The following is a 56859-nucleotide window of genomic DNA, read 5'->3' as shown; positions in this document are numbered from 1 at the left end:
CCACCGGCAGGTCGTGCCACCCGCCGTGGTTCCCGCGCGGCGGAGCGGTTCTGACCGGCGCGCACTCCTGGTGGTACGAACTCCAGCGGCCCCCGGTGTTGACCGCCTGCCCGGCCCCGGCCTCCACCCGTCTCCGGCACTTCCCACAGCTCCCGGGGTACCTGTTGATCACGATAGGTCCTCCATTCCTGGTGCCTGGCCGCGCAGGACCTGAAATCGTCCGACGCGAGGGGATGAGCGCTGAGAGCGAAGCGCCGGCACGATCCTGAATCCCGGACCGGCCTGTCACCACCCCCCGCCGGTGCCGATCCACCCACCTATGTGGACGATCAAGACTGGCCGGAATCCGGGGTTTCCACCGGAGCATCGACGACACCTGACCGGTGCTGCGCGGGCGTCTGCGGGACACCGCCCAACCCCGGCGGCGAGCGGGACTGGCGTCCCCCCTGCTCGCCGGTGGAGCACGTCGGCTCTGAGTTCTTCCAGGCCGCGGGTGTGTGCAGCGCCACTAGACAGACTGTCTAAGTAGAGACACTATCTAGGCATGGACAGCTTCACCCAGCCCAGCGAGTGGCTCCGCGGAGTCCTGGGGTTGTGCGTACTGCGGATCATGGCCGGCGGTCCGACCTACGGCTACGCCATCGCCGCCGAGCTAGCCGAGGCGGGCTTCGGGGAGATCAAGGGCGGCACCCTCTACCCGCTGCTGGCTCGTTTCGAGAAGAACGGCCTGGTCACCGCCGAGTGGCGCGTCGGCGAAGGCGGGCCGGGCCGCAAGTACTTCACGCTCACCGACAGCGGCCGCGCGGAGCTGGCGCACGGCCTCGCCCAGTGGCAGGCGTTCTCGACCAGGGTCACCAGCCACCTGGCCACCGGCAACACCGGCGACGACCTGTCGGTGCCCCATCCCCGGAACTTCATGAGGAGCACATCGTGAACACCCCCCGCGTCCAGGCCCGGTCCCAGGAGGTCTGGCAGCGCCCGTTCGTCAAGGACCACCAGAAGTGGTGCGACGACTTCGTCATCGAGCTACGGATGCGAGACGTGCCCGGCCGCGTGATCGGGGAGCACCTGGGCGAGATCGAGGCGCACTGCGCCGAGACCGGCGAGACACCCGAGGACGCCTTCGGGGACCCGACTGACTACGCCAGGCAGATCCAGCAGGAGGGCGCACCGGAGCGGGTGTCGGGGGTCTGGAAGATCACGGTCCTCTCTGCCGCACAGGTGCTGGCCATGCTCGTCGGCACCGCGGCGGTCGCTCCCTGGGCACGCGGCGAGCAGTTGAGCTACGACGCGGTCCAGTTGGCCTGCCTCGGGTTGTTCGTGCTCGTGCTCCTGAGCCTGCCCAAGCTCCTGTCGCCTCTGATGCGTCACCCCTGGGCGGTCGGTCTTCCCCTGGCCGCCCTGGTGCCCCTCGTCGCACTGGGGACGGCGGCTTCCGACCGGTTCGGCCTGCCGGCCCTGCTGACCCTTCCGGCCCCGGTGCTCTCCGTCGGACTGTTCGTGGTGGTCGGAGTCCTGGCGTTCGTCGAGGGCCGGGAGCTGGCGCGCGACCTGGACGACGACCTCGTCACCTCGCCCTTCGCCTCCGCACCGCGAGCACCGGAGGCAGGCAGGAGTCGTAGATGGATGGCCGTCCTCGTGCCGTCCTGCCTGCTCCCCGTCGGCTATCTCGTCCTGGCGACCTTCAGCTGGATCTACGCCTGAATCACCGGTAGAGCAGGTGGGGCTTGCGGCGGCGGTCGAAGTCCGCCAGCTCGTCGGCCCAGGCGCCGACCACGTCGTCCACGTCGGCGCCGGCGTCGATCATCGTACGCAGCCGCGGCGACCCGGTGAGCTTGTCGATCCAGTACGGCCGCACCGCGTCCCACGAGTCGCGTCGCCACGCGAACGCCTCGTACTTGTGCGCCTCCACCAGCATCGCGACCGCCGTGCGGATCGGGTCGTACGTCGCGCGGTCGACGACCTTGACCTCGACCCCCGCGCAGAGCTTGTTGAGCAGCGCGGGCTTCTGCCCGGCGGACGTCGGCGTGAAGTACGCCTCGCGGAACTCGACACCCGGCAGGTTCCGGGCGTTGAGCCGGTCGGACCAGTGGTAGTCGAAGTCCTCGGCCAAGCCGCCGATCAGCTCGAACGGTCTGGTCGTGCCCCGGCCCTCGGTGATCGTCGCGACGCCCTCGAACAGGCCGGTGCCGGGATAGACCAGCGCGGTGTCCTGGGTGGGCATGTTCGGGCTGGGCATCACCCACGGCAGGTCGGTGTCGGCGGCGAGCCGGTCGCGCTTCCAGTGCCGGCACTTCACGACGTGCAGGTCGACCTGGCGGCCGGCCTCGGCGGGGAGGAACTCGGCGTTGAAGAACCGGGCCAGCTCGCCGACGGTCATCCCGTGCTGCTGGACGATCTCCTTCAGGCCCACCCCGGAGGTGTAGCCGGCGGTCATCATCGGCCCGTAGGCCCGGCCGCCGACCGGGTTCGGCCGGTCCAGCACCACGTAGCGCTTGCCGACGCGGGCCGCGGCCATCATCGAGGTGTACATGGTCCAGATGTACGTGTAGAAGCGGGCGCCGACGTCCTGGATGTCGAAGACGACGGTGTCGACGCCGGCCTGGGTGAACATGGTCTCCCACTTGGCCAGCGAGGCGCCGTACGCGTCGTAGACGGTGATCCCGGTGCGGGCGTCGATGCCGGTGCCCTCGCTGCCCCCGGCCTGCGCCGACCCGCGGAAGCCGTGCTCGGGGCCGAACGCGGCGGCCAGCCGGACCGTCCCGGAGGCGTGCATCAGATCGACCAGATGCCGGTAGGCCGAGTCCACGCCGGTGGGGTTCGAGATCACGCCCACCCGCTGCCCGGCGAGGTCGGCGAAGTCGGACCGGACGAGCACGTCGAGGCCGGTCTCCACGTGGCGGATGCCGGGCGCGGCGTGGCCGGCCGCGCCGGGTGCCGTCGCCGCGACCGCGCCCGCGGTCACCGCACCCGCTCCGGCCAGGAACTTCCTACGCTCCATGTCGCCCCTCCCGTCGGTTTGGTCGAAACTTAGCTACACGTGGATGCCTCGTCAAGGAAGGTTAGCTACAAACCCGGGGGCTCAACCGCTCCGGACGTGCGCCGGTGTGCCGCCCGGCGCCGTGGCGGCTCCGCCTGTCGGGTGCCCGAGCGGGCGCGCTCGGCGCGTCGGGTGCTCCATACTGGCCCGGTGTTCACCCTCGCCCAGGCCCGTCACCTGATCGCCACCCTGCGCCCGCGCGTCGACGAGCTGATCCGGCTGCGGGCCGACCTGGCCGAGCTGCGCGCCGACCTGGCCGAGCGGGGTGCGAGCCCGCTCGGCGGACTGGCCGAGGTCAAGGGGCTGGAGGCGCGGTTGCACGCCGTCGTCGAGGACCTGCACTCCCACGACATCCAGGTCAAGGGCATCGCGCCGGTGCTGCTCGACTTCTCCGGCGAGCGTGACGGCCGGCCGGTGCTCTGGTGCTGGCTGGAGGGGGACACCGACGTGCGCTGGTACCACCGGGTGGAGTGCGGCTTCGCCGGCCGCCGCCCGGTCTGACCCGGCCCGCCGGCGCCGGCCGGCGGCCACCCCGTCCGGGTCGGCGGTGGGGGAGCGGCCGGCGGGGGCGTCGGGTCGACCCATCGTCCGCACCGGCGGTGCTCAGGCCAGGGATGCGAGCGTGGCCGGGGCGACGTTCCCGCCACTGAGGACCAGCACGGTACGGGTGCCGGGTCCGGCGTCGACCAGGCCGGCCCGCAAGGCGGCGAGGGTGACGGCGGCGGACGGCTCGACCAGGAGCTTCGTGGCGTCCATCAGCCCCCACCAGGCGGCCCGGATGTCCTCCTCGGACACCTCGACCACCTCGTCCACCAGCGCGCCGACGTGCGCCAGGGTGTGCCGTCCGGCGAACGGAGCCGCCAGTCCGTCGGCGATCGACGCGGGTCGTACCGTGAGGGCTTCGCCGCCGGTGCGCAGGGCGTGGCCGACCGCGTTGGCGGTGACCGGCTCGACGCCGACGACGCGGGCGGTCGGGACGGCCGCGCGCACGGCCGACGCCACGCCGCTGATGAGCCCGCCGCCACCGACCGGCACGAGGACCAGCTCCGGTGGCGGGCCGTCGGCCAGGATCTCCCTGCCGACCGTGGCCTGGCCGGCGATGACGTCCGGGTCGTCGAACGGGTGCAGGAGGTGGTAGCCCCGCTCCGCCGCCAGGGCCTGGCAGGTGCCCAGCAGGTCGTCGGTGAGGACGACCTCACCGCCGTGGCGCCGGACCGCCTCGATCTTGGTCGGCACCGCGTGCGGCGGCATGCAGACGACCGTCGGCAGGCCGAAGGCGCGACCGGCGAAGGCCACCGCCGCCGCGTGGTTGCCGGCGGAGAAGGCGGTCAGTCCGGCGGGCGCCTGCTCCCGCTCGACGCGGGCGAGCAGCGCGTTGAGCGCGCCCCGCACCTTGAAGCTGCCGGTGTGCTGGAGGTTCTCGGCCTTGACCGCGAGATCGAGTCGCAGCGGGTCGCCGAGGCGGGGGCAGGGCAGCAGCGGGGTGCGAACGACCCGCCCCGCGATGCGCTTCTCGGCCGTGACGACGTCGTCCACGGTGGTGAGCTGCACGGTCGCAGCCTAGCCCGGCCCGGACGGACGCACCGCCCTCGGTGCGTCCGGCCGGGGGCTGTGGTGCGATCGCAGTGGCTCAGTGGCTCAGTGGCTCGACGGCCGGGTCGCGGTGGCCGCGACGGGGGAGTGGCTCAGCGGGTGGCCTCGGCCAGGGCGGCGCGGACCCTGGCGGCGTCGGCCGGCGCCTCGCGCTCCCAGTCCGCCGGGTCGGCGGAGTAGATGGTCCCGTACGCCGGGGTGTCCGGCTGGTAGCGCCAGCTCTCGGCGAGCGTCCCGGCGTCCACGGCGTCGTAGCCGATCCGGTCGAGGAAGGCCGTGGCGTCGGCCTTCGCGCCCGCGTCGTCGCCGGCGACGGGCAGCGCGCTGCGGTCGTCGGCGCCCGTCGGCCGGGCCAGCACGTGCAGGTGCTTGAAGTAGATGTTGTTGAACACCTTGACCACCCGCGACTGCGGCAGGTGCCGCTGGAGCAGCTCGCTGCTGGTGGTGGCGCCCGAGTCGAGCTCGGAGACCTGTCCGTCCCGCTGCGGGTAGTAGTTGTTGGTGTCGAGCACGAGCTTGCCGGCGAGCGGCTCGACCGGCACGTCCCGGTACGCCTTCAGGGGGATGGTGACGACCACCAGGTCGCCGGCTTCCGCGGCCTCCCGGGCCGTGGCGGCCCGGGCGCGCGGGCCCAGCTCCTCGACGAGGTCCTTGAGGGTCTCCGGGCCGCGCGAGTTGCTCAGCACCACGTCGTAGCCGGCGGCCACCGCCAGCCGCGCCACCGTGCCACCGATGTGTCCACTGCCGATCAGTCCCACAGTTGTCATGTCGTTCCCAACTCCGCTCACGGTGAGGGCATTCCCCACCGGGATGGTCGACAATCCGGCCCGGTGCCCGGTGCCCGGTGCCCGGTGCGGCGACCGGCCGACGGCGCCCGGCCGGGCGCGGGGTCCGGCGACGGGCAGGCCGGCCAGGCGGGCGTGGTGCTGCCCGTGCACGCCGGGTCCCGCCCGCTCAACGTACTGCCGGGCTCCGCGTCGGGGGCCCGCTTCGGCGCGACGACTCTGGGGCGACCCCGCGTCGCTCTGGTGCGAGGCGGGGGAGTTCGCCGCCGCGCTCGCCCCGATCCGGGTTGCGCGGGCCGGCCCGACCGGGCCCCCGTCGTCGAGCAGTGAGCCGTGCGGTCAGGGCCGACGGGGCCCGGGTGCGCCGCGCCCGGCCCGGTCGTCCGGATCGCCGGGCCGCCGGACCGCCGTAACCACCCGATCGACGCGTTCGCCGGTCGTCGGGTCGGTCCAGGCGAAGACCACCGGCTCGGCCGTCGCCAGGAGCTCCCGGACGAACGGCGGAAGGTCCGCCGGCGACATCCGGATGTAGGTCACCGCCTCGTCGACCCGCGCGAGCAGGTGCTCCAGCACGAAGCGGTGCCGTCCGGGGGCGTCGAGGTGCCCGGGGGCCGGTGGGATGTGCCGCAACGGGCCGTGCTCACGCAGCACGTCGTCGGGCACGGCGGCGTCGAGCACCACCCGACCGGCGTCGAGCGGACCCTGGATGTCGACGTGGTGGCCGGGCGGGATCTGGCCCGGTGCGAGCTTTCCCTGCACCGCGAAGAACATCCCGCCCCCCTCCGCCCGGACCGTCCCAGGTGTCGCCGATCGTAGTCCGGTCGACACGCAACGGCGCGGCGGGACGGAGGGTCCTCAGGCTGCCGGGGGCAGCACCTTCTCGATCGCGGCACGCAGGTCGGGCGCGCCGGGCTCGACGGTGGGTGCGAACCGGGCGGCCACCGTGCCGTCCGGCGCGACGAGGAACTTCTCGAAGTTCCACCGCACGTCGCCGGTGTGGCCCTCGGCGTCGGCCGTGTCCACCAGCGCCGCGTAGAGGGGGTGGCGGCCGGGCCCGTTCACCTCCACCTTCTCGGTCAGGGGGAAGGTCACCCCGTAGTTCACCTCGCAGAAGTCGCTGATCTCGGCGGCGCTGCCCGGCTCCTGGCCGGCGAACTGGTTGCAGGGCACGCCGAGCACCACCAGGCCGCGGTCGGCGTACTCGTCGTGCAGCGCCTGCAGGCCGGCGTACTGCGGGGTGAGGCCGCAGCGCGAGGCGACGTTGACGACCAGCAGCGCGCGTCCGCGGTACCGCGTGAGGTCGGCCGGACCTCCGGCCAGGGCGTCGATCCGGGTGTCGAAGACGGTCATGGGCCGAAGCTACCCGCCAGCACCGGGCCGGTGCCGGCCGCCACGGGCACTCCCGGGGCGTACGGCGCCCGCCCGACCGTTGTCGGCCCGGGGGCGGTCGGAGCTGGTCGCGCTCCCAGTAGAAATCGATACATGCACATCTTGACGAAAGGATGACGGCGTGAGTAGCGTCTCACCATCAATCTGGAAAGTTTCCTAACTGTTTGGGGAGACGCCGTATGAAGAGATCGCTCCGCCGGGCCCTCTGGGTCGGCGCCGTGATGGCGGTGACCGCCGCCACCGTCCCGATGGCCAGTGCCTTCGGCGCCGGCAGCGTGACCGCCGGGTTCGCCAAGGCGCAGGACTGGGGGACCGGTCACGAGACGCGGGTGACCATCACCAACGGGACGAGCGCCCCGGTGAGCACCTGGCGCATCGAGTTCGACCTGCCGTCGGGCACCAGCATCAGCAGCTCCTGGGACGCCGACGTCACGCGCACCGGCGACCACTACGTCGCGGTGAAGAAGAGCTGGGCCGGTCCGCTCCCGGCGGGCGGCGCGTTCAGCTGGGGCTACAACGGCACCGGCGCGTACAAGGCGCCGCTGAACTGCACGATCAACGGCGCGCCGTGCGGCGGCGGCACCCCGCCCCCCACCACCGCCCCGCCGACCACGACCCCGCCGACCACGGCGCCGCCCACCACCGCGCCGCCGACCACGCCTCCGCCCACCACCCCGCCGCCGGGCCCGGGCGGCAAGAAGGTCGTCGGCTACTTCGCGCAGTGGGGCGTCTACGCCCGCAACTACCACGTGAAGAACATCCACACCAGCGGCTCGGCCGCCAAGCTGACCCACATCCTGTACGCCTTCGGCAACACCACCGGTGGCCGCTGCACCATCGGTGACAGCTACGCCGACTACGAGAAGGCCTACACCGCGGCGGACAGCGTCGACGGCGTCGCCGACACCTGGGACCAGCCGCTGCGCGGCAGCTTCAACCAGCTGCGCAAGCTCAAGAAGATGTACCCGAACCTGAAGGTGATCTGGTCCTTCGGCGGCTGGACCTGGTCCGGCGGCTTCACCCAGGCCGCGCAGAACCCGGCCGCGTTCGCCGAGAGCTGCCACAACCTGGTCGAGGACCCGCGCTGGGCGGACGTCTTCGACGGCATCGACGTCGACTGGGAGTACCCGAACGCCTGCGGACTCACCTGTGACAGCAGCGGCCCGAACGCCTTCAAGAACGTGGTCAGCGCGCTGCGGTCGAAGTTCGGCTCGTCGGCGCTGGTGACCGCCGCGATCACGGCGGACGGCAGCAACGGCGGCAAGATCGACGCCACCGACTACGCCGGCGCCGCGACGCACCTCAACTGGATCATGCCGATGACGTACGACTACTTCGGCGCCTTCAACGCGCAGGGCCCCACCGCCCCGCACTCCCCGCTCACCTCGTACGCCGGCATCCCGCAGCAGGGCTTCTGGTCCGACGCGGCGATCCAGAAGCTCAAGAGCAAGGGCATCCCGTCGGACAAGCTGCTGCTCGGCATCGGCTTCTACGGCCGGGGCTGGACCGGGGTGACCCAGACCGCCCCGGGTGGCACCGCCACCGGCCCCGCCCCGGGCACCTACGAGCAGGGCATCGAGGACTACAAGGTCCTCAAGAACACCTGCCCGGCCACCGGCACCGTCGCCGGCACGGCGTACGCCAAGTGCGGCAGCAACTGGTGGAGCTACGACACCCCCTCCACGATCAACGGCAAGATGACGTACGCGAAGAACCAGGGCCTCGGTGGCGCCTTCTTCTGGGAGCTCTCCGGTGACACCGGAAACGGCGAACTGATCGGCGCCATCAAGGGCGGTCTCGGCTGAGCCGAGTGCCGACGCACCACCCACACGGCGGGGAGGGACCACGCACCGGTCCCTCCCCGTCGGCTGTGCCCGGACCGCCCGGGCCCGGGCGCGGCGGCGTCGGGGCACATGTGTCGATGTGACAGACTCGCCGCCCAAGGGGCTCGATGTCCACGGCGACGGAGGTGGCGATGCGCACGACGCGCGGGAGGCTGGCGGCGGGTGTCGCGCTGCTCGGGGCCCTGCCCCTCGCCCTGCTCGGCTGCGGCATCGGCGAGGAGGAGGACCCGGCGACCAAGCCCGGGCGGGCCCCGGCCGAGGAGGCCGCCGCGAAGTCGCGGGAGCGGGTGCAGGCGTACCTCGACGCGATGACCGCGAAGGACGTCGCCGCCGGGCGCAGCCAGCTCTGCGCCGCCCTCCAGCAGAGCTTCGACGCCGCCGCCACCGGCCCCAACGGCGACTTCGCCGACCACTTCACCGTGCCGCAGGCCGAGATCACCGACATCCGCTCCGGTCCCCGGGGCCAGGAGGTGAGCACGTCGATCTCGGTCGCCGCCGGTTCCCGCACGACCACCCGGCCGCTGCTGTTCACGGTCACCCGCGACGGCGCCGACTGGTGCATCGCGGCCGAGGCGCCGGGCGGCAACACCCCGTCCCCGGCCGCCCCCGCCTCGCCCGTGTCCGGGTGAGCCCGCTCTCACCTGCCGGAACCATCCCCCTCGCCGACAGGGCGCGGGGTCGGTCGCCGTACGCTTTCTGTCATGCGCCATGAGTGGCATCAGCTGAGCCATCCCGCGGTGGGCAGCCCTGGGCTGCAGACCAGCCGTCCGACCGTCGACTCCGCCGAGGACGCGGCCCTCGGCCTTGACCGCTGGCGGGAGTTGCCGCGCGCGCAGACCCCGCCCTGGCCTGACCCGGCGGGGGTCGCCGAGGTCTGCAAGGTGCTCGACACCGTGCCGTCGGTGGTGGCGCCCTACGAGGTCGACCAGCTGCGGCAGCGGCTGGCGCTGGTGTGCGAGGGCAAGGCGTTCCTGCTCCAGGGCGGCGACTGCGCGGAGACCTTCGTCGACAACACCGAGAGCCACCTGCTGGCCAACGCCCGCACCCTGCTCCAGATGGCGATCGTGCTCACCTACGGGGCCTCGCTGCCGGTGGTCAAGGTGGCCCGGGTCGCCGGGCAGTACACCAAGCCCCGGTCGCTGCCGACCGACGCGCGCGGGCTGCCCGCCTACCGCGGCGACATGATCAACTCGCTGGAGGCGACGCCGGAGGCGCGGGCCGCCGACCCGCAGCGCATGATCCGGGCGTACGCGAACTCGGCCGCCGCGATGAACATGCTCCGCGCGTACCTCGCCGGCGGGCTGGCCGACCTGCACGCCGTGCACGACTGGAACAAGGGCTTCGTCAAGAACTCCCCGGCCGGCGAGCGCTACGAGGCGATCGCCCGGGAGATCGACCGAGCGCTGGCCTTCATCAGGGCCTGCGGGATGACCGACGACGAGGCGCTGCGCACCGTCACCCTCTACTGCTCCCACGAGGCCCTCGCCCTGGAGTACGACCGGGCGCTGACCCGGGTCTCCGACCGCCGGGCGTACGGTCTGTCCGGGCACTTCCTGTGGATCGGCGAGCGCACCCGGCAGATCGACGGAGCGCACATCGACTTCATCTCCCGCATCGCCAACCCGATCGGCGTGAAGCTCGGCCCGACGACGACCCCGGACGAGGCGATCGAGCTCTGCGAGAAGCTCAACCCGGAGAACGTCCCCGGGCGGCTCACCCTGATCAGCCGGATGGGCAACCACCGGGTCCGCGACGCCCTGCCGCCCATCGTGGCGAAGGTGACCGCCGCCGGCGCCAAGGTGGTCTGGCAGTGCGACCCGATGCACGGCAACACGCACGAGTCGTCCAACGGCTACAAGACCCGGCACTTCGACCGGATCGTCGACGAGGTGCTCGGCTACTTCGAGGTGCACCGGGGCCTGGAGACCCACCCCGGCGGGCTGCACGTCGAGCTGACCGGTGAGGACGTCACCGAGTGCCTCGGCGGCGCCCAGGGCATCGAGGACCTCGACCTGCCCGGCCGGTACGAGACCGCCTGCGACCCGCGACTGAACACCCAGCAGTCGCTGGAGCTGGCGTTCCTCGTGGCGGAGATGCTCCGTGGCTGACGCGAGGAGTGAGCTTGCGAGCCCCGCAGTCGGCGGCCGAAGGGACGACAGTGGCTGACGCGAGGAGTGAGCTTGCGAGCCCCGCAGTCGGCGGCCGAAGGGACGACAGTGGCTGATCAGTTCGTGGACCTGCGTTCGGACACCGTCACCCGGCCGACGCCGGGGATGCGGGAGGCGATGGCCACTGCCGAGGTCGGCGACGACGTCTACGGCGAGGACCCCACCGTCAACGCGTTGGAGGCCGAGGTCGCCGCGCTGTTCGGCCACGAGGCGGCGCTGTTCGCCCCGAGCGGGTCGATGGCCAACCAGATCGCCCTGCAACTGGTGGTGCCGCCCGGCAACGAACTGCTCTGCGACGCCGACGCGCACGTGGTGACGTACGAGATCGGGGCAGCCGCGGCGTACGGCGGCATCTCCTCGCGGACCTGGCCGGCGGTCGGCGCGGACGTCGACCCGGACGCGGTCGCCGCCATGGTCCGCCCGGACGGCTACTGGGCGGTGCCCACCCGGGCGATCGCCGTCGAGCAGACCCACAACCGGGGCGGTGGCGGGGTGATCCCGCTGGCCACCCTGCGCGAGCTGCGCCGCATCGCCGACGACGCGCAGGTCGCCCTGCACTGCGACGGCGCCCGGATCTGGCACGCGCACGTCGCCGACGGCGTGCCGCTGGCCGAGTACGGCGCCCTCTTCGACTCCCTGTCGGTCTGCCTCTCCAAGGGCCTCGGCGCGCCGGTCGGCTCACTGGTCGTCGGCAGCGCCGAGAAGATCGAGCGGGCCCGGTTCGTCCGCAAGCGGATGGGCGGCGGGATGCGGCAGGCCGGCATCCTGGCCGCCGCCGGCCGGTACGCCCTCGCCCACCACGTCGACCGGCTCGCCGACGACCACGCGAAGGCCGCCCGGCTCGCCGAGGCGATCGCCCCGTTCGGGGTGCTGGCCACGACCGTCCGGACCAACCTGGTGCCGCTCGACCTGACCAAGGCGGCACTGGACGCGCACGCCCTGGCCGCCGCCGCCCGCGCCGAGGGAGTCCTGGTCTCGGTGCTCGGCCCCCGCACGGCCCGCCTGGTCACCCACCTGGACGTCGACGACGCAGGGATCGACCGCGCGATCGAGGTCCTCACCCGCGTCCTGCGGGGCTGACCCCCGCCGTCGTCGGGCCGTGGGTGGAGGTGAACCCCGCCCGGTGACGTCAGGAGTGCAGACGCCTCAGGGTGGCGATGTCCGCGGCGTGGCCGACGTGCTTCTCCGTCGGGGTCTCCACCACGACCGGGACGCCGGCGGTGGCCGGGTGCGCCATCAGCTCGGCGAACGCCGGCTCGCCGATGGCGCCCTTGCCGATGTTCTCGTGCCGGTCCCGGGTGGAGCCGCAGAGGTCCTTCGAGTCGTTCGCGTGCACCAGCCGCAGCCGGTCGGCCCCGACCGTCGCCACGAGCGTGTCCAGTGTCGCGGTCATGCCGCCCTCGGCGGCCAGGTCGTGCCCGGCCGCCCACGCGTGGCAGGTGTCGAAGCAGACCCCCAGCCAAGGGTGCCGCTCCACCGCGTCGAGGTAGGGCCCGAGCTGCTCCACCCGGGAGGCGAGCGAGCGACCGCCGCCCGCGCTCGGCTCGACCAGCAGCCGCGGACCGTCCGCTGCCGCCGCCTCGTCGAGCAGCGGCAGCAGCGTCTCGCGTACCTGTCGCATCGCGGTGTCGGCGTACCCCTCGTCGACGGCGCTGCCGGCGTGGAAGACCACGCCCTCGGCGCCGATCGCCCGGCCCCGGCGCAGCGCGTGGGCGAGCGTCTGCGCCGAACGCTCGACCGTGTTCGCGGTGGGGGAGCCGAGGTTGACCAGCAGCGACGCGTGGATGAAGACGGGCACGCCCCGCTCGCCGCAGCCGTCGCGGAACAGCACGTCCTGGGCCGGGTCACCGGCCGGCAGCGCCCAGCCCCGCGAGTTGGACACGTAGACCTGCACGACCTGCGAGCCGGCCGCGTCGACGTACGGCAGGGCGGCCCTCGCCAGGCCGCCGGAGGTGGGCGTGTGCGAGCCGACCAGTCGCTGCGGTGCCGGCATCGCTACATGCATCCGAGGGTGACCGGGGTGGCCGGCGGCACCTGCGTGTTCTCCGGCGGGTTCTGGAAGCGGGTGATGCCGTTCGGGTTGAACTGGATCGCCACCGGGAAGCCCTGGCTCTCCAGCAGCTGCTTGGCCTGCTGACACGGCAGGTCGATGACCCGGGGCACGGCGACCAGCGGCGGACCCTTGCTGAGTTCCAGCTTGACCTTCGCTCCCCGCTCCACCCCGGTGCCGTCCGCCGGGCTCTGCCCGAGGATCTCGTCGCGGGGCTTGTCGGAGTCCTTGTAGGTGGGCGGCTCCACCAGCTGCAGGCCCAGCTGGGCGAGGATCGTCCGGGCCTCGCCCAGGCTCTTGCCGACCAGGTTGGGTACGGAGATCGGGGCCTTGCCCTTGCTCAGGACGACCGTGACCTTGTCGCCCGGTTTCACCTCGGTGCCGGCCTTCGGGTTGGTGTCCAGCACGACGCCCGCGGGCAGGCTGTCGTCGTAGCGGGCGGTGCCCTTGGCCACCACCAGCTTCGCGTCGAGCAGGTCCGCCTCGGCGAGTTCGAACTCCTTGCCCACCACGTCGGGCACCGGGAAGCGCTCCGGACCCAGGGAGAGGGTCAGCGTGACGGTGCCGCCCTTGACGATCCGGGTGGCCGAGACCGGGTCCTGTGCCAGGACGGCGTCCTTCGGCACCTTCTCGTCGTAGCGCGGTTGGGCGTAGCTGAGGACGATCCCGGCGCGGGCGGCCTGCGCCTCGGCGTCGGCCTTGGTCATCGCCACCAGCTGCGGGGCCTGCGTGTAGCGCCCGGCCGCGAACCACCAGCCGCCGCCGGCGACCAGCAGGACCAGCACCACCACGGCGGCGATGGCCGCCCTGCGGCCTCGCGGGTCGCCCATCACGCGGCTGCGCAGCGCGGAGAGCCGCGACCACAGGCTCTCGCGCTCCTCGGGCTCGGCCCGGCGCCGGCCCGCGCGGGGGCCGCCGCCCTCGGGCAGCCGGGCCCAGGCGGGCCGCTCGGCCGGCTTGACCGCCGCGACCATCATGGTCGGCCCGGCCATCGGCTCGTCGGACACCCGGCGCAGCACGGCGGTACGCGTGTTCGCGTCGCCCAGGTCGTCGCGGACCGCCTGCACCTCGGCGAGCAGCGCGCCGGCGTCGGTGGGCCGGGCACCCGGATCGCGGCGGGTGGCCCGGGCGACCAGTTCGTCGAGCGACCTGGGCAGGCCGGGCACCAGCGTCGACGGTGCCGGAACGTCCTTGTCGACGTGCTGCCAGGCGACGTCGACCGGGCGGTCGCCGTCGTAGGGCACCCGACCGGTGAGCATCTCGAACAGCACGATGCCGGCGGAGTAGACGTCGGTGCGGGGGTCGGCGTGCCCGTCGGTCACCAGCTCCGGGGCCACGTACGCGACCGTGGCCATCAACTGGGTGCCGTTGTCGTCGTCGGCGCTCGCCTCCACCGCCTGGGCGAGCCCGAAGTCGGCGACCTTGACCACGCTGTCGACCAGGTTGGCCGCGCCGCCGGTGGGGGCCTCGGCGACCAGCACGTTCTCCGGTTTCACGTCGCGGTGCACCAGCCCCGCCCGGTGGGCGGCGGCGATCGCGGCGAGCATCTGCTCGGCGATGGCCAGCGCCTCGTCGGGATTGAGCCGGCGCCGCTCGGCGAGCACGTCGCGCAGGGTGCGACCGCGGACGTACTCCATCACGAGGTAGGGCAGGCCGGAGTGGGTGCCCTGGTCGTAGACCGCGACGACGTTGGGGTGGGTCAGCCGGGCGATGGTCTTCGCCTCGTCGGTGAACCGCTCCACGAAGCCCGTCGCCCGCGCCCCCGGTTCCGGGGCCTGGGACGGATGAATGATCTTGAGCGCGACGGTGCGCTCGAGGCGCTCGTCGGTGGCGGTGTACACGGTCGCCATGCCGCCACGGGCCACGCGACCGCGGATGCGGTAGCGCCCGTCGATAAGCGAGCCCAGCAACGTGTCGGCGACCTGTGTGTCCATCGGCAGGGAGTCTATGTGTCCAGGGGGCGAAGGTTGAACAGGATGCTACAGATGGGGTGCGACCACGACTGCCCCGCCGCGCTCACCTTCGCCGCCGGCCCTGCTCAGCCGGCTCGTCGGGGTGCCGTTGGCCCCGACCGGGAGGGACGTGGCAGGGTGGTCCGGTGACCGACTCAGTACCCGCCGACCGGGCCGTGCCCCACTCCGATTCCGCCGCCGGCCCCGCCGATCCCGCCGACTGGCTGACCCTGCCGGACGTGGCCGAGCGCCTCGACGTGTCGATCAGCAAGGTCCACCAGATGATCCGGGACCGGGAGCTGCTCGCGGTGCGCCGCGACGGCGTCCGCCGGATGCCTGCCGACCTGGTGGCCAACCAGACCGTGCTCAAGCACCTGCCCGGCGTGCTGAACCTGCTGGCCGACGCGGGCTACGACGACGAGGCCGCGCTGCGCTGGCTCTACGCGCCGGACGACACCCTGCCCGGCGCCGCTCCCGCCAAGGCGCTCGCCGGTGACCAGGCCCGCGAGGTCAAGCGCCGGGCACAGGCCCTGGGCTTCTGAGCCGACTTGCCGCCCTCGCCCGGGCCGGTCAGTCGGCGCGGCGGGTGGCGGCGATGGCGAGGTCGACCAGGGCCTGCCGGGCCTCGGTGTCCAGGTCGACGGCGGCCAGCGCGGCCAGCGCGGTGTCGGTGAGCATCCCGATCCGCTGCTCCGTACGCGCCAGCGCCCCGCTGCCGTCGATCAGCTCGCGCAGCCGGGCGACCCCGGTCTCGTCCAGCCCGGGGTCGCCGAGGCCGCCGAGCAGCAGCTCCCGGCCCGCCCCGTCGGTCGTCTCCAGGGCCGCCGCCACCAGGTAGGTCCGCTTGCCCTCACGCAGGTCGTCACCGGCCGGCTTGCCCGTCTGCGCGGGATCGCCGAACACCCCCAGCACGTCGTCGCGGAGCTGGAAGGCCTCGCCCAACGGCAGCCCGTACGCGGAGTACGCCGTCCGGACCTCCACCGCCGCGTCGGCCAGCGCGGCGCCGAGCAGCAGCGGCCGTTCGACCGTGTACTTCGCCGACTTGTAGCGGGCCACCTTGCCGGCCCGCTCCACGGACGTGTCCCCGGTGACCTGGGTCAGCACGTCGAGGTACTGGCCGACGGTGACCTCGGTGCGCATGGCGTCGAAGACCGGCCGGGCCCGGGCCACCGTGTGCGGGTCCAGCCCGGCGGAGTGCAGCAGCTCGTCGGACCAGACCAGGGACAGGTCGCCCAGCAGGATCGCCGCGGCGTCGCCGAAGCCGTCCGGGTCGCCGCCCCAGCCGGCCGCCCGGTGCCGGGCCGCGAACCGCCGGTGCACGGCCGGCTCGCCGCGCCGGGTGTCGGACCGGTCCATCAGGTCGTCGTGGATCAACGCGCTGGCCTGCACGAACTCCAGCGCGGCCAGGGCGGTGACCACCTGGTCGGTGTCCACCCCGCCGGCTCCCCGGAACCCCCAGTAGGCGAACGCCGGCCGCAGCCGCTTGCCGCCGCCGAGGACGAACACCTCGATCGCTTCGGCGAGCGGTGCCAGGGCGTCGTCGACCCCGGCCATCCAGGCGCGCTGGCTGGCGAGGAACTCGGTCAGGGCCTTGTCGATCCGTTGACGCAGCCCGGCGCGGTCGACGGGGGAAACAGGAGCAGCGTGGGTCACGCCCCGACGCTAGCCGGTCGGGGTGGACCCCGTCGCGCCACCGGGGGCCCGACGCGCCGCACGCCACGTGCGGGCCCGCCGGCCGGCCGGCCCAGGTGGCGGCCCCGACCGGGGCAGGTACGGCGCCGCCGCCGCGGCGAGTGCCCGGTACCGGCGTGCGGCCGGTTCGTCGCCGTGCCCGGCCAGCCGTCGGCGTACCTCGGTCAGTTGACCCAGGGCGCGGGGCGACCCGGCGCGGATCGCGTCGAGCAGCGCCTCGCCGGCCACCGCGCAGGCCCGCTCCACCTCGCCGAGCTGCAGGTAGCCCCTGGCCAGCCAGCCGCCGTAGATCGCGGAGGTGCGGGGGCCGCGCCGCCGGACGGCGTGCAGCGGCGCCTCGGCCGGGAGCGGGCGACCCAGCGCCACCAGCGTGCGCCCGGTCATCGCGGCCAGCTCCGGCCCGTCGAGCCAGTAGAGCCACGGCGGCTCCCGGCCCGGCTCCGGCGCGTCGGTCACCCGGCGGGCCGCGTCGAGCGCCTGTCGGGCCGCCCCGACCCGGCCGCCCAGCGCCGCGGCCAGGGCCACCCGGTGCAGCAGCAGCACCCGCAGGCCGGGGCTGGCCGACGGCAGTGCCCCGGCGTACGCGGTGCGGGCCAGCACCAGGGCGCCCTCCGGGTCACCGACGCCGCTGAGCAGGTGGCTGGCCGAGCCGAGGACGTGCCCGGCGAGCGCCGGGTCGCCCGCCGTCGCGGCGGCGCGCAACGCCAGCCGGTAGGCGTGCAGGGCCGCGGTCGCGTCCCCCGCGTCCGCGGCGAGCCAGCCGGCGAGTTGGGCGGACTCGGCCAGCTCGCGCAGCAGCCGGGGCCGGGCGGTGCGGGCGCACCCGGCCAGTGCCCGCACCGCCCGACCCAGCCGGTACGTCCCGAACCCGACCAGGTCGGCCCCGCCAGCGAGGTCGTCGAGTCGGCGCAGCTCCGCCAACCGCGCCGGCACCGCCCGCCCGCCGGCGGCCACCGGCCCGTCGTCCGGCAGCCCAGATCCGGCCGGGTGACTCCCACCGCCGTCCGGGCCGGCGGGCCGGGTGGGCGCGCCGGGCAGCAGCACGGCGCGCGGGTCGGCCAGCCAGCGCTGGGCCAGGGCGAGCAACGCCGTCCGGGGCCGGGATCCGGCGGAGGCCGGCGGCGCAGCGAGGCTGCGGGTGCGGACCGAGGCGGCGGTCAGCAGGTCTACCGGCACCGCCAGGACGACGGCGAGCCAGCCGAGCCAGAACTCGCCGGGGACGCGGAGCTGCCGCTCCCACCGGGAAACCTCGTGCCGGCTGAGGGTGGGCACCCCGGAGGCGGCGCAGAGCTCGGCGGCGACCCTCAGCTGGCTCCAGCCCCGGGCCAGCCGGAGCTGGGCGAGCAGCGGTCCGAGCAGCTGCGGGCCGGGCGGCGGGGGCGGGGTCATCGGTCCTCCGGAGGGGTGTCGGCGAGGCGGCGCGGACCCGTGGCACGGGACCGGTGCGCCACCGGTGGATGCTGACCCCCGCGCGTGCCCCCGGGTGGGCCGGCCTCCGGCCGGCCCACCCCGCGCTGTCATATGACTACTCCCTGGGTACGACGCTTTCCGGCCCGGCCGACCCGGCGGCCGTACGACCCGGCCGCCAGCGTGGGAAGGTGTCGGTACGAAGGGCCCGGCCGGCTAGAGTCGTGGCGTGGCGCTCGGTCTTCCATCGGTCCTCCCCAATCAGCAGCCGGCGATCGGGGAGCTGATCCGCGACCGTCAGCCGACCTTCTCCTTCGAGTTCTTCCCGCCGAAGACCGCGCAGGGCGAGCAGCTGCTGTGGCAGGCGATCCGCGAGCTGGAGTCGCTGCGCCCGTCGTTCGTCTCGATCACCTACGGCGCGGGCGGGTCGACCCGCGACACCACCGTCGCGGTCACCGAGCGGATCGCCACCGAGACCACCCTGCTGCCGATGGCCCATTTGACCGCGGTCAACCACTCCGTGGCCGAGTTGCGCCACGTCATCGGCCGGCTCGCCGGGGTCGGGGTGCGCAACGTGCTCGCCGTGCGGGGCGACCCGCCGGGCGACCCGGGCGGCGACTGGGTGTGCCACCCCGAGGGCGTGCAGCACGCCGAGGACCTGGTCCGTCTGGTGCGCGACGCCGGCGACTTCAGCGTCGGGGTGGCGGCCTTTCCCTACAAGCACCCGCGTTCACCCGACGTGGCCAGGGACACGGAGCACTTCGTGCGCAAGTGCCGGGCCGGCGCCGACTTCGCGATCACCCAGATGTTCTTCGACGCCGACGACTACCTGCGGCTGCGCGACCGGGTGGCCGCCGCCGGCTGCGACACCCCGATCCTGGCCGGCGTGATGCCGGTGACCCAGATCGGCACCATCGAGCGCTCGGTGCAGCTCTCGGGGGCGCCCTTCCCGCCGGCCCTGGCCGAGCGGTTCGCGAAGGTCGCCGACGACCCGGAGGCGGTGCGCCGGCTCGGCGTCGAACAGGCCAGCGAGATGTGCCGGCGGCTGCTCGACGAGGGCGTGCCCGGGATCCACTTCATCACCCTCAACCGTTCCACCGCCACCCGCGAGGTCTGGCAGAACCTGCAGGTCGGCGCGCGGAGGTGACCCCGCTGCCGCGACACCTGGGCGGCGGTGCGACGGTTGTTCCGTGGTGGGCACACAGCTGAACTGGGACGAATACGCCACGGCCTGGGCACGGTTGCACGGAGGGTTCGACCCCCGGGCGGCGGCCCCGGTCGTCCGCGCCTGGCTGCGGTTCGCCTACCACGTCGGGTTCGTGCTGGGCCGGCTGCGGGTCGGCCCGACCCCGGTCACCGTGGTCGGCGTGCTGCTCTGCGCCTGCGTGCCGCTGTTCGCCGTACGGCCGCAGAACGGTCCCTTCCTCGCGTCGCTGTTCGTGCTGTTCGCCGCCGTGGCGGACAGCGTCGACGGCGCGGTGGCGGTGGCCACGAACCGGACCACCCGGCTCGGCTACGTCTACGACTCGCTGGCCGACCGGCTCGGCGAGGTCGCCTGGCTGGCGGCGTTCTGGCTGGTCGGCGCGCCGGGGGCGCTCGTCGTGACGGCCGGTGCGCTCTCCTGGCTGCACGAGTACGTCCGTTCCCGGGCCGTCTCCGCCGGGATGCGGGAACTCGGCGCGGTGACCGTGGGGGAGCGTCCCACCCGGGTCTCGGTGGCCCTGGTCGGGCTGCTGCTGGCCGGGCTGACCGGGCTGATCGAGCCGGACCTGGCCGCCGGCACGATCACCATGGCGACCGCCGTCTGGGTGCTGCTGGCCGGGTTCGGCCTCGGCCAGCTGCTCTCCGCCGTCCGGCGGGCCCTGATCGACGCCGGCTGACCGCACCGGACCGCACCGGACCGTCCCGGGTGGCGCTCGGCGTCGAGGCGGCGGGCGGCTACCAGGCGGGGCCGATGTCGTCGGCGACGATCTGGGCGGAGAGCGTCACCATCGGCAGGCCGCCGCCCGGGTGGCTGGAGCCGCCGACCAGCCACAGCCCGTGCGCCGGTCCCCGGTTGGCCGGGCGCAGCAGGCCGCCGGCGGTGCCGTAGATCGACCCGCCGGGCGCGCCGGTCGCGTCGTCCAGGTCGGCGGGGGTGCGGACCTCCCGGAACACCAGCCGGTCCCGCACGTCGACGCCGCGCTCGGCCAGCACGTCGAGGACCCGCTCGGCGTACGCCTCGGCGAGCCCGGGCCGGCGCCAGTCGACGGCCCCGGTGGCGGCGCCGTGCCGGGGGGCGTTGACCAGCACGAACCACGCCTCGTGGCCGGCCGGCCGGACCACCGGGTCGTCGGCCACGGTGACGAAGACGGTGGGGTCGGCCGCCGGTCGGGCCCGAACCCCGCGCCCGGGGTGGCCGAAGACGGCGTCGAACTCGGCGTCGTAGTCGCGGGGGAAGAACACGTTGTGGTGGGCCAGCCCCGACTCCCCGGCGACGCCGAGCAGCAGCACGAACCCGGCCAGGCTGCGGTCGGTCAGCCCGGTCAGCCGGCGCGGGTTGGGCAGCAGGTCCCGGTAGAGGGTCAGCGCGTCGACGTTGGCCACCACCACGTCGGCGGGGACGGGCGCGGTGACGCCGCGCAGGCGTACGCCGTGCACCCGGCCGCCCGCGGCGTCGATCCGGGTGACCGTGGCGCCGGTCCGCACGACCACGCCGAGGTCCAGGCAGCGGGTCAGCAGCGCGTCGGCGAGCGTGCCCAACCCGCCGCGCAGGTACCAGCCGCCGAAGGTCAGCTCGGCGTAGGGCACGGCGACCAGGGCGGCCGGCGCCCGGCGCGGGTCGGCGCCCGTGTAGGTGGCGTACCGGTCCAGCAGCATCCGCAGCCGGGGGTCGGACAGGTGCCGCCGGCCCAGCCCACGTAGCGTCCGGCCCGGGCCGATGGCGGCCAGGTCGCCCAGCCGCCAGGCCAGCGCCGCCAGGTCCAGCGGGGAGTCGATCGGGCGGCGCAGGATGTCCCGGTGCGACGCCTGCCACACCCGTGCCGCCCGGCGCCACAGCCGCTGCCAGTCCGCGGCGGCCCGGTCGCCGAAGGCCGCGCCGACGCGGGCGGCGAACTCGGCCGGGTCGGCGCAGGAGTCGAGGACCGGGGCGCCGCCGGGGAAGACGTGCCGCACGATCGGGTCCACCGGCGTCAGGTCCAGGTACTCGTCGAGCTTCGCGCCGGTCGCCTCGAACAGGTCGTGGAAGACGTCGGGCAGGGTGAGCAGGCTCGGTCCGGTGTCGAAGTGGAACGGGCCCGCCGGGGTGTCGTGGACGTACCGGCCGAGCTTGCCGCCGACGGTGTCCGCGCGTTCGAGCACGGTGACCTGGTGCCCGGTGGCGGCCAGCCGGGCGGCGGTGGCCAGGCCTCCCACCCCGGCGCCGACGACCACGATCCGCGCCATGCCGCGCCTCCTAGATGACGGGGCGACCGCGCCAGGACAGGCGACGCCGCTTCCGCAGATGGTACGACCGCAGGGTCAGCCAACCGAGGACCACGACCGACACGGGGTGTACCAGCGCGTCGGGCCACCACCGGCCGCCGGTCGCCCGGGCGCTGACCGCCCGACCGGTGACCCCGAGCAGGTAGGCGGCGAGCGCCGCGGCGGCCACCGCCGGCGCGCCGACGGCCAGGGCGACCCCCGCCAGCAGCGGCGGAGCGGTGTACAGCAGGAGCAGCAGGGTCACCACGACGGCCGCCGCCCCCGGGTTGCCGAAGGTCGCCCAGAGTGACTTCGAGTAGCCGTCGCGCAGCTGCGGCCAGTTCTCGTACATCCGGCAGGAGGCCAGCCGCGAGCCGTCGGCGAGGGCGATCCGGCCGCCGGCCCGCTTGACCGCGCGGGCCAGCTCGACGTCCTCCAGGATCTTCTCCGCCACCACGGCGTGCCCACCGGCGGCCTCGTAGCCGGCCCGGTCCACCACCAGGAACTGCCCGCCGGCGGCGGCCAGCGACGGCCGCGGCGACCGCTCCATCGCCCGCAGCGGCAGGAAGGTCAGCCAGAGCCACTGCAACAACGGCTGGACCAGCCGGTCGGCCACCGTCGCCACCAGGATCCGGGGGTACGGCGACAGCAGCGTCACCCGCGCGGCGCGCAACTCGGTGACGGCCGCCGCGACCGCGTCCGGGGCGAGCACCACGTCGGCGTCGACGAAGACCAGCGCGGTCGCCTCGGGGTCGACCCGGGTGGCCAGCTGCCAGCAGGCGTGCGGCTTGCCCAGCCAGCCCGGCGGCGGGGCGACCCCGTCGAGCAGGGTGACCCGCGGGTCGTCGCCGGCCACCGCGCGGACCACGTCCGCGGTGCCGTCGGTCGACCCGTCGTCGAGCACCACCACGCGTAGCCGCGCCACGCCCCGCTGGGCGAGCAGCGCGCGCAGGCACGGGGTGACCCGCGCGGCCTCGTCGCGCAGCGGCAGCAGCACCGCCACGGCCTCGGTGACCGGCGCCGGCCGCTCGGCCGGGCGGCGCAGCCAGCGGCCGGCGTTGACCAGGGTGTGCGCGGTCAGCGCGGCCACGGCGAGCAGCAGCGCCAGGACGGCGGTCATGCCGACGCGTCGACGCCGGGGCGCTGCGGCGGACGCGACGGGTGCCGGTCGTCGTCGCGGCGGGCGCGGACCAGCGTGACCGCCAGCGGCACGGCGGCCACCGACATGCCGGCCGCGCCCCAGAGCGCCGAGGCGGGCAGGTCAAGGAAGACCGCGTGGGCCAGCACGCTGGAGAAGTACGTCCACAGCCAGAGCGCGAACATCGGGTCGTCGCGCCCGTCGGTGGTGGCCACGGCGGGCCCGGCCAACGGGCGTAGCGCGCTCATCATCAGCACGGCGAAGAGCAGCCAGCCCAGGTAGTTGCTCACCGGGATGCCGGGCAGGCCGGGCAGCGCGGGGCTGGCGTCCCGCCAGGCCCAGTAGCCCTCGGCCACCATCTGCGGGTCGAGGAAGAGGTCCCAGGCGGCCAGCCCGACGGCGGCCAGCGCGATCCGCCGGACGGGGAACCACCCGCCCCGGCGCCCCGGCCGGTCCCCGGTGTCGCCGCCGGTCAACCGGGTGGCGGCCAGCCACGCCGGCCAGGCCATCCAGGTCCAGGCCAGCGGGATGATCAGCGGCACCCCGGCCAGCTTCGGCCCCAGCTCGCCGGAGTAGTCGTAACTGCCGAACGGGAAGCCGGTGGCCACGCCGAGCGCCTCGATGGCGAACCCGCCGACAGTGGCCACCGCGACCAACGCCGCCGCCGTACGCGGGCCCCGGCTGAGCAGCGCGTGGCCGACCGAGAGCAGGTAACCGAGCACGACGGTGGCGACGGTCAGCCGGGCCCGGGTCTGCCCGGTGGTCAGCGGGTAGCAGATCTGCGCCAGCACCAGCACGGCCAGCAGCGCCCAGGACAGCCGTCGGGTCACGGGGCGCCCCGGGCGGGCGCGGGGGCCGCCGGGGGCTCCAGCGGCAGGTCCCGGCCGAGCACGCCGAACGGGCGCTCGTCGCCGGGGAAGTGGAAGTCGCGCAGGACGTCGACGAAGCCGAACCGGCGGTACAGCCGCCAGGCGCGGGACCGCGTCTCGTCGGCCTCGGGGGTGGAGAGCAGGGTGGTCGTCCCCTCCGCCAGGCTGAGCAGGGCCCGCAGCTGCCGCGCGCCCAGACCGTGCCCCTGCGCGGGCGGACGGACGTGCAACTCGACCACCTCGAAGCAGTGGGTCAGCCAGCGCTGCCGGGCCGGGGTGTCCAGCGCCCGCCAGACCTGGTCGTGCCACCACTGCCCCGAGCCGCCCAGGTAGCCGTAGCCGAAGCCGGCCAGGTGGCCCTCGCTGGTCAGGCTGGCGACGGCGCGGAAGCCGGGTCGGCGTACGTGGGTGGCGATGTAGCCGCGCCGGGAGTCCAGCAGCTCAGGGCGGTAACCCATCGCCTCGCCGTAGACGGCCACCACGTCGTCCAGCCGTCGGACGAGATCGTCCGGCGTCCACCGCACCAACCTCATGCCCGTGCACCCTCCGCCGTTCCCGGATCGCCGTCCGCGACCCACCCCAGCACCGCTCGTTCGCCCACCACGTCGCGCACCTCGAACCGCGCGAAGAGTTCCTCCGCGTACCACCCCTCGGTGGGGGTCCGCATGATCGCCGCCCGATGCTCCGGGTGACGGTACGCGAACGCCACGAGGTCTGCCGGGTCGCGCCACACGCTCACCGTGCCCTGCCAACCCAGCGGGGCCTCGCCGACGCCGAAGCGGGCCAGCAGGCCGGGTGCGGCGTGCAGCGCGGCGGCCACCGGGGGGATCGCCCGCCAGAAGGTGGCCGCGCGCCGCGGCCGCAGCCGGGCCCGGGTCAGCGCCAGCACCGGGCCGGTGACCCGGCCGCCGGGCGGCTCCCCGAACGGCCGGCGGCCCGACCACTCGCCCCGGCTGCTCAGCGGGCGCAGGTCGACCCGGACGGACGCGCGGGCGATCCGCGCCCAGGCGCGCCCCACCGACGAGGCGTCGAAGCCGGCCGCGGCGGCGGGGGAGTCCCACACGATCAGCGCCGCCCACCGGGTGAGGTCGGCGTCGCCCGGCCCGAAGCCGGTGCCGGTCCCGGTGCCGAGCAGCTTGCCGAACCGCACGCCGGGCAGCGCGCGCAACCGCCGGGGGTCGAGCGCCATCCGGGTCAGCGCCCGGGGCAGCGCGGCGCGCGAGGTGCGCCACACGTGCAGCGTGACCAGTTCCGGGACGTCGGGCCCGCTCACACCACCACCGCCTCGCCGCGCTCGACGGCGGCGCGAGGCGCCTCGCTGCTGTGCCGCATGGTCGGCTCGCTCCGCTCGCTCACGCCACTGCGGTCGGCAGGCCGCCGGTGGCCCGCAGCAGCTCCGGGTAGGTGGTGGGGAAGACCGCCCGTGGCACGCCGCCGGCCGCCCAGATCTCGTCGTACGACCCCAGGGCGGTGTCGACCAGGGTGCGCAGCGGACGCGGGTGGCCGAGCGGAGCGACCCCGCCGATCACCTGCCCGGTGTGCGTGCGGACGAACTCCGGGGTGGCCCGGCGCAGCCGGCCGACCCCGACGGAGGCGGCCAGGCCGGCGGTGTCCACCCGGTGCGCCCCGGACGTGAGCACCAGCAGCGGCGCGCCGTCGGCCTCGAAGACGAGCGAGTTGGCGATCTGGCCCACCCCTACGCCGAGCGACCCGGCGGCGGCCGCGGCGGTGTGGACCGCGTCGGGCAGCAGGCGGACGAGGCTCGGCGCGCCGGACGCGTCCCGGACGCCCGCGGCGTCGAGCGCTTCCTGCACCGCCCGCACGTTCGGGTGTGGCTGCATGCCGGCCATTCTTCCCGGTGCCCCGGTCGGTGGTTCAGCCGGCCGTGCCGCGCGCCGACCGGGCGGGGCGCGGTGACGTCCGGCCGACCGGTGGCGGGAGCGCGACGCCGTCCGGCCCGTCCGGCCCGTCCGGCCCGTCCGGCCCGTCCGGCCCGTCCGGTGCGGGCGGCTCGGACGGTGCGGGCGGCCCGTCCGGCGCTGGCGGTGCGGGCGGTGCGGTGGTCGGGGCCGGGGCGACCCGGGCCGTCTCGGCCAGCGCGACGCCGGCCAGCACCAGGAGACCGCCGGTGAGCTGGGCGGTGTTGAGCGCCTCACCGGGGCCGATCACGACCCAGGCGACCGCCGAGGCGAGCACCGGCTCGGCCATGCCGATGATCCCCACGCTGGTCGCGGGCAGGTGCCGCATCGCCCCGGCCACCAGCAGGTACGGCGCGATCGAGCCGAGCACCACCGCGTACCCGCAGAGCAGCGCCACGGGCACGCCCCCGTCGGTGTCGGCGGCCAGCGGTTCCCAGCCGCCGGTGCCCACGGTGACCGCGCGGGTGAGCAGGCCCGCCACGGCGGAGGCGCCGAACGCCCAGGTGCACAGCGACAACGTGTCCCGACGCGCCGCGCCGTGGGCGCCGAGCACGTAGTAGACGGCGAGGAACACCGCGGCGCCGAGTCCGGCGAGCACCCCGAGACCGTCCAGCTTCAGCTCGCCCCACACCTCGGCCACGCAGCCGAGGCCCACCAGGCTCAGCGCCAGGCCGGCCCAGAGCCGCGGACGCACCCGGTGGCGCTGACCGAAGCGGGCCCAGAGGGCGACCAGCAGCGGGGCGGTGTACTCGAACAGCAGCCCGATCCCGACCGGCAGCCGGGAGATGGCGACGAAGTAGAGCATCGGTACGGCGAAGAACCCGGCCAGCCCGTACCCGATCAGCAGCGGCAGCTGGCCGGGGGTGACCCGGAGCCGGCGGACGCCCGGGCGCAGCAGCACGCTCAGCAACAGCAGCCCGGTGACGGCGCCGACGGCGCGCAGCAGGGTGAGCTGCGGGGCGTCCAGGCCGGCGCGCAGCACCAGCTTGGAGACGGTGCCGTTGACGGCGAAGAGCCCGGCCGAGGTGAGCACCATGGCGACCCCGAGGGCGGGGCGGGGGGTTGTCACGGGGCGGAGGCTACCGCCGCGGTCCCTCGCCGGCGCTGACCGCCGCGGCGCGTGGCGTGCGCCCGCAGCCGGCACCTGCCGGGACGTCGTCCGAGGTCCGCGCGTCACACGTTGCATTTTCGTCGGAGGGGGGGTGTACTGTCAGCAGCAGTTAGAACGAGTGTTCGATTGCCTCGAACGCCCGTTCCAACAGCCCGGGGCGGTGTTTCGCGGCGCGGCCCCGGGCGGTGCGGCTCCGCGGGCCGCACCTGGGTCCCGGGCAGTCGCGAGTCCGGACCCGTCAGGCAGGAGCGTCGCCCGCCCCCCCCGCCCCCGGGGCGGCGGGCAACGAACCCGCCGGTAACGCCGGCCGGGTGTGGTGTGGGGAAGCGTCCACACCCGGCCGGCCACCCAATCGGTGCGTCTTCCTCCGCACCACTCGACCCGGCGTCCCGCCGGCGGCCCAGCGCCGTCTCCCGGGGCGGCGCCTCGGCCCCGTGGAGGAGACAGTCCCATGCCGACCAACCCGGCTCAGGCACCGACGGTGCCGGCGCACGTGCTGCCGCACCGCACCCCCGCACAGCTCCTCGCGGTGGCCCGGCGCGGGCTGGCCGAGGCTGCCCAGACCCGCCCCGACGGCCTCCGTTACGCGGCCGCCCACCTGGCCGCGCTCCGGGCCGCCGCGGCCGTGCTCGCCGCCCGGGCGCGTCCCGCCCCCGCCCGGCGCCACCGGGTCACCAGCGTCTGGATCCTGCTCTCCGGCGTCGCCCCCGAGCTCGACGAGTGGGCCCGGTTCTTCGCCCTCGGCGCCGGCAAGCGGGCCGCCGCCGAGGCCGGCATCCCCCGGGTCGTGACCGCCCGGGAGGCCGACGACCTGCTGCGCTCCGCCGAGCAGTTCGTCACGGTCGTGGAGGCCGCGCTCGGCGTGGCCCACCAACCGGCGCTCGACGGCCTCGCGGCCTGACCCGAGTCGCCCGGCCGCCCGGCCGTGACCGCAGCCCGGGGCGCCACGCGCACGTCTGATCCGACAGCACGACGGGGGGTAGGTCCGATGGCGGGCCGGATGATGGTCGGTTCCGCCGCGCTGGCCGGGCTGGTGCGCCCGGCGAGCGCCCCAGACCCGGCGGCCGGTCACCGGGTGTTGCCGGTTGCCCCGGAACTGACCGGGCTGCTGCCGAACCGGGGCTTGCGGCGGGGCAGCACGATTGCGGTCGCCACCGGTCAGCCCCGGCGCAGCGGCGGCACCTCGCTGGTCCTGGCGCTGCTCGCCGAGGCGTCCCGGGCCGGCTCGTGGTGCGCCGTGGTCGGCGTCCCGACGTTCGGGGCGGGCGCCGCCGCCGAGTTGGGCATCGCCCTGGACCGGCTCGCCCTGGTGCCCCACCCGGGCCCGGAGTGGGCCACCGTCATCGCCGCGCTGATCGACGGGGTGGACGTCGTGGTGACCGCCGTGCCGGCGGCGGTCACCGCCTCGGTGGCCAACCGGCTGGCCGCCCGGGCCCGGCAGCGCGGCAGCGTCCTCGTCCCGTACGGGCGGTGGGACGGCGCGGACGTGACCCTCCAGGTGGTCCGGGGCGCCTGGGAGGGGCTCGGGCAGGGGCGAGGTCGGCTGCGCCGCCGCGAGGTCACCGTCTCCGCGCGGGGCCGCGGGGCCGCCGCCCGCCCCAAGGAGATCAAGGTCTGGCTGCCCGGGGACGGGCTCACCCGGGTCATTCCCCGCTCCGCTCCCGCCGTCGCGGCCTCCGCCACCGGCCGGTCGACAGCGGGCCGGCTCCGCCCGGTCGTCCCGGCCGCCGCCTCCGCGCCCATCGACCCGTCCCGTCGTGCCGCACTCGCCCTGGTCGCGCCGACGTGACCGCCGCCTCCACCCCGGTCGGTCCCGCGTGAGCGCCGCGCCCGCGCGCACCCTGCTGCTCTGGTGCCCGGACTGGCCGGTGCTCGCCGCGGAGATCGTCGACGGGGTGCCGGCCACCGACCCGGTCGCCGTGCTGCACGCCAACCGGGTGGTCGCCTGCTCCGAGCGGGCCCGCGCCGAGGGGGTGCGCCGGGGGCTGCGCAAACGGGAGGCCCAGGGCCGCTGCCCGCAGCTCACCGCCGTCGAGTACGACCCGGGGCGGGACGCCCGGGCGTTCGAGCCGGTGGTCGCCGCCGTCGAGGAACTGGTCGCCGCCGTCGAGGTGGTACGCCCCGGCGCGTGCGCGGTGGCCGCGAGGGGGCCGAGCCGCTACCTCGGGGGCGAGGAGGCGGCCGCCGAGCGGATCGTCGAGCACGTCGCCCAGGCCTGCGCGGTGGAGAGCCAGGTCGGCATCGCCGACGGGGTATTCGCCGCCGGGCTGGCCGCCCGCGACGGACGGGTCGTGCCGCCCGGCGGGACACCGGGGTTCCTCGCCGACCTGCCGGTCGAGGCGCTCGGCCGCCCGGCCCTGGCCGACCTGCTGCGCCGACTCGGCGTACGCACCCTGGGTGACTTCGCCGCGCTGCCCGCCGGCGACGTGCTGGCCCGGTTCGGCTTCGACGGCGCGCTGGCCCACCGACTGGCGGCCGGGCGGGACCACCGTCCGCTCGCGGTGCGGCAACCCCCCGCCGACCTCGCGGTCACCGCAGACCACGACGAGCCGCTCGACCGGGTCGACGCGGCGGCCTTCGCCGCCCGGGCGCTGGCCGAACGGCTGCACGACCGGCTCGCCGCGCACGGGCTGGCCTGCACCCGTCTCGGCATCGAGGCGGTCACCGCGCACGGCCAGGAACTGCACCGGGTCTGGCGGCACGACGGGCTGCTCACCACCGCGGCCATCGCCGACCGGGTGCGCTGGCAGCTCGACGGCTGGCTGTCCGGCAGCACGGGCCGGGCCGGCACCCGCCCGACCCGCCCGACGGCGGGCATCATCCGGCTGCGGCTGGTCCCGGACGGGGTGGTGGCGCAGGCCGGCCTGCAACCCGGCCTGTGGGGGGAGACCGGCGAGGATCGGGAGCGCGCGCACCGGGCGTTGAGCCGGGTGCAGGGCATCCTCGGTCCCGAGGCGGTGGTCACCGCGGTGCTTGGCGGGGGGCGGTCCCCCGCCGACCAGGTGCGCCTGGTGCCGTGGGGCGACGAACGCCTTCCGGCCCGGCCCGTCCCGCCGCCGTGGCCGGGCCGACTGCCGCCGCCCGCACCGGCCGTGGTGCTGCCCGACCCGCTCGCGGCGGTCGTGCACGACGCCGCCGGCGAGCCGGTCGAGGTCAGCGCGCGACTCCAGGTCAGCGCCGAGCCGGCCCGGCTGACAGTGGGCGCCGCCCGGCCGGTCGAGATCGTCGGCTGGGCCGGTCCGTGGCCGGTCGACGAGCGCTGGTGGGCGCCGGCCGAGGCCCGCCGCCGGGCCCGTTTCCAGGTCTGCCTGGCCGATGGCACGGCCCTGCTGCTCGCCGTCGAGGCGGGGCGGTGGCTGGTGGAGGCGATCTATGACTGAGCGCCCACCCACGCTCACCGGTCGACACCCGCCCCGCCGACCCGCTCGCCCCGATGCCCTGCCGGCGCGTCGGTCCGGCCGGTCGGGTGCCCTGCCTGGGGGCCGCGCAGGGTGGGGTGAAGCTGTGCCGGCGTGCCGGTCTGATCGGTCGGATGCTTTGCCGTCGGGTCGGTCGGATGCCTTGCCGTCGGGCCGGTCCGGGTGGGGTGAAGCCTTGCCGGCCTGCCTGCCGGCGCTGTCGAGCTGTCCCGTTGACGGGACCGCCGGACGTCGGCTTTCGGATCTTGGAGAGCTTCGGCCCCTCCAGGGGCCGAAACTCTCCAAGATCTCTCCGGCTGCCCGCCCGGAGGTGCTCTGATGAGCTTCCACAACCCGAAGCTGCCCTGGTCGGAGTTGGAGCGCGTGCTCTCCGGCCGGGAATCCGGCACCGGCCGTGCGGGCGCGGGTCGGCCGGGTGCGGGGGCGACAGGCGAGGGCCGGCCGCGTGCGGGTGTGGGTCGAGCGGGTGCGGGCGGGCAGGGGGAGGGGCGGGCCGGCGGCGGGGTGGACGGCCGGGTGCGCGACGAGCGGCACCTGCACGTGGTCGACCCGCTGGCCGTGGATGCCGACGGCGGCGACTCTCCCGCCTGGAGCCGCAGGCGGGAGCAGTACCAGCCGCCCGAGGTGGCCCGCCCCGACGGCGCGGTGCCGTACGCCGAGCTGCACGCGCACACCAACTTCAGCTTCCTCGACGGCGCCAGCCACCCGGAGGAACTGGCCGAGGAGGCGGCCCGGCTGGGCCTCACCGGGCTCGCCGTCACCGACCACGACGGCTTCTACGGGGTGGTGCGCTTCGCCGAGGCGGCCCGCGCGCTGCACCTGCCGACCATCTTCGGCGCCGAGCTCTCCCTGGAGCTGCCCGGCCCGCAGAACGGCGAGCCCGACCCGCTGGGGCGGCACCTGCTGCTGCTCGCCCACGGCCACGAGGGGTACGCCCGGCTGGCGTCGACCATCGCCCGCGCCCAGTTGCGCGGCGGGGAGAAGGGCCGCCCGGTCTACGGCGACCTGGAGGAGGTCGCCGCCGAGCTGCGCGACCACGTGCTGGTGCTCACCGGCTGCCGCAAGGGGCACGTGCCGTCGGCGCTGCTCAGCGAGGGGGTGGACGCGGCGGCCCGCGAGCTGGACCGGCTGACCGCCCTGTTCGGCGCGGAGACGGTGGCGGTGGAGCTGACCGACCACGGGCACCCGGTGGACGCCGACCGCAACGACGCGCTCGCCGGGCTGGCGGCGGCGGCCGGCCTGCCCACGGTGGCCACCAACAACGTGCACTACGCCACCCCGGGCCGGCGGCGGCTGGCGACGACCGTCGCGGCCGTGCGGGCCCGGCGCAGCCTGGACGAGATCGACGGCTGGCTGCCCGCGGCCGGCACCGCCCACCTGCGCGGTGGCGCCGAGATGGCGGCCCGGTTCGCCGCCTATCCCGGCGCGGTGGCGCGGGCCGCCGAGTTCGGCGCCGAGCTCGCGTTCGACCTCCAGCTCGTCGCGCCGCGGCTGCCGGCGTACCCGGTGCCGCCCGGGCACACCGAGATGAGCTGGCTGCGCCACCTGACCCACGCCGGCGCCCGCGAGCGCTACGGCCCGCCCGAGGCGCACCCGAGGGCGTACGCGCAGCTCGACCACGAGCTGAACATGATCGAGGAGCTGGGCTTCCCCGGCTACTTCCTGGTGGTCTACGACATCGTCACGTTCTGCCGCGAGCAGGACATCTACTGCCAGGGGCGGGGCTCGGCGGCCAACTCGGCGGTCTGCTACGCGCTGCGGATCACCAACGTGGACGCCGTCCGGCACCGGCTGCTCTTCGAGCGCTTCCTCGCCCCGGAGCGCGACGGCCCGCCGGACATCGACGTGGACATCGAGTCCGACCGCCGGGAGGAGGTGATCCAGCACGTCTACGCCCGCTACGGCCGGGAGCACACCGCGCAGGTCGCCAACGTCATCTCCTACCGGCCCCGCTCGGCGGTGCGGGACGTGGCCAAGGCGTTCGGGTTCTCGCCCGGCCAGCAGGACGCCTGGAGCAAGCAGATCGACCGGTGGGGGTCGGTCGCCACGGTCGACGTGGCGGACATTCCCGAGCAGGTGGTCGCGTACGCCAACGAGTTGCAGACGTTCCCCCGGCACCTGGGCATCCACTCCGGCGGCATGGTGATCTGCGACCGGCCGGTGATCGAGGTGTGCCCGGTGGAGTGGGGGCGGATGCCGGGCCGCAGCGTGCTGCAGTGGGACAAGGACGACTGCGCCGCCGTCGGCCTGGTCAAGTTCGACCTGCTCGGGCTTGGCATGCTCTCCGCGCTGCACTACGGCTACGACATGATCGGGATGAGCCTGGACCTCGGCGACATGACGCTGGACGACCCCGAGGTCTACGACATGCTCTGCCGGGCCGACTCGGTCGGCGTGTTCCAGGTGGAGAGCCGCGCCCAGATGGCCACCCTGCCCCGGCTGAAGCCTCGCGAGTTCTACGACCTGGTGGTCGAGGTGGCGCTGATCCGGCCCGGCCCGATCCAGGGCGGCTCGGTGCACCCGTACATCCGGCGCAAGAACGGCCAGGAGCCGGTGACCTACCCGCACCCGCTGATGCGCAACGCGCTGGAGAAGACCCTCGGCGTGCCGCTGTTCCAGGAGCAGCTGATGCAGCTCGCCATCGACCTGGCGGGCTTCGACGCCGCCGGGGCCGACCAGCTGCGCCGGGCGATGGGCGCCAAGCGTTCCGCCGAGCGGATGGCCCGCGTCGCCGACCGGCTCTACGCCGGCATGGCCGGGCGGGGCATCACCGGCGAGCTGGCCGACGACGTCTACCGCAAGCTCTCCGCCTTCGCCAGCTACGGCTTCCCGGAGAGCCACGCGATGAGCTTCGCCTACCTGGTCTACGCCAGCTCCTGGCTCAAGCGCTACCACCCGGGGCCGTTCCTGGCCGCGTTGCTCAACGCCCAGCCGATGGGCTTCTACTCGCCGCAGACCCTCGTCGACGACGCCCGCCGGCACGGGGTGGAGGTGCGCCGGCCGGACATCAACGCCAGCGGCGCCCTGGCGGTGCTGGAATCCACCCCGCAGACCCGGTGGGGCAGCGTGCCGGGGGAGCCGCCGCATGCCTGGGGGCTGGGCGGTCCCGCGGTCCGGCTCGGGCTGTCCGGCGTGCGTACCCTCGGCGACGGGGTGGCCGAGCGGATCGAGGCGGAACGGGCGGCGCACGGGCCGTACCGCGACATGCCGGACCTGGCCCGGCGGGTCGGGCTCTCCGCCGCGCAGCTGGAGGCGCTGGCCACCGCGGACGCCTTCGCCTGTTTCGGGCTGTCCCGGCGGGAGGCCCTCTGGGCAGCCGGCGCGGCGGCCCAGGACCGGCCGGGTCGGCTGCCGGGCACGGTGACCGGCGCCACCGCGCCCACCCTGCCCGGGATGGAGGCGGTGGAGCGGCTGGTGGCCGACGTCTGGGCGACCGGGCTGTCCCCGGAGAGCCACCCGGTGAGCTTCATCCGTCCCCGGCTCGACGCCCTCGGCGCGGTGCCGATCGCCCGGCTCGGCCGGGTGGAACCGGGGCGGCGCATCCGGGTCGGCGGGATCGTGACCCACCGGCAGCGGCCGGCGACGGCCGGCGGGGTCACCTTCCTCAACCTCGAGGACGAGACGGGGATGCTCAACGTCACCTGCTCCCCGGGCCTGTGGCAGCGCTACCGGCGGGTGGCCCGCACGAGCGCCGCGCTGGTGGTGCGGGGGCGGCTGCAGCGGAACGAGGGAGTGATCAACCTCACCGCCGACCGGTTGGACGCGATCGAGCCCCCGGTCAGCCCCGCCTCGCGCGACTTCCGGTGACGGCAGTGATCCAGATTACGGTTTTCCGCGCCCGATGGAGGGACACTGCAGCTCGCGCGGGCAGAGTGGCCCGCGCGAGCACGAGGGGGACTTACGATCATGGGAAACAACGACCGTAGCGGTGGGGTGGCGAACTCCCGGCGGACCCGGCTCAACGCCGGTTGGACCCCGAGCCACCACACCGAGCCCCGTGAGTACGAGATCGTCGAGGGCCCGGTGGCCAACGCCCTGCGGTCGCGGGCCGAGGACGACCCCGCCACCGCCGAGTCCTGACCGACGCCGTCGGGGAGCCGGCCGGGTCGCCGCGGTGCGGCTCGGCACGGCTGGACGGGGTGACTAGGCTCGACCGGGTGGAGCAGACCCCAGGCCGGCTCGCCGGGCCGCCGCTGACCCCCCGTACCGCCGTGATCTGGTCGGTGCTGCGCGCCGAGTTGGAGCGCCGCGCCGGCGCCGCGCTGACCGTGCTCGACGTCGGCGGCGGCACGGGCGGCTTCGCCGTGCCGCTGGCCCAGGCCGGGCACCGGGTCACCGTGGTCGACGCCAGTCCCGACGCGCTCGCCGCACTGACCCGCCGGGCCTCCGAGGCCGGCGTGGCCGAGCGGGTGCGTGCCGTGCAGGGCGACGGCGACGCGCTCGCCGGCCTGGTCGAGCCGGGCAGCGCCGACCTGGTGCTCTGCCACGCCGTGCTGGAGGTCGTCGACGACCCGGCGGCGGTGGTGGCCGCGCTGGCCGCCGCACTGCGCCCGGGCGGCGCCGCGAGCGTGCTGGTCGCCGGCCGCGCCGCCGCGGTGCTCGGCCGGGCCATGAACGGGCACCTGGACGTCGCCGCCGCGCTGGCCGCCGAGCCGGCGGGCACCGCCGGCAGCCGGGACACGCTGCGCCGGCGCTACGACGCCGACGGCGCCGCCGCGCTGCTCGGCGCCGCCGGGCTGGTGGTCGAGGAGATCCACGGTGTACGCGTGCTCGCCGACCTCCTGCCCGCAGCCGTCGCCGACGGGCAGCCCGCCGCCCTGGTCGAGTTGGAGCGGGCGCTGGCCGCACGGGCGCCCTGGCGGGACCTCGCGGCCCAACTGCACCTGTTCGCCCGCCGGCCGTGACCGGCCCGCTGGAGATCGTCGGGCCGCGCTACGGCGACGCCAGCCTCGCCGACGTCCTGCCCGCCGCGCTCGCCGTGCTCGGCGTGCCCGGCGCCTCCGACCCGCTCGGGCTGCGCGCCGCGCTGCCCGGGGTACGCCGGATCGCGGTGCTGCTCGTCGACGGTCTCGGTTGGCACCAGATCCCGACCGCCGCGCCGTACGCGCCGACCCTGGCGGGGCTCGCGGCCACCGCCGGCCGGCAGCTGACCTCCGGCTTCCCGTCGACCACGCCGACGAGCCTGGTGACGCTGGGCACCGGCGCCGCCCCCGGCGCGCACGGCGTGCTCGGCTTCACCGTGCGGGTACCGGGGACCGACCGGGTGCTCAACCACATCGAGTGGGCGGCCGACCCGGCGCCCCTGCGCTGGCAGCCGGTCCGCACCCAGTTGGAGCGGGCCCGCGCCGCCGGGATCGCCGTGACGGTGGTGAGCCGGCCGGAGTTTGGCGGCAGCGGGCTGACGCTGGCCGCCAACCGGGGCGGCGACTACCTCGGCGCGGCCGGCGTCGACGCGCTCGGCGCACGGATGCTCGCCGCCCTGACCGCCGGCCCCGGGCCCGCCCTGGTCTCCGGCTACCACCCCGACCTGGACCGGCACGGCCACCTCACGGGCGTCGACTCCGCGCCCTGGCGGATCGCCGCAGCCGAGGTGGACCGGCTGCTGGCCCGACTCGTCGACGGGCTGCCGCCCGACGCCGCGCTGCTGGTCACGGCCGACCACGGCCAGCTCGACGTGCCGGCGGGGCACCGCGTCGACCTGGACACCGACCCCCGGCTGCGCGCCGGGCTGCGGGTGGTGGCCGGGGAACCGCGGGTCCGCTACCTGCACGTCACCCCCGGCGCCCTGGACGACGTCGTGGCCACCTGGTCGGCGGTGCTCGGCGACGCGGCCAGGGTGCGTACCCGCGACGAGGTGGTGGCCGACGGCTGGTTCGGTCCGGTGGCGGAGGAGCACCTGCTGCGCATCGGCGACGTGGTGGTGATCTGCAACGGCACGTACGCCGTGACCGCGTCCCGGTCCGAGCCGCCGGCGGTCTCCCGGCTGGTCGCGTACCACGGGGCGGACACGGCGGCCGAGATGACGATCCCGCTGCTGGTCGTACGCGGCTGACCGGCCGCCCGTCCGGCCGGGATGTCACAGGCCCGGGCTAGCCTGCGGGGATGGGTCGCAGCCAGTCGTTGCCCCGGGGCGGCGATCCCCGGTTCGGGCCGGACGCCGACGATGCCGGCTGCCCGATCCTGCACGTCGACATGGACGCCTTCTTCGCCTCGGTCGAGGTCCGCCGCCGGCCGGAGCTGCGCGGCCGGCCCGTCGTGGTCGGCGGGACCGGTCCCCGCGGGGTGGTGAGTTCCGCCAGCTACGAGGCCCGGCGCTACGGCGTGCGCAGCGCCATGCCCACCGCGCGGGCCCGGGCCCTCTGCCCGCACGCGGTCTACCTGCCACCGGACTTCTCGCAGTACTCGGCGGCCTCCACCGCCGTCATGCGGATATTCCGCGACATGACCCCGCTGGTCGAGCCGCTCTCCCTGGACGAGGCGTTCCTCGACGTGGCCGGCGCCCGCCGGCTCTTCGGCCCGCCGGCCGCCATCGCCCGCCGCATCCGGGAGCGGGTCGCCGGTGAGCAGGGGCTGACCTGCTCGGTCGGCGTCGCCCCGAGCAAGTTCGTGGCCAAGCTCGGCTCGACCCGCGCCAAGCCCGACGGACTGCTCGTCGTCCCGGCCGCCCGGGTGCTCGACTTCCTGCACCCGCTGCCGGTGTCGGCGTTGTGGGGGGTGGGGGAGCGCTCCACCGAGACGCTGCGGCGGCTGGGCCTGGCCACGATCGGGGACCTCGCCGAGGCCCCGGTCGGCATGCTGCGCAAGGCGCTCGGCGAGGCGTCCGCCGCCCACCTGCACGAACTCGCCTGGGGGCGCGACCCACGCCGGGTCAGCCCCGAGCACGCGGAGAAGTCCATCGGCGCCGAGGTGACCTTCGACGTCGACGTCGTCGACCCGCTGGAGATCCGCCGGGCGCTGCTCGCCCTCGCCGAGAAGGTCGGCGTCCGGTTGCGCCGGGCCGGGCAGGTCGGGCGGACCGTGTCGCTCAAGGTGCGGCTGGCCGACTTCCGCACCGTCAACCGCTCCCGCACGGCGGGCGTGCCCACCGACGTCGCCAGGGAGATCTTCGACACCGTCTGGGCGCTCTACACCGCGCTCGACCCGGGTGAACCCGTCCGGCTGGTCGGCGTACGGGTCGAGGGGCTCGCCGCGGCGCGGGAGACCCCACGTCAGCTCACCCTCGGTGCGCCCGAGCGGGGCTGGCGGGAGGCGGAGGCCGCCGCCGACGCCGCGGCTGCCCGTTTCGGGCGGTCCGTCATAGGTCCGGCCAGTCTGCTGGGGGCCCGCGAGGGACGACGAAATGAAAATCCTCCCCGGCCGTAGGTCGTCCCGCTTTCCGACGCGCGGGGGCCCTCGTAGACTTGCGGGTAAGCAGCCGGTTGGCTGCCACGGTCTGTCGGCCCGACCGGGCCGACCAACGTGACCGGGGAGGAGTGCCGTGCCGCTCTCGGAGCACGAGCAGCGGCTGTTCGAGCAGATCGAGCGGTCGCTTGCCGAGGACCCCAAATTCGCCTCGGCCGTGCGCGCCAGCGATCCGCGCTTCCACGCGCGGCGTCGCCTGCTCGTCGCTGCCGGCGTGATGATCGCTGGGCTGGCCCTGTTGGTCTACGGCGCGGTGATCAAGACTCCGCCGCTGGCAGTGGCGGGCTTCGTCGTCATGCTGGCCTCGGCCGCGTTCGCGGTGCAGTCGCATCGTCGTTCGCAGTCACCGGACCTGCACGTCGTGGGCGGGACGACGAGCCGTCGTCGCCCCCGCGGCCGGTCGGGTCGTCGGCCCTCGATCCTGGATCGGATGGAGGACCGGTGGCGGCAGCGCCCGGAGGGGCACCGCTGAGCCCGCCCCGCCGCTGAGGCGGGCCACGCGACGACACGTCGGCCGCCGGGGACACCCCGGCGGCCCTTGACGGTTCCGCACGTCCCCGCCCGCACGTCTCCGCCCGCACACCGTCATCCTCGGCCGCGGCACCACAGCGTCACCGTCCCCGAGTGGTGGCCGCTCCGCGCGCCCTCCCGCGACGCCCGGGCCCGGGGACCGGCGCCCATCTCGGCGTGACGACACCGCCGCGTGAACGCACGACGGGCCGGTGGGGGCGTGTGCCCCCGACCGGCCCGTTCGTCCGTCGGTCAGCGCGCCAGCCGGCCGGCCAGCAGCCGGCGAGGGCTCCAGCGCAGCAGCCGGTGTCGGGCCCGCCCGCCCGCCGCCACCAACCGGGACGACGCCTCGGCCGTGCCCGTGCGCCAGCGCAGCAGCACCGACGGCGGCAGCACCGTCGCCACGAGGCGGGTACGCCGGTCGGCCTGCGTGGCGAGCGCGGCGCGTACGGTGCGCAGGGCCGGTAGGAGCTGCTCGCCGGTCAGCGGATCACGGGCGTAGCGGGCGCGTTCCTCGGCGCGCCCGAGCAGGCGTACCGCCGTGGTCGCCTCCGCGTCGACGGTGAGCGCCTCCCGGCTCAGCCGGTCGGCGGTCGCCCTGGGCGTCTCCGTGCGGTCCACCCGCACCCGGTAGTCCACCAGCGTGTCGAGCAGTTCGTCCCAGGCGGCGTGCGCGTCCGCCCGCGCCCGCTCCGCGTCCGCCAGCACCACCATGCGCCGCCCGTCGGCGGGCGCGTCACCGACGGTTCCGGAAGGCACCGCCGCCGCGGCGGGCGCCGCCGCAGCACCGCGCCGCCGGCGCAGGGCCGTGCGGCGCAGCGCCGGCAGGGCGAGCAGAGCGAGCAGGGCCAGCACCGCGCCGGCGGCGTACCAGGGCCAGACCGGAGCCTGCTCGACGGGGGCCTGGCCATCGAGGGCCAGGCCGGAGTCGGCGTCCTCCTCGGGGCCCTCGGGCCCCGCCGGGCCGGCCGACGGGTCGGTGTCGCCGGGGGCACTCGACGGGCCGGCGTCCGGCGTCGCCTCCTCCGGGGCGTCGGTGTCCGGCGCCCAGACCGACCGGGTCGAGCCCTGCACGCCGTAGGCCGGGGTGGCGTCGAAGGGCACCCAGCCCACCTGGTTGAAGTAGACCTCCGTCCAGGCGTGCAGGTTCCGGTTGGTCAGGGTGTACGTGCCGTTGTCGGAGTTGCTGCCGTTGGCGAAGCCGAACGCCACCCGGGCCGGGATGCCGGCGGCCCGGACCAGCCACGTCATCGCGGCGGCGTACTGCTGGCAGAAGCCGACCTTGGTGTCGAGGAAGTCGACGATCTCCCGCCCGCTCGTGCCGCCCTTGGTGCTCAGCGAGTAGGTGAACCCGTTGTCCGAGGAGAAGTGCTCGTAGATCGCGCGGACCTTGTCGTACTCGGTGTCCTTGCCCCGCACCAGCGAAGAGACCAGTTCCTCCACCTCGGGCACCGGCGGCGGCGTGGGATGCAGGCGTCGTACGGCGTGGTCGGCCGGCAGCGGCAGGGAGCGCCGCAGGGCGGCCGGTGTGTACGCCGAGCGCACGTAGTCGAACGAGTAGCGCTTGTCGCGCGAGTTCTCCCGCTGGGAGAAGACGACCTGCAGGCTCGGGTCGTACGCCCAGTTTCCGCTCAGGTCCTCGGTGCGCACCGGCTCGGTGTAGACCGGCAGCAGCGGCATGGAGAGGTTCTTCGTCACCTCGACCGTGGCCCGGTACGTCCGCTGCTCGACGCCGCGCGCGGACTGCGCCGGCAGGTCGTCCACCGGGCGCCCGGTGGGGGTGCCCTCCCGGAAGCCGCTCGGGGTGAGCTTGTCGGCCACCCCGAAGCGCAGGTAGAAGGGGTTGGGCTCGTTCGTGGTGACCTTGACCAGGTCGGCGACCTCGGACTGGTTGAGCTGTCCGCTCAACGCCGCGAACAGGTCGATCCGGCCGGTGCCACCCTGCCCGGGGCGACCGTTGCCGTTGCCGTTGCCCGAACCGGCGCCCAGCGTGTCCAGCAGCCCGCCCGTCATTCCCGGCACGGCCAGCGGCAGCACCACGGCCAGCGCCACGCCCACCGCCGCCAGCCGCCGGCCGGCGGCGGCCAGCGGCGAGGCCTCCCAGACGTCGACGTCGCGCCCGTCGCCGGTGAACCGCCGGCCGAACCGGCGGACCCGGTCGACGTTGTCGGTCACCAGCAGCCAGAGGAAACCGGCCGCGCCGACGACGAACGGCACCGCCGGGACGCTGTCCACGTAGACCGCGACGGGCACCGAGTAGATCGCCAGCATCGGCAGGCCCGCCAACGCCGGGCGCCGCAGCCCGACGGTGAGCACGTCGACCACCACGGCCACCCCGCCGACACCGAGCACCGTGACGAACAGCAGGGGATCGGTGTCGGGCACCTTGACGCCGTAGGAGCGCATGTCCTCCAGCGAGCGGCCGAGCAGCTCGCCGAAGTGCGTGAAGGTCGACGGGGTGGGCACGATGCCCAGCAGTTCGGCGCCGCTGGGGAAGAGCCAGGTCAGGCCCAGCGTCAGACCGGCCAGCATGCCCAGCGCCTGGCCCCAGAGCGGCACCCGCGCCAGCCGGGTGAGCGCGGCCACGGCGGCGACCACCGCCACCGCGATGGTCGCCTGGACCAGCCACGTCCAGCGTTCGAAGATGGCCGACAGCGGCGCGGCCGCGAGCAGCGTCGCCGCCGCGGCCACGAAGCCCAGGTTCCGGTGGGCGATCATGAGGGGACCCTTCCGTTCATCGCATCCCGCCTGCCACCGTCTCGGCCATGGCCGCCCGTAGCGCGAAGCCCTGCGAGCCGCGGGCCGCCTGCGGCCAGAGCGCGGGCAGCAGCGTGCCGTGGTCGGCCCCGATGACCCGCCAGCCGCTCTGCAACATGGCCAGCGCGGCGGCGCCGTGCGCGTGGTCGGCCTCGGCCCGGGCCCTGGCGGGCAGGTTGAGCCAGGTGGAGCTGTCGAGCAGGAAGCCGACGCAGGTGGCGCCGTTGCCCCGCAGCCCGGCCAGCAGTTCGGCCTCGGCGGTGCTCAACGAACCGAACAGTCCGATGACCAGGCCGCCGTCCGACCGTTGCCGGACCCGCTGCACCAGGGTGGTGAGCTCGCCCTTCTTGTCGAGCCGCACCTCGGCGAGGTGGTCGAGGAGCACCCCGTCACCGGACGCCTCGGACGCGTCCACGTCCGCGCCGGAACCGGTGACCAGACGTAGTTTGTAGCCGGCCTGGCGCAGGTGCACGGCGATGCTGGCCGCGGCGGAGACCGCCCACTCGAAGGAGGCCGTCGGCCCGTCGCCGCGGTGGCCGTACGCGCGGGTGTCCAGCACGACGGTGGCCCGGCTCTCCCAGGGCTGTTCCTCCCGGCGCACCATCAGCTCACCGGTGCGCGCGGTCGACTTCCAGTGCACGCGGCGCAGGTCGTCGCCCATCCGGTACTCCCGGGTGGCGGCGTCGTCCTCGCCGTGTACGGCGACCGAGCGGGCCCGGCTGTCGCCGCTGCCGGCGTACTCGCCGGGCAGGCGTACCGAGGGCAGCGGGGTGACCTGCGGGATGACGGTCAGGTGGTCGGTGCTCGGGAAGGCGCGGCTCAGCTCGCACAGCCCGAACGGGTCGGTCATCCGGACCACGAGCGGGCCCACCTCGTAGCGGCCGCGCACGTCGGCGCGCACGGTGTAGGCCACCGAGCTGGCCTGGTGGGCGCCGAGGCGCTCCAGCACCACCCGCGGCCGGCTGCCCAGCGCGTACGGCAGCCGGTCCTCCAGCAGCAGGGTGCCGGTGGGCAGCCGGGACATGTTCTGCAACCGCAGCACCACCCGGGAGCTCGCCCCGACGGGCACCCGGTGCGGGTCCAGCGACCGGTTGCAGGCCAGCTTGTAGCGGCTGCGCCCCACGTAGGCCGCGGCCAGCAGCGGCAGGATGGCCAGCAGCACGGCCACCCGGAGCAGGTCCTTCTCGCCGAGGATGCCGGCCGAGACCGCCGCCGCGACCGCGGCCGCGAGGAACGAACGGCCGCGGGTGGTCAGCCCTCGCAGCCCGTCGCGCACGTCACCGCCTCCGCGGCTCGTACGCGGCTCGGCCGTTGCCCTCACCCGGCGGGCGGGTGTCGTACGGGGAGCGCCCCCGGTCGTGCGGCAGCGGCAGCCGGTGCACCAGCTCGGAGACGATCGCGTCGGTCGTGCGGCGGGCGAGCTGGGCGTCGGCGGTCGGGATGATCCGGTGCGCCAGCACCGGCACGGCCAGCACCTGCAGGTCGTCGGGGAGCACGTAGTCGCGCTCCTCCAGGGCGGCCACCGCGCGGGCGGTGCGCAACAGCTGGAGGGTGGCCCGGGGGGAGGCGCCCAGACGCAGGTCGGGGGCCTCGCGGGTGGCCGTGACCAGGTCGATCGCGTACTGCTTGACGGCGTCGGCGACGTGCACCTGCCGGACGTGGGCGATCAGCTGCCGCACCGTGTTGGCGTCGGAGACCGGGCGCAGCTCGTCGAGCGGGTCCGTGGCGCCGTGCCCGTCCAGCATCGCCAGCTCGGCGGTCGGGTCCGGGTAGCCCATCGCGATGCGGGCGGTGAACCGGTCGCGCTGCGCCTCGGGGAGGGGATAGGTGCCCTCCATCTCGATCGGGTTCTGCGTCGCGATGACCATGAACGGCGTCTGGAGGTGGTAGGTGACGCCGTCGACGGTGACCTGGCGCTCCTCCATGCACTCCAGCAGCGCGGACTGGGTCTTCGGCGAGGCCCGGTTGATCTCGTCGCCGACGACCAGGTTGGCGAAGACCGCGCCGGGGCGGAACTCGAAGTCGTGCGTCTCCTGGTTGTAGACGCTGACCCCCGTGACGTCGCTGGGCAGCAGGTCGGGGGTGAACTGGATGCGGCGCACGGAGCAGTCGATCGAGCGGGCCATCGCCTTGGCGAGCTTGGTCTTGCCGACGCCCGGCACGTCCTCGATGAGCAGGTGGCCCTCGGCGAGCAGGACGGCCAGGGCGAGCCGTACGGTGGCGGACTTGCCCTCGATGACCTGCTCGATGTTCGACACGATGGCTTCGCTGGCGGCGCGGAACTCGTCGTGCGGCAACCGGCCGCCCACCTCGTCCCAGGTCTGTTGTGTCACGGGCCTCCTCCTCGTCGCCGGACGGCAGCTCTGTATAGAGCAGCTGGACCCGCCATAGGGTTCGCGACGCCAAGCCTCGTCTGCCGCAGAAATCTCACTGGTCTCTCAGGCTAACCATGTTTGTCGCTGTCGCCGACCCCCGCAGGTAGACGGTCGGTTACGCAGCGAATAATCGCCGGGTCGGGGGATCCGGCGGTCGCCCTCGGTGCCGGTCATGATGACGGGGCGCTGCCGCGGCGCGGGCGTCCGGGCCCGCCCGTCCCGCCCCGTGGTGGCGGGCGACGCGCGGGACCGGACGGCGGGGTACACTCCCGGTCATGGCCGGATTCTTCCTGCTTCTTACCGGGCCGTGCTGATGCGCTGACGCGCGACAGCACGGCGGCCCCTCCTGCGCGAGGGGCTTTTTTGTGCCCTCCGCCGGACGCCCCGGCGGGCGGCCCCGGCACGGCGTCGGCCCTCGGACGGCGCGGCGCCGGCGCAGAGACCCGAGCCGTACGACATGACCGCGCCGAGCGAGGTCAGCACCCAGCCCGGCCGTGGCGCGGCCGGCGGCGACGAGCGAAGCGAGGAGACGCCATGAGTGAGGCAGCACCGGCCGACATTCCCCCGTTCCGGTACACCGCGGCCCTGGCCGAGGAGATCGAACTGCGCTGGCAGGACGTCTGGGCGCGGGAGGGGACGTTCCACGCCCCGAACCCGACCGGCCCGCTGGCCGACCCCGGTCACCCGCGCGCCGGGGCGGAGAAGCTGTACGTCCTGGACATGTTCCCGTATCCCTCGGGCGCGGGCCTGCACGTCGGCCACCCCCTGGGCTACATCGGCACCGACTGCTACGCCCGCTACCAGCGGATGGCGGGGCGCAACGTGCTGCACGCGATGGGCTTCGACGCGTTCGGCCTGCCCGCCGAGCAGTACGCGGTGCAGACCGGCACCCATCCGCGGACCACGACGGTGGCGAACATCGAGCGCTACAAGGCGCAGCTGCGCCGGCTGGGCCTGGCCCACGACGAGCGCCGCTCGGTGGCCACCATCGACACCGACTTCTACCGCTGGACGCAGTGGATCTTCCTGCAGGTCTACAACTCCTGGTACGACACCGGGGCGGGGCGGGCCCGCCCGATCGCCGAGCTGATCGCCGAGTTCGAGGGCGGCAACCGGCCGACCCCCGACGGGCGGCCGTGGGCGCAGCTGTCCGTCGCCGAGCGCCGGGCCGTCGTCGACGACCACCGGCTGGCGTACGTCTCGCAGGCGCCGGTCAACTGGTGCCCGGGGCTGGGCACGGTGCTGGCCAACGAGGAGGTCACCGCCGACGGCCGCTCCGAGCGGGGCAACTTCCCGGTCTTCAAGCGCAACCTGAAGCAGTGGATGATGCGGATCACCGCGTACGGCGACCGGCTGCTGGACGACCTGGACACGCTGGACTGGCCCGAGCCCATCAAGCTGATGCAGCGCAACTGGATCGGCCGCTCCACCGGCGCGCACGTCGACTTCCCGACCACCGTCGCCCCGATCCGGGTGTTCACGACCCGGCCGGACACCGTCTTCGGCGCCACGTACATGGTGCTGGCCCCCGAGCACGAGCTGGTCGACGCGCTGGCGCCGACCGCCTGGCCCGAGGGGACGAAGGACGCGTGGACCGGCGGGCACGCCAACCCGCGCGCCGCCGTGGAGGCGTACCGCAAGGCGGCGGCGGCCAAGACCGACGTCGAGCGGCAGGCCGACACGAAGGAGAAGACCGGCGTCTTCGTCGGGGCGTACGCCACCAACCCCGTCACCGGCGGGCGGATCCCCGTCTTCATCGCCGACTACGTGCTGGCCGGCTACGGCACCGGCGCGATCATGGCGGTGCCCGGCCAGGACGAGCGGGACTGGGCCTTCGCCGAGGTCTTCGAGCTGCCGATCGTGCGTACCGTGCAGCCGGCGGAGGGCTTCGACGGAAAGGCGTACACCGGGGAGGGCCCGGCGATCAACAGCGCCGCGCCCGAGCGCGGCCTGGACCTGAACGGCCTGGGGGTGGACGAGGCCAAGGCCCGGATCATCGAGTGGCTGGAGGCCAACGGGCACGGCACCGGCGCGGTGACCTACCGGCTGCGCGACTGGCTGTTCTCCCGGCAGCGCTACTGGGGCGAGCCGTTCCCCATCGTCTACGACGAGACCGGGGCGGCCATCGCCCTGCCCGAGGAGATGCTGCCGGTCGAGCTGCCCGAGGTGGACGACTTCTCGCCGCGCACGTTCGACCCGCAGGACGCCGCCAGCAACCCGGAGACGCCGCTGTCGCGCCGGCGGGACTGGGTCGAGGTGGAGCTGGACCTGGGCGACGGCCCGAAGCGCTACACCCGCGAGACCAACGTGATGCCGCAGTGGGCTGGCTCGTGCTGGTACGAGCTGCGCTACCTGGACCCGACGAACTCGCGGCGTTTCGTCGACGCCGAGAACGAGGCGTACTGGATGGGGCCGCGCGGCGAGGGTGACTGCGGGGGCACCGACCTGTACGTCGGCGGCGCCGAGCACGCCGTGCTGCACCTGCTGTACGCGCGGTTCTGGCACAAGGTGCTGTACGACCTGGGCCACGTCTCCTCGTTCGAGCCGTTCCGCAAGCTGTTCAACCAGGGCATGATCCAGGCGTACGCGTACACCGACGCCCGGGGCGCCTACGTGCCGGCCGAGGAGGTCGCCGAGCGCGACGGCGGCTTCTACCTGGGCGACGCGGCGGTCAAGCGCGAGTACGGCAAGATGGGTAAGTCCCTGAAGAACGTGGTCACGCCCGACGAGATGTGCGCCGCCTACGGGGCGGACACCTTCCGTGTCTACGAGATGTCGATGGGCCCGCTGGAGGTGTCCCGCCCGTGGGAGACCCGGGCGGTGGTCGGGGCGTACCGGTTCCTGCAGCGGGTCTGGCGGGCGGTCGTCGACGAGCAGACCGGCGCGCTGCGGGTCACCGACGCCCCCGCCGATCCCGCGACCCGGCGGCTGCTGCACAAGGTGATCGACGGGGTCCGGGGCGACATGGAGGCGATCCGGTTCAACACCGCGATCGCCAAGCTGATCGAGCTGACCAACGGGCTGACCCGGCTGGCGGAGACCCCGCGCGAGGTGGCCGTGCCGCTGGTGCTGATGCTGGCGCCGTTCGCCCCGCACGTGGCCGAGGAGCTGTGGCGGCGGCTGGGGCACGATACCTCCCTGACGTACGCGGACTTCCCGACCGCCGACCCGGCGCTGCTGGTGGCGGAGACGGTGACCTACCCGGTGCAGATCAACGGCAAGGTGCGGGGCCGCGTCGAGGTCCCCGCCGACGCGTCCGAGGAGACCGTCCGCGCGGCGGCCCTGGAGGCGGTGGCCGGTTCGCTGGCCGGCAAGGAACCCCGCAAGGTCATCGTCATCAAGGGCCGCATGGTCTCCGTCGTGGCCTGACCCAGCTCCCGCGTCGATCATGCAGTTGTGGTGGGGGACGAAGTCCTCGGACCCGGACGAGCCGGGCACCACGACTGCATGATCGACGCGCCTGACCGGGTCAGGGGTCGCGGCGGTGGGTGAGGGTCAGGGCGGTCAGGGTCGCGGCCACGGACCAGGCGGCCAGGGTCAGCCAGGCGCCCGGGACGGTGGCCGGGTACGGGTCCGGGTTGAGGACGTCGGGGTGCACCTCGATCAGTCGCAGCCAGGCGGTCAGCGGCAGGGCGTTGTACAGCTCGGCGATCCACCGGTGCTCGTCGCTGTCCACCGTCATCGGCACCAGCACGAGCACCGACGTGGCCGCGGCCACGGCCCCGGCGGCGTGTCGGGTGAGCGCGCCCAGACCCATCCCGACCAGCGCGCACACGGGCACCAGCACGGCGCTCGCCGCGACGGCGCGCAGCACGCCCGGCTCGCCGATCGACCAGCCGGCGCCCCGGTCGGCGAGGATCGCCTGGGACACCCAGAACGAGGTCGCCGCGGTGACCGTGCCGAACACGAGCATGACCCCGGCCAGTACGGCGGCCTTCGCCGCGACCACCGCGCGGCGGGCCGGGACGGCGGCGAACGTGGCCCGGATCAGCCCGCTCTGGTGCTCGCCGACGATCGTCAGCGCGCCGATGGTGGCCGAGACGAGGATCAGCAGCAGGTAGCCGGCCTCGGGGAAGGCGTCGCGCACCGGCCCGTACAGGCGGAACATCTCCCGGCGCCCCTCGGGATACGCCGGCCAGTTCCGGTGGTCGGCGAGGCTGGCGTTGACGCTGACCCCGACCACGAACAGGTAGACCAGCGGCAGCGTCCAGCGGGTCGAGCGCAGCGACCAGAGTTTGATCCACTCGGCGGCCAGCAGGTCGCGGAAGCGGGCCGGCGCCCCGGTCACGGCGGGTCGGCGGGTCGGCGCGGTCACGGCGGTCATCGGGTCGCCTCCCCGGCGAGATACTCGACGCTGTCGGCGGTGAGTGCCATGAAGGCCTCCTCCAGCGAGGCGGTACGGGTGGTCAGTTCGTGCAGCCCGACGCCGTGGGCGAGCGCGAAATCGCCGATCCGCGCGGCCGTCAGGCCGGTCACGACGAGCGCCCCGGCGTCGTCCGGTCGGACGTGCGCGCCCTCGGCCGTGAGTACGGCGGACAGCGTCGCCCGGTCGGGCGTACGGACGGTCACGGCGGCCCGGGTGCTCCCGGCGGCGAACTCGGCGAGGCTCTGCTCGGCGATCAGCCGGCCCCGGCCGACCACCACGAGCCGGTCGACACAGTTCTGCATCTCGCTCATCAGGTGGCTGGAGACGAAGACCGTGCGCCCCTCGGCGGCCAGCCGCCGGAACAGGTCCCGTACCCACCGCACCCCCTCCGGGTCGAGGCCGTTGAACGGCTCGTCGAAGAGCAGTACGGGCGGGTCCCCGAGCAGCGCGGCGGCGATCCCGAGCCGCTGCCGCATGCCGAGCGAGAAGCCGCCGATGCGCCGCCGTGCGACAGCGGACAGGCCCACCTCCCCCAGCACCTCGTCGACCCGGGCGCGCCCGAGGCCGTTGCTGCGGGCCAGGGCCGACAGGTGGGCGACGGCGCTGCGCCCGCCGTGCACGTCCCCGGCGTCGAGCAGCGCGCCGGCGTGGCGCAGCCCGCGCGGCCGGTCGGCGAACCGGACCCCGTCCACGGTGACGGTGCCGCTGGTCGGTGCGGTGAGCCCGATGATCATCCGTAGCGTGGTGGACTTGCCGGCCCCGTTGGGGCCCAGGAACCCGGTCACGTGGCCGGGGCGCACGGTCAGGGTGAGGTCGTCGACGGCCGTCGTGCGGCCGTACCGTCTCGTCAGGGCGTTCAGTTCGATCACTTCACCCACGCTGCCGGGCGCCGGGCGGCGGGGCGTCGCCCCGGCGGCCACACCCGGCGGCCGGTGACCCGCCCCGGGGCGTACGCCCGTGGGCCGATGCCGGGCGGCGGCGGGCTGGCTACCGTGTGCGGCATGGATGCGACCGCACCGCCGCCGCGCCGCGCCCCGGCGCTGGTGCGGGCGGTGCTGCCCTGGATCGGCGTCGCGGTGCTGCCGGTCGCCGTGCTCATGGCCCCGGTCGTGGCGTCGAGCCGCAACGGCGTGGGGTTCGGCGACTGGTGGCTCTCCGAGCGCTACCTGGTGCCGCTGCTGGCCGTGGCACCGCCCGCCGGCCTGCTGCGGCGCCGGCCGGTGCTGGCCCTGGCGCTGATGCTCGTCGCGGCGTGCGTGGTCACCGTGGCCGTCAACGTCCCGGAGGACGGCTACCTGGCCGACATCTGGTACGCGCAGTTCCTGGCGGTGGACACGGTGGCGGGGCTGATCGCGGCGAGGAGGTCCCGCCGCGTCTCGGTGCCGGTGGCCGTCGTGGTGCTCGCCGTGCAGATCACCGCGAGCTTCGCGAACCCCTCGACCGACCCGGTGAGCCGCGCCATGATCTCCGTGCTGGCGGTCGTCACCGCGTGGACGGTCGGCAACTCGGTGCGGGCCCGGCGCGGCTACGCCGAGGCGCTGCGGTCGCACGCCGCCGCCGAGGCGGTCACCGCCGAGCGGCTGCGCATCGCCCGCGAGCTGCACGACATGGTCGCGCACAGCATCGGGGTGATCGCCATCCAGGCCGGCGTGGGGGTCCGGGTCATCGACACCCAGCCGGCGCAGGCGCGCGCCGCGCTGGCCACCATCGAGGCGACCAGCCGCGACACCCTGGCCGGCCTGCGGCGTACGCTCGGCGCGCTGCGCCGCCCGCAGTCGGAGTCGGCGTCGCTGGATCCGACGCCCGGGCTGGACGACCTCGACCGGCTGGTCGCCGCCGCCGCCGACGCCGGGGTGCGGGTGGACCTGCGGCGCGGCGGCGAACGACGGCCGGTCCCGGCCGAGGTCGACCTCGCCGCGTTCCGGATCGTGCAGGAGGCGCTCACCAACGTGGTACGACACGCGGGCAGCGACCGCTGCCGGGTCACCGTCACACAGACCCCCGACGAGGTCGCCGTGGAGGTCGTCGACGACGGTCGGGGCGGCGCGGTCGGCGGCGAGGGGCACGGCATCGTGGGCATGCGGGAACGCGTCGCCCTGGCCGGCGGCCGGTTCCACGCCGGACCGCGCCCGGAGGGCGGCTTCCGGGTGGCGGCGTCGCTGCCGGTGCCGCCGGCGGCATCACCGGCGGGGCTGCCGGGGCCGACGGCGACGGCAACGGTGGCACCACCGGTGTCGCCGGCGGCGGTGGAGCCGGCCGGGTCACGGACCGGGACGGGGGAGCGGTGAGCGTCCGGGTGCTGCTCGTCGACGACCAGCCACTGGTCCGCGCCGGCCTGCGGGTGCTCATCGCCGACGCCCCCGACATCGACGTCGTCGGCGAGGCGGGTACGGGGGCCGAGGCGGTGCGGCTGGCCCGCGAGGTCGTGCCGGACGTGGTGCTGATGGACCTGCGGATGCCCGGCATGGACGGCATCCAGGCCACCCGCGCGATCACCGCGCACGGCGGCGCCACCCGCGTCCTCGTGCTCACCACCTTCGACGACGACGAGCACGTGCACGCCGCGTTGCGCGCCGGCGCGAGCGGGTTCCTGGTCAAGGACATGGCGCTGGACGACATCCTCGGCGCGGTCCGGGTGGTCGCCGCCGGGGACGCGCTGATCGCCCCCGGGGTCACCCGCCGGCTCATCGCCGAGTTCGCCCGCCGGCCGACCCCCGCCGCCCCGACCCGGGCCCTCGACGGCGTCACCGAGCGGGAGCGCGAGGTGCTGACGCTCGTCGGCCGGGGCCTGTCCAACGGCGAGATCGCCGCCGAGCTGGTGATCAGCGCGGCCACCGCCAAGGCGCACGTGGCCCGGCTGTTCAGCAAGCTGGGCGCCCGCGACCGGGTGCACCTCGTCATCGCCGCCTACGAGGCCGGGCTGGTCTCCCCGGCGGGATGAGGCACGCGACCGGACGCGCTCGGGGCGCTCAGCGCAGCGCGGCCGCCACCACCGGGCGGTGCTCGCCCAGCCAGTCGTACCAGCGGCGCACCGTGTCGGAGACCCCCGCGTCGCGGAGCCGGCACATGGCCGGATCGCCCCGCTCCGCGCCGGCCGCGATCCCGCGCCAGGTCCCGTCGATCTGGGCGAGCATCACGTCGACCAGTTCGGCGCGGGGCAGCGCGGGCGACCCCGGGCCGGCCGCCTCGTAGGAGTCGCAGAACAGCCGGGCGCGCCGGCCCAGCTCCACCGGGTCGGCTGCCGGCCCCACCGCCGCCCAGTGCCAGGCGGCGAAGGCGACGTCCTCGACCCGCCGGCCGGGCGCGGCCAGGTCCCAGTCGATCAGCGCCACGGGCAGCGGGCCGGCGGGAGCGTCCCGGTACACCGTGTCCTTGGGGGACAGGTCGCGGTGGCAGACCGTCTCGGCGTCGCCGGCCAGCGGGCTGCCCGCGCAGGCGTCGTGCAGCCGCCGGAGCAGCTCGGCCAGCCGGGTCAGCGCCGGGTCGGCGAAGTACGCCGGATCCTCCCTGTCCCGCCACGGCACCCGGCCGTCGACGTGGCTGAGCACCTGCCGACCCCGCTCGTCCGTGCCGAGGTGGCGGGGCGCGACGTCCGCGCCCACCCGCTCCAGGTGCCGCAGCAGCGCGGCGACGAACTCGGCGTTCTCCGGCGGCGTACGCCGGACGGTGTCGCCGACCCGGACCACCTCGGCGATGAAGCCGCCCCGCAGCCGCTCCTCGGCGGCGATCGGGTCGACGCGACCGGTGGCGCCGGCCGGCTGCCGCCCCTCGTGTTCCGGCCCCGTGGCCCCGCCGGCTCCGGGCGATCCGCCGCGCACCGCCGGCCTCAGCTCGGCCCGAGCCGGCGCTGTCGCTCGGCGCGCCACCAGCGGCGGATCAGCACGATGCTGGCGATCAGGCCGAGCGCGGCCGGGGCGGCGCCGAACCAGTTGACGTCGCCCGGGGAGGTGACCGCCGCGCCGACCGCCGCGTAGCCGAACGCCGTGGGCGCGGAGGCGATCACGCTGCCGGCGAGGAACGGCAGCACCCGGGCGCCGGTGGTGCCGTAGCCGTAGCTGACCAGTCCGAAGCCGGCGATCGGCAGCAGCCGTACGGTGATCACGCCGAGCACGCTCTGCCGGGCGAACCAGCCGTCCAGCCGCGCGAGCCGGCCGCGCACCCGCTCGGCGACGAACTCCCGGCCGAGGAGCCGACCCACCGTGAAGCCCAGTGCCGCCGCGAGCAGAGCCGCGCCCAGCGCGTACGCGGCGCCCTCCAGCGCACCGAAGATCGCCCCGGAGGCGAGGGTGATGAAGGTCCGGGGGACCAGCGCGACCAGCAGCAGTGCCCCGCCGAGGACCGCCGCCACGGGGGCGAGGGGGCCCAGCCGGTCGGCCAGCCGGGGCAGTTCCCGCATCTCGGGCATGGGTACGACGAGCAGCACCGCCCCGAGGCTGGCCAGCAGGAGCAGCAGCAGGGCGAACCGGACGGCCGACGGTTGCCGCAGCAGCCGTCGGACGGCCAGGATCATGCCCGGGCGGCGGCGGCCACCGCGGCGCGGCGCTCGGCGCGCAGCCGGTCCGGCCAGCTGTCGTCCAGCGGCGGGAGCTGGTGCGCGCCGGTGGCCCAGCGCAGCAGCAGGTCTGCCAGGGCGGGGTTGCGGGCCAGGGCGGGGCCGTGCGAATACGTGCCGAGCAGCTTGCCCCGCCACGCGCCCTCGGTGGCGCCGTCGTTGCCGACTCCGGCGGTGACCCGGGCCAGTGGGGAGACCCCCGGGCCGAGGTGGGTGCGCCCGCCGTGGTTCTCGAACCCGGTCAGGGCCGGGATGCCCAGCCGCGGGTCGATGTCGCCGGCCAGCTCGCCGACGGCACGGTTCGGGCCCCGGTCGGAGGAGAAGTCGAGCAGCTCCAGCCCGGCGCAGAGGGTGCCCTTGGCGAAGAAGGAGGTGCCGAGGAGCTGGTAGCCGGCGCAGACACCGAACACGACCGAGCCCTGGGCGACCGCCCGGTGCAGGCCGCCGTCGGCGAGCAGCCGCTGCGCGCCGAGTGCCTGCGGGCCGTCCTCGCCGCCCCCGATGAGGTAGATGTCGGCGGTGGAGGGCAGCCGCTCATCGGAGCGCACCTCCAGCACCTCGACCGGGAAGCCGCGCTGGCGCGCCCGGCGCGCGAGGATCAGCGCGTTGCCGCGGTCACCGTAGGTGGAGAGCAGGTCGGGGTAGATCCAGACGATGCGCAGGCTCTCAGTTGACACGGTCCAACTCCGCTCGGATGTCCTGGAAGGCGGTGTAGTTCGCGATGACCTCCAGGCGCCCCGGGGGCACCGACCGGACGGCGTCGCCGAACGTCCGCACGTGCTGGAAGGGCACGTCGTTGACCTCCAGCCGGACCGCGAGGTCGTACGCGCGGTCGCCGGTGATCAGCACCTGCCGGCCCCGTAGCGGGGCGAAGTCGACGTCGAAGAGCCACGAGGTGTCCAGCCCGTCGGGGTCGCGGGCGTTGATGGAGAGCAGTGTCGGGGCGACGTCGGCCATGTCGAAGGCCTCCAGCCAGCTGGCCGGGTTCTTCGCCAGCAGCAGCCGGATGTTGCGCCCGTCCCGGTCGACCTGCGCGTAGCGGCCCGCGACGGAGCTGACGGTGCCGAGCTGGAGCACCGCGTCCACGGGGCGGACGCCGAACTCGGCGGCGACGGCCAGCGCGGTCGCGGCGTTGCCGATGTTGACCTTGCCGGGGAGCTGGAGCTTGACCTTGTGCCAGGCGCCGGTCGGGTCGACCACGCCGTCGTCCTCGACCGTCCACTGCGGCTCGGGCCGGCGCAGCGGACAGCCGCTGCACCACCACTGGCCGCCGGAGCGCTGGATGGTGGAGCCGCACTCGGGGCAGACCCAGGAGTCGTCGTGCCAGCGCTGCCCGGCGCTGAACCAGGTGACGTGCGGCGGGGCGATGCGGTGGTCGTGGTTGGGCGGCGGGGTCGCGGCCCACACCACCATCGGGTCGTCGGCGTTGGCGACGATGCGGACGTCGGTGTGCCGGACCAGCGCCGCGCGCCAGAGCTGCGCCATCATGGCGACCTCCTTGGCCCGGTCGAGCTGGTCGCGGGAGAGGTTGAGCAGCGCCACCACGTGCGGCTCGGTGGCGTCGAGCACCTGGGCGAGGTAGTGCTCGTCCACCTCCAGCACCGCGTAGGGGGTGCTGCCGGCCTTGGCGAGCGCCGAGGTGTGTCCGGTCGGCATGTTGGCGCCGAACGAGTTGGTGGCGACGCGCCCGAGCACGCCGACCGCCGCCGCGGTGAGCCGGGTGGTGGTGGTCTTGCCGTTGGTGCCGGAGATCAGCGCGATGGCGCGCCCGGCCGACAGGTGGGCCAGCAGGTCCGGGTCGATCTTCAGGCCGATCCAGCCGCCGATGACCGATCCGTCACCGCGCCCCGCGGCCCGCGACAGCGCCGCGGCGGTCCGCGACACCGAGCTGGCCACCTTTGCCCGCAGGGGCATCTTCGCGTCCGTCACCCGAGCGAGGTTACCGGACCGGCGACCCCGCCAGATCGCCGCCGACGGCGAACCGTTCGGCCGGGGTGCCTCGGCGGGGTGGTCGGCGCTGTCCGGCCGGACGGAGTCGATCTATGTCGGAAAGCGGACGGGCCCGGGGGCGCCGCGGCCCTCCACTCCGCTCCACCCCCGTTGACGTGCGGTTTTGCGCGCCTATAGGCCGCGCCACGCGGGCGAATCTGGTTGCGGGTGGAGGGAAGTGGAGTAGAGTGGGGCGCAATGGTGAGGCCGGGAGGCCCACCGGCCCGGGGGGTCAGCGGCGCCGCGAACGCCGCTCAAGGGCGAGGGGGTTGGGCCGATGTTTCTCGGCACCCACACCCCGCGCCTGGACGACAAAGGCCGGTTGATCCTTCCGGCGAGGTTCCGGGACGAGTTGGCGGGGGGTGTCGTGATAACCAAAGGGCAGGACCGCTGCCTCTACGCCTTCCCGATGCCCGAGTTCCAGCGGATCGCGGAGCAGTTGCGCGCGCAGCCGATGACGAACAAGGCGGCCCGAGCCTACAGCCGGGTCTTCTTCGCCAGCGCGCACGACGAGGTGCCCGACAAGCAGGGCCGGGTGACGATCCCGGCCCACCTGCGGGCCTACGCCGCTCTCGACCGGGACCTGGTCGTGATCGGCGCGAGCACCAGGGTGGAGATCTGGGACAAGGCTGCCTGGGAGACCTACCTCGCGGAGAGCGAAGACGACTTCGCCGACATCGAGGAGGGGGTGCTGCCCAGCGGTCTGTAGGGCGTGACGACGCCCGACGTACTGCGAGATCTCCACCCGCTTTCGAGTTCCTGGCACCCCTTCCCCGGTGCCAGGCGCACGATCCGATCGGAGGGCCGCGGCCTCCGACGGGCGGGAGCGGATGGGGATCTGGCGGTACGACGGCACGGCGTCGTCCGACGACGGACGCATGAAGGACGAAGGTTCAACACCAGTGGGGGTCGACATGGGGGAGCTACGCGGCACGCACGTGCCGGTGCTGCTCGAGCGGTGTCTCGAGTTGCTGGCCCCCGCGCTGGGCCGGGGCGGACGGACGGTCCACGTCGACGCGACGCTGGGGCTGGCCGGGCACGCCGAGGCGGTGCTCGAGGCGCATCCGGAGACGGTGCTGATCGGGCTCGACCGGGACACCGAGGCGCTCGCCCACGCACGCGTCCGGCTGGCCCGCTTCGCCGACCGGGTCCATCTCGAGCACGCCGTCTACGACGAGTTGCCCGAGGTGCTCGACCGGCTGGGCTACCCGGGGATCGACGGGATTCTGTTCGATCTGGGGGTCTCCTCCCTGCAACTCGACGCGCCCGACCGCGGGTTCGCCTACGCGCAGGACGCCCCGCTGGACATGCGGATGGACCAGACCCGGGGGGTGACCGCCGAGGAGGTGGTCAACACCTACGCCCACCCGGACCTGGCCCGTGTGCTGCGGGTCTACGGCGAGGAGAAGTTCGCGGGCCGGATCGCCTCCGCGATCCTCCGCGAGCGCGAGCGGAGCCGGATCACCTCGTCGGCGCGGCTCGCGGAACTGGTCAGGGAGTCCATTCCGGCACCCGCCCGACGAACCGGGGGACACCCGGCCAAGAGAACGTTTCAGGCTTTACGGATCGAGGTAAACAAGGAGCTGGCAGCGCTGGAGACGGCGCTGCCGGCCGCGCTCGACAAGCTCAACGTGGGCGGCCGCATGGTGGTCCTGTCCTATCACTCGCTGGAGGACAGGCTCACCAAGGCGGCGCTCAGCGACCGGGTCCGCAGCAAGGGCCCGGTCGACCTCCCGGTCGAACTGCCCGGGTCCGGTCCGACGTTCCGGCTTCTCAGCCGGGGCGCCGAACTGCCCGGGGAGGTGGAGGTCGCCGCGAACCCGCGGGCCGCCTCGGTGCGGCTGCGGGCCGCGGAGCGGCTCGACCCGGACGCGGCGCAGCAGGGGCGTACCGACCGCGAACGGTACCGCCGGCGGGTGAAGGCAATGCACCAGCCAGGGGCGGGTGCCGGCGGATCCGACACGGATCCGACGGAACCCGGGGGACGGGACAGGGACGGACGAAGAGGGGGAGGGACATGACGATTGACAAGCGCGACCGCCGGGACGTGACCGGCGGCGGGCAGCGCGCACCGCGGTCGGGGGGCCGGACCACGGCGGAGCGGGCCACGCGCATCGGGACCGGCACGCCTCGGGCGGACCGGGCGACCCGGCAGGACGAGACTCGCGCCCGGGGGGCGCGCGAGTTCCCGACCCAGGGCAGTGCCGCGCTGCGGCCGGCCGAGCGGGAGAGCGCCGCCACGGTGCGTCCGCCCCGGCTGCGGGTGGCGCCACCGCCGCCGGTGAAGGTGCCGCGGGCGCCGTTCGCCGCGCTGGTGCTGGTGCTGGTGGTCGGCGGGGTGCTCGGCATCCTGCTGGTCAACACGAAGATCAACGAGAACGCCTTCCGCCTGGAGAAGCTCCAGGAGCAGCAGGCCAAGCTCGACGTGGAGCAGCAGCAGTTGAACAAGGAGATCGCCGACGCGGCGGCCCCGGGCAACCTGGAGGCGAACGCCCGCCGGCTCGGCCTCGTGGAGGCGGGCGAGCCGGCCTACATCCGGCTGCCCGACGGCAAGGTGATCGGTGTGCCGCAGCCGGCCGAGGGCCAGCCCTCGATCACCAGCCAGCAGGGCACGGGAGGCTGACGACAGTGCCGCCGAGATCGGACGAACCGCGTACCGGCGAGTTGGGGGGCGGTGGCATCTCCGACGCCCGGGCGTACACCCCGCGTGGGCGCACGGTGCGCGAGCAGCGCGCCGGGGGGCGCGCCGAGCGCGACGGCGACGTCGGTCCCGCCGAGCAGCGCCGGACGCCGCGCAGCACCCGCTCCGGCGACCCGTTCCGCCCCGCCCTGCAGGTGCTCGACGGCGGGCGCACGGGCGCCGGCCGGGCCGGCCGGCGGGAGGCTGCGGGCCGCTCAGGTGTCGTCCGTACCGTCACGCCCCGCGCGCCCCGCCACGACGACGATCCGCCGGGGCCGCGCCGCCGCACCGCCCCGCGCCCCGCGCGCCGGCCGGAGCGCCCCGCCGCCCGGCGGCCGTCGCGCAAGCCCTCCGAGCCGCCCCGGCTGGCCGGTGCCCCGGGTGGCCTGCGGGTGGGCTCCCTGCTCCC

50 protein-coding genes and 2 pseudogenes (1 of these 52 only partly in view) are annotated in these 56859 nt (G+C 75.0%); 26 read left to right on the top strand and 26 right to left on the bottom strand.

Annotated elements, in window-relative coordinates; genetic code table 11:
• A protein-coding gene (locus V6U77_RS09595; protein ID WP_334605894.1) for an exonuclease domain-containing protein crosses the window boundary here: on the bottom strand, window positions 1–172 show its 5' portion. It extends 662 nt beyond the left edge of the window; 172 of the gene's 834 nt are visible here — the first part of the coding sequence; its start codon is at window positions 170–172; its stop codon lies off the left edge, out of view.
• Between the two features lie 372 nt (window positions 173–544).
• Between V6U77_RS09595 and V6U77_RS09590 the strand changes: the two genes are divergently transcribed.
• Together V6U77_RS09590 and V6U77_RS09585 are read left to right on the top strand one after the other, a co-directional pair.
• A complete protein-coding gene (locus V6U77_RS09590) occupies window positions 545–934 on the top strand; it encodes a PadR family transcriptional regulator (protein WP_334605893.1) in 390 nt (129 codons plus the stop codon).
• A complete protein-coding gene (locus V6U77_RS09585) occupies window positions 931–1704 on the top strand; it encodes a hypothetical protein (protein ID WP_334605892.1) in 774 nt (257 codons plus the stop codon). The genes V6U77_RS09590 and V6U77_RS09585 overlap by 4 nt, the downstream gene beginning before the upstream one ends.
• Window position 1705: 1 nt before the next feature.
• Here V6U77_RS09585 and V6U77_RS09580 read toward each other — a convergent pair whose 3' ends face one another.
• On the bottom strand, window positions 1706–3001 hold the full coding sequence (locus V6U77_RS09580) for an exo-beta-N-acetylmuramidase NamZ family protein (RefSeq protein WP_334605891.1): 1296 nt from the start codon (window positions 2999–3001) through the stop codon (window positions 1706–1708).
• A 189-nt stretch (window positions 3002–3190) separates the two neighbouring features.
• Between V6U77_RS09580 and V6U77_RS09575 the strand changes: the two genes are divergently transcribed.
• Window positions 3191–3541: a DUF2203 domain-containing protein gene (locus V6U77_RS09575; protein WP_334605890.1), complete on the top strand. Its 351-nt coding sequence runs from the start codon at window positions 3191–3193 to the stop codon at window positions 3539–3541.
• Between the two features lie 102 nt (window positions 3542–3643).
• Here the strand turns inward: V6U77_RS09575 and V6U77_RS09570 are convergent, their stop codons facing one another.
• From V6U77_RS09570 to V6U77_RS09555, 4 genes are all read right to left on the bottom strand, one after another.
• The gene (locus V6U77_RS09570; protein WP_334605889.1) at window positions 3644–4591 is read right to left on the bottom strand and encodes a threonine ammonia-lyase; all 948 of its coding nucleotides are present in this window, start codon (window positions 4589–4591) and stop codon (window positions 3644–3646) included.
• A gap of 134 nt (window positions 4592–4725) precedes the next feature.
• Window positions 4726–5400 carry an NADPH-dependent F420 reductase gene (locus tag V6U77_RS09565; protein ID WP_334605888.1) on the bottom strand — a complete coding sequence of 225 codons (675 nt, stop codon included), beginning with the start codon at window positions 5398–5400 and terminating at the stop codon, window positions 4726–4728.
• 357 nt (window positions 5401–5757) lie between these two features.
• Window positions 5758–6189 (bottom strand): hypothetical protein, encoded by a 432-nt coding sequence (locus V6U77_RS09560; RefSeq protein ID WP_334605887.1) that lies wholly within the window; start codon window positions 6187–6189, stop codon window positions 5758–5760.
• A gap of 84 nt (window positions 6190–6273) precedes the next feature.
• Complete coding sequence (locus V6U77_RS09555; protein ID WP_334605886.1) at window positions 6274–6768, bottom strand: glutathione peroxidase; 495 nt, start codon at window positions 6766–6768, stop codon at window positions 6274–6276.
• A 218-nt stretch (window positions 6769–6986) separates the two neighbouring features.
• On the opposite strand from V6U77_RS09555, the gene V6U77_RS09550 reads away from it, so the two are divergent.
• The 4 genes from V6U77_RS09550 to V6U77_RS09535 all read left to right on the top strand — a co-directional run bounded on the left by V6U77_RS09550 (window position 6987) and on the right by V6U77_RS09535 (window position 11899).
• Window positions 6987–8612, top strand: a complete 1626-nt coding sequence (locus tag V6U77_RS09550) for a glycosyl hydrolase family 18 protein (RefSeq protein WP_334605885.1) — start codon at window positions 6987–6989, stop codon at window positions 8610–8612.
• A gap of 170 nt (window positions 8613–8782) precedes the next feature.
• Entirely contained in the window at window positions 8783–9280 is a 498-nt protein-coding gene (locus tag V6U77_RS09545) for a hypothetical protein (protein ID WP_334605937.1), read from the top strand.
• 72 nt (window positions 9281–9352) lie between these two features.
• Window positions 9353–10759 carry a class II 3-deoxy-7-phosphoheptulonate synthase gene (locus V6U77_RS09540; protein WP_121400510.1) on the top strand — a complete coding sequence of 469 codons (1407 nt, stop codon included), beginning with the start codon at window positions 9353–9355 and terminating at the stop codon, window positions 10757–10759.
• 108 nt (window positions 10760–10867) lie between these two features.
• Entirely contained in the window at window positions 10868–11899 is a 1032-nt protein-coding gene (locus V6U77_RS09535) for a threonine aldolase family protein (RefSeq protein WP_334605884.1), read from the top strand.
• Between the two features lie 49 nt (window positions 11900–11948).
• Here V6U77_RS09535 and V6U77_RS09530 read toward each other — a convergent pair whose 3' ends face one another.
• Both V6U77_RS09530 and pknB read right to left on the bottom strand, forming a co-directional pair.
• A complete protein-coding gene (locus V6U77_RS09530; protein WP_334605883.1) occupies window positions 11949–12812 on the bottom strand; it encodes a deoxyribonuclease IV in 864 nt (287 codons plus the stop codon).
• Window positions 12813–12814: 2 nt separating this feature from the next.
• Window positions 12815–14803 carry a Stk1 family PASTA domain-containing Ser/Thr kinase gene (pknB, locus tag V6U77_RS09525; protein ID WP_334605882.1) on the bottom strand — a complete coding sequence of 663 codons (1989 nt, stop codon included), beginning with the start codon at window positions 14801–14803 and terminating at the stop codon, window positions 12815–12817.
• Window positions 14804–14967: 164 nt separating this feature from the next.
• Here pknB and V6U77_RS09520 point away from each other — a divergent pair, with 164 nt between their 5' ends.
• Complete coding sequence (locus V6U77_RS09520; RefSeq protein WP_442934405.1) at window positions 14968–15363, top strand: Rv2175c family DNA-binding protein; 396 nt, start codon at window positions 14968–14970, stop codon at window positions 15361–15363.
• A gap of 28 nt (window positions 15364–15391) precedes the next feature.
• Here the strand turns inward: V6U77_RS09520 and V6U77_RS09515 are convergent, their stop codons facing one another.
• Together V6U77_RS09515 and V6U77_RS09510 are read right to left on the bottom strand one after the other, a co-directional pair.
• Window positions 15392–16474, bottom strand: a complete 1083-nt coding sequence (locus V6U77_RS09515) for a polyprenyl synthetase family protein (RefSeq protein WP_334605881.1) — start codon at window positions 16472–16474, stop codon at window positions 15392–15394.
• Window positions 16475–16483: 9 nt separating this feature from the next.
• Window positions 16484–17902, bottom strand: coding sequence for a transcriptional regulator (locus tag V6U77_RS09510; RefSeq protein WP_334605880.1), 1419 nt, complete (start codon window positions 17900–17902; stop codon window positions 16484–16486).
• Between the two features lie 247 nt (window positions 17903–18149).
• Here V6U77_RS09510 and metF point away from each other — a divergent pair, with 247 nt between their 5' ends.
• On the top strand, window positions 18150–19067 hold the full coding sequence (gene metF / locus V6U77_RS09505; RefSeq protein WP_334605879.1) for a methylenetetrahydrofolate reductase [NAD(P)H]: 918 nt from the start codon (window positions 18150–18152) through the stop codon (window positions 19065–19067).
• Between the two features lie 43 nt (window positions 19068–19110).
• On the top strand, window positions 19111–19800 hold the full coding sequence (locus V6U77_RS09500) for a CDP-alcohol phosphatidyltransferase family protein (RefSeq protein WP_334605878.1): 690 nt from the start codon (window positions 19111–19113) through the stop codon (window positions 19798–19800).
• 58 nt (window positions 19801–19858) lie between these two features.
• Here the strand turns inward: V6U77_RS09500 and V6U77_RS09495 are convergent, their stop codons facing one another.
• The 7 genes from V6U77_RS09495 to V6U77_RS09465 form a co-directional block, all read right to left on the bottom strand.
• Entirely contained in the window at window positions 19859–21346 is a 1488-nt protein-coding gene (locus V6U77_RS09495) for a phytoene desaturase family protein (protein ID WP_334605877.1), read from the bottom strand.
• Window positions 21347–21356: 10 nt separating this feature from the next.
• On the bottom strand, window positions 21357–22484 hold the full coding sequence (locus V6U77_RS09490) for a glycosyltransferase (RefSeq protein ID WP_334605876.1): 1128 nt from the start codon (window positions 22482–22484) through the stop codon (window positions 21357–21359).
• Complete coding sequence (locus tag V6U77_RS09485) at window positions 22481–23332, bottom strand: carotenoid biosynthesis protein (protein WP_334605875.1); 852 nt, start codon at window positions 23330–23332, stop codon at window positions 22481–22483. The genes V6U77_RS09490 and V6U77_RS09485 overlap by 4 nt, the downstream gene beginning before the upstream one ends.
• A complete protein-coding gene (locus tag V6U77_RS09480) occupies window positions 23329–23904 on the bottom strand; it encodes a GNAT family N-acetyltransferase (protein ID WP_334605874.1) in 576 nt (191 codons plus the stop codon). The genes V6U77_RS09485 and V6U77_RS09480 overlap by 4 nt, the downstream gene beginning before the upstream one ends.
• Window positions 23901–24644 carry a monooxygenase gene (locus tag V6U77_RS09475; protein ID WP_334605873.1) on the bottom strand — a complete coding sequence of 248 codons (744 nt, stop codon included), beginning with the start codon at window positions 24642–24644 and terminating at the stop codon, window positions 23901–23903. The genes V6U77_RS09480 and V6U77_RS09475 overlap by 4 nt, the downstream gene beginning before the upstream one ends.
• 79 nt (window positions 24645–24723) lie before the next feature.
• Window positions 24724–25212 carry a YbaK/EbsC family protein gene (locus V6U77_RS09470; protein WP_334605872.1) on the bottom strand — a complete coding sequence of 163 codons (489 nt, stop codon included), beginning with the start codon at window positions 25210–25212 and terminating at the stop codon, window positions 24724–24726.
• 34 nt (window positions 25213–25246) lie between these two features.
• Window positions 25247–26359, bottom strand: a complete 1113-nt coding sequence (locus V6U77_RS09465; protein ID WP_334605871.1) for an EamA family transporter — start codon at window positions 26357–26359, stop codon at window positions 25247–25249.
• A gap of 493 nt (window positions 26360–26852) precedes the next feature.
• On the opposite strand from V6U77_RS09465, the gene V6U77_RS09460 reads away from it, so the two are divergent.
• The 9 genes from V6U77_RS09460 (at window position 26853) to V6U77_RS09420 (ending at window position 37693) form a co-directional block, all read left to right on the top strand.
• Window positions 26853–27302 (top strand): SAV_6107 family HEPN domain-containing protein, encoded by a 450-nt coding sequence (locus V6U77_RS09460; protein WP_334605870.1) that lies wholly within the window; start codon window positions 26853–26855, stop codon window positions 27300–27302.
• Window positions 27303–27389: 87 nt separating this feature from the next.
• A complete protein-coding gene (locus V6U77_RS09455) occupies window positions 27390–28190 on the top strand; it encodes a hypothetical protein (protein WP_334605869.1) in 801 nt (266 codons plus the stop codon).
• Window positions 28191–28218: 28 nt separating this feature from the next.
• A complete protein-coding gene (locus V6U77_RS09450; protein WP_334605868.1) occupies window positions 28219–29781 on the top strand; it encodes a DNA polymerase Y family protein in 1563 nt (520 codons plus the stop codon).
• A 357-nt stretch (window positions 29782–30138) separates the two neighbouring features.
• Window positions 30139–33627 carry an error-prone DNA polymerase gene (locus V6U77_RS09445; RefSeq protein WP_334605867.1) on the top strand — a complete coding sequence of 1163 codons (3489 nt, stop codon included), beginning with the start codon at window positions 30139–30141 and terminating at the stop codon, window positions 33625–33627.
• Between the two features lie 99 nt (window positions 33628–33726).
• Window positions 33727–33900 carry a hypothetical protein gene (locus tag V6U77_RS09440; protein ID WP_334605866.1) on the top strand — a complete coding sequence of 58 codons (174 nt, stop codon included), beginning with the start codon at window positions 33727–33729 and terminating at the stop codon, window positions 33898–33900.
• A 59-nt stretch (window positions 33901–33959) separates the two neighbouring features.
• The gene (locus tag V6U77_RS09435) at window positions 33960–34724 is read left to right on the top strand and encodes a class I SAM-dependent methyltransferase (protein ID WP_334605865.1); all 765 of its coding nucleotides are present in this window, start codon (window positions 33960–33962) and stop codon (window positions 34722–34724) included.
• On the top strand, window positions 34721–35872 hold the full coding sequence (locus V6U77_RS09430) for an alkaline phosphatase family protein (RefSeq protein ID WP_334605864.1): 1152 nt from the start codon (window positions 34721–34723) through the stop codon (window positions 35870–35872). Before V6U77_RS09435 ends, V6U77_RS09430 begins: the two co-directional genes overlap by 4 nt.
• A 50-nt stretch (window positions 35873–35922) precedes the next feature.
• Window positions 35923–37182, top strand: a complete 1260-nt coding sequence (locus tag V6U77_RS09425; protein ID WP_334605863.1) for a DNA polymerase IV — start codon at window positions 35923–35925, stop codon at window positions 37180–37182.
• 115 nt (window positions 37183–37297) lie between these two features.
• Window positions 37298–37693: a DUF3040 domain-containing protein gene (locus V6U77_RS09420; RefSeq protein ID WP_334605862.1), complete on the top strand. Its 396-nt coding sequence runs from the start codon at window positions 37298–37300 to the stop codon at window positions 37691–37693.
• A 290-nt stretch (window positions 37694–37983) separates the two neighbouring features.
• Here V6U77_RS09420 and V6U77_RS09415 read toward each other — a convergent pair whose 3' ends face one another.
• Genes V6U77_RS09415 through V6U77_RS09405 form a run of 3 tightly spaced genes read right to left on the bottom strand, consistent with a single transcriptional unit; the run spans window position 37984 to window position 42821 of the window.
• Window positions 37984–40449: a transglutaminase TgpA family protein gene (locus V6U77_RS09415; protein WP_334605861.1), complete on the bottom strand. Its 2466-nt coding sequence runs from the start codon at window positions 40447–40449 to the stop codon at window positions 37984–37986.
• Between the two features lie 16 nt (window positions 40450–40465).
• Window positions 40466–41764, bottom strand: a complete 1299-nt coding sequence (locus V6U77_RS09410) for a DUF58 domain-containing protein (protein WP_334605860.1) — start codon at window positions 41762–41764, stop codon at window positions 40466–40468.
• A 1-nt stretch (window position 41765) separates the two neighbouring features.
• Window positions 41766–42821: an AAA family ATPase gene (locus V6U77_RS09405; RefSeq protein ID WP_334605859.1), complete on the bottom strand. Its 1056-nt coding sequence runs from the start codon at window positions 42819–42821 to the stop codon at window positions 41766–41768.
• Between the two features lie 576 nt (window positions 42822–43397).
• Here V6U77_RS09405 and leuS point away from each other — a divergent pair.
• Complete coding sequence (gene leuS / locus V6U77_RS09400) at window positions 43398–46232, top strand: leucine--tRNA ligase (RefSeq protein ID WP_334605858.1); 2835 nt, start codon at window positions 43398–43400, stop codon at window positions 46230–46232.
• A 100-nt stretch (window positions 46233–46332) separates the two neighbouring features.
• Here the strand turns inward: leuS and V6U77_RS09395 are convergent, their stop codons facing one another.
• Together V6U77_RS09395 and V6U77_RS09390 are read right to left on the bottom strand one after the other, a co-directional pair.
• Entirely contained in the window at window positions 46333–47187 is an 855-nt protein-coding gene (locus V6U77_RS09395) for an ABC transporter permease subunit (protein WP_334605857.1), read from the bottom strand.
• A complete protein-coding gene (locus V6U77_RS09390; RefSeq protein WP_442934404.1) occupies window positions 47184–48098 on the bottom strand; it encodes an ABC transporter ATP-binding protein in 915 nt (304 codons plus the stop codon). Before V6U77_RS09390 ends, V6U77_RS09395 begins: the two co-directional genes overlap by 4 nt.
• Window positions 48099–48230: 132 nt before the next feature.
• On the opposite strand from V6U77_RS09390, the gene V6U77_RS09385 reads away from it, so the two are divergent.
• Together V6U77_RS09385 and V6U77_RS09380 are read left to right on the top strand one after the other, a co-directional pair.
• Window positions 48231–49517: a sensor histidine kinase gene (locus V6U77_RS09385; RefSeq protein WP_334605855.1), complete on the top strand. Its 1287-nt coding sequence runs from the start codon at window positions 48231–48233 to the stop codon at window positions 49515–49517.
• Window positions 49514–50170 carry a response regulator transcription factor gene (locus tag V6U77_RS09380; protein WP_334605854.1) on the top strand — a complete coding sequence of 219 codons (657 nt, stop codon included), beginning with the start codon at window positions 49514–49516 and terminating at the stop codon, window positions 50168–50170. Before V6U77_RS09385 ends, V6U77_RS09380 begins: the two co-directional genes overlap by 4 nt.
• A 28-nt stretch (window positions 50171–50198) precedes the next feature.
• On the opposite strand, the gene V6U77_RS09375 is transcribed toward V6U77_RS09380, so the two are convergent.
• Genes V6U77_RS09375 through V6U77_RS09360 form a run of 4 tightly spaced genes read right to left on the bottom strand, consistent with a single transcriptional unit; the run spans window position 50199 to window position 53695 of the window.
• The gene (locus tag V6U77_RS09375) at window positions 50199–51047 is read right to left on the bottom strand and encodes a phosphotransferase (RefSeq protein ID WP_334605853.1); all 849 of its coding nucleotides are present in this window, start codon (window positions 51045–51047) and stop codon (window positions 50199–50201) included.
• Between the two features lie 8 nt (window positions 51048–51055).
• The gene (locus V6U77_RS09370; protein WP_334605852.1) at window positions 51056–51739 is read right to left on the bottom strand and encodes a TVP38/TMEM64 family protein; all 684 of its coding nucleotides are present in this window, start codon (window positions 51737–51739) and stop codon (window positions 51056–51058) included.
• Window positions 51736–52458: a type 1 glutamine amidotransferase gene (locus V6U77_RS09365; RefSeq protein ID WP_334605851.1), complete on the bottom strand. Its 723-nt coding sequence runs from the start codon at window positions 52456–52458 to the stop codon at window positions 51736–51738. The genes V6U77_RS09370 and V6U77_RS09365 overlap by 4 nt, the downstream gene beginning before the upstream one ends.
• A complete protein-coding gene (locus V6U77_RS09360; protein WP_334605935.1) occupies window positions 52448–53695 on the bottom strand; it encodes a MurT ligase domain-containing protein in 1248 nt (415 codons plus the stop codon). The genes V6U77_RS09365 and V6U77_RS09360 overlap by 11 nt, the downstream gene beginning before the upstream one ends.
• A 352-nt stretch (window positions 53696–54047) precedes the next feature.
• Here V6U77_RS09360 and mraZ point away from each other — a divergent pair, with 352 nt between their 5' ends.
• The 4 genes and pseudogenes from mraZ to V6U77_RS09340 all read left to right on the top strand — a co-directional run.
• On the top strand, window positions 54048–54479 hold the full coding sequence (mraZ, locus tag V6U77_RS09355; RefSeq protein WP_334605850.1) for a division/cell wall cluster transcriptional repressor MraZ: 432 nt from the start codon (window positions 54048–54050) through the stop codon (window positions 54477–54479).
• A gap of 205 nt (window positions 54480–54684) precedes the next feature.
• A pseudogene (rsmH, locus tag V6U77_RS09350) lies at window positions 54685–55798 on the top strand (16S rRNA (cytosine(1402)-N(4))-methyltransferase RsmH).
• Window positions 55788–56393, top strand: coding sequence for a hypothetical protein (locus V6U77_RS09345; RefSeq protein WP_334605849.1), 606 nt, complete (start codon window positions 55788–55790; stop codon window positions 56391–56393). The pseudogene rsmH and the gene V6U77_RS09345 overlap by 11 nt, the downstream one beginning before the upstream one ends.
• A gap of 5 nt (window positions 56394–56398) precedes the next feature.
• Window positions 56399–56859: pseudogene (locus V6U77_RS09340) on the top strand (penicillin-binding protein 2); the annotation flags it as partial.

The sequence above is a fragment of the Micromonospora sp. CPCC 205546 genome (assembly GCF_036902715.1).
GTDB lineage: Bacteria > Actinomycetota > Actinomycetes > Mycobacteriales > Micromonosporaceae > Micromonospora.
Note: the sequence above shows the minus strand (reverse complement) of the source record. Positions and strands in the feature narration are given on the sequence as shown.

Bases quoted from the DNA above. Each gene is read 5' to 3' on its own strand.
- V6U77_RS09590 (WP_334605893.1), top strand. From the start codon at position 545: ATGGACAGCTTCACCCAGCCCAGCGAGTGGCTCCGCGGAGTCCTGGGG.
- V6U77_RS09580 (WP_334605891.1), bottom strand. From the start codon at position 3,001: ATGGAGCGTAGGAAGTTCCTGGCCGGAGCGGGTGCGGTGACCGCGGGC.
- V6U77_RS09565 (WP_334605888.1), bottom strand. From the start codon at position 5,400: ATGACAACTGTGGGACTGATCGGCAGTGGACACATCGGTGGCACGGTG.
- V6U77_RS09560 (WP_334605887.1), bottom strand. From the start codon at position 6,189: ATGTTCTTCGCGGTGCAGGGAAAGCTCGCACCGGGCCAGATCCCGCCC.
- V6U77_RS09555 (WP_334605886.1), bottom strand. From the start codon at position 6,768: ATGACCGTCTTCGACACCCGGATCGACGCCCTGGCCGGAGGTCCGGCC.
- V6U77_RS09550 (WP_334605885.1), top strand. From the start codon at position 6,987: ATGAAGAGATCGCTCCGCCGGGCCCTCTGGGTCGGCGCCGTGATGGCG.
- V6U77_RS09545 (WP_334605937.1), top strand. From the start codon at position 8,783: ATGCGCACGACGCGCGGGAGGCTGGCGGCGGGTGTCGCGCTGCTCGGG.
- V6U77_RS09540 (WP_121400510.1), top strand. From the start codon at position 9,353: ATGCGCCATGAGTGGCATCAGCTGAGCCATCCCGCGGTGGGCAGCCCT.
- V6U77_RS09530 (WP_334605883.1), bottom strand. From the start codon at position 12,812: ATGCCGGCACCGCAGCGACTGGTCGGCTCGCACACGCCCACCTCCGGC.
- pknB (WP_334605882.1), bottom strand. From the start codon at position 14,803: ATGGACACACAGGTCGCCGACACGTTGCTGGGCTCGCTTATCGACGGG.
- V6U77_RS09510 (WP_334605880.1), bottom strand. From the start codon at position 17,902: ATGACCCCGCCCCCGCCGCCCGGCCCGCAGCTGCTCGGACCGCTGCTC.
- V6U77_RS09495 (WP_334605877.1), bottom strand. From the start codon at position 21,346: ATGGCGCGGATCGTGGTCGTCGGCGCCGGGGTGGGAGGCCTGGCCACC.
- V6U77_RS09490 (WP_334605876.1), bottom strand. From the start codon at position 22,484: ATGACCGCCGTCCTGGCGCTGCTGCTCGCCGTGGCCGCGCTGACCGCG.
- V6U77_RS09480 (WP_334605874.1), bottom strand. From the start codon at position 23,904: ATGAGGTTGGTGCGGTGGACGCCGGACGATCTCGTCCGACGGCTGGAC.
- V6U77_RS09470 (WP_334605872.1), bottom strand. From the start codon at position 25,212: ATGCAGCCACACCCGAACGTGCGGGCGGTGCAGGAAGCGCTCGACGCC.
- V6U77_RS09460 (WP_334605870.1), top strand. From the start codon at position 26,853: ATGCCGACCAACCCGGCTCAGGCACCGACGGTGCCGGCGCACGTGCTG.
- V6U77_RS09455 (WP_334605869.1), top strand. From the start codon at position 27,390: ATGGCGGGCCGGATGATGGTCGGTTCCGCCGCGCTGGCCGGGCTGGTG.
- V6U77_RS09445 (WP_334605867.1), top strand. From the start codon at position 30,139: ATGAGCTTCCACAACCCGAAGCTGCCCTGGTCGGAGTTGGAGCGCGTG.
- V6U77_RS09440 (WP_334605866.1), top strand. From the start codon at position 33,727: ATGGGAAACAACGACCGTAGCGGTGGGGTGGCGAACTCCCGGCGGACC.
- V6U77_RS09425 (WP_334605863.1), top strand. From the start codon at position 35,923: ATGGGTCGCAGCCAGTCGTTGCCCCGGGGCGGCGATCCCCGGTTCGGG.
- V6U77_RS09415 (WP_334605861.1), bottom strand. From the start codon at position 40,449: ATGATCGCCCACCGGAACCTGGGCTTCGTGGCCGCGGCGGCGACGCTG.
- leuS (WP_334605858.1), top strand. From the start codon at position 43,398: ATGAGTGAGGCAGCACCGGCCGACATTCCCCCGTTCCGGTACACCGCG.
- V6U77_RS09395 (WP_334605857.1), bottom strand. From the start codon at position 47,187: ATGACCGCCGTGACCGCGCCGACCCGCCGACCCGCCGTGACCGGGGCG.
- V6U77_RS09385 (WP_334605855.1), top strand. From the start codon at position 48,231: ATGGATGCGACCGCACCGCCGCCGCGCCGCGCCCCGGCGCTGGTGCGG.
- V6U77_RS09370 (WP_334605852.1), bottom strand. From the start codon at position 51,739: ATGATCCTGGCCGTCCGACGGCTGCTGCGGCAACCGTCGGCCGTCCGG.
- V6U77_RS09360 (WP_334605935.1), bottom strand. From the start codon at position 53,695: ATGCCCCTGCGGGCAAAGGTGGCCAGCTCGGTGTCGCGGACCGCCGCG.
- mraZ (WP_334605850.1), top strand. From the start codon at position 54,048: ATGTTTCTCGGCACCCACACCCCGCGCCTGGACGACAAAGGCCGGTTG.
- V6U77_RS09345 (WP_334605849.1), top strand. From the start codon at position 55,788: ATGACGATTGACAAGCGCGACCGCCGGGACGTGACCGGCGGCGGGCAG.